A 57,671-nucleotide genomic window follows, 5' to 3' on the forward strand; every position below is an offset into this window, starting at 1 on the left:
CCAGCACGCAGCCGGCAATGCGCCAAAGCAACTCAGTGGCCGCCAGGAAGCCTACGAGAACCTGATCAATCAATATCTGACGCGTTGATGCTGTGCAGGTGATCGTCTGCACACGCGGGCGATCATCTACTGCCTGCGCGCATGGCCGCGTGCAGCGTTACGGTTGTTCTGCTGCATCCGGCGCTGCCGGTGCGGCCACCGAATCCCGCTTGACCAGCAGGTGCGCGACCACATGATCGACCATCTTCGCCGTACGCTCCTTGGCACGAATCGTCTTCAACAAGATATCCAGTGCAGCGTCGGCCATGGCGGCGATGGGCTGCTGTACGGTGGTGAGTTCGGGCCACACTGCGGTGGCGGCAGAAGTATCGTCGAAACCGACCACCGACAGATCGCGCGGCACATCCAGGCCGCGCCGGTGCGCAACCGAGATGGCAGCAGCGGCCATATCGTCGTTGCTGGCGAAGATCGCGCTGGGGCGGCGTTTGCGCGCCAGCAATTTTTCCGCAGCGACCAGACCCGACTTGTAGGTGTAGTCGCCCGGCTGCACCAGATGCCGATCCAGGCGCAAGCCGGCATCGGACAGCGCCGCTTGAAAGCCTTCGAAACGGCGTGCGCTGGCGGACAGATTGGGATGCCCGGCGATGTAGCCGATGCGGGTATGCCCCTGCGCGATCAAATGCTCGGTGATCTCCTTGGCGGCAGCGAATTCGTCGATGCGCACGCAGGCGACATCCGGGCTGAAGTGGTTGGAGGCGATCGCCACCACCGGCACCTTGGCGCGTACCAGTTCCAGTACCGCGGCCTTGGACTCGCACAGCGGCGGCGGCAGGATCACCCCGGCCACGCCCTTGGCGAGCTTGCGTGCGGCACGGCGTTCGGCATCGGCATCCAGGTCGTCCCAGCAGTCGATCACCAACTGGATCGAGGTGCGCGAGGCCACCCGCAACACGCCCAGCAGCAACTCGCGCAAATACGCGCCACTGGGGTCGCTATAGATCAATGCGATACGCAGGCTTTGCGCGGCGGCGAGTGCGCTGGCGGCCAGGTTGGGCGTATAGCCGAGCTTGTCCACCGCGCGCAGCACGCGCGCACGAGTGGCATCGCGCACGCTGCCATTGTTGTTGACTACGCGCGAGACCGTCATCGGCGAGACCTTCGCCAGCGCCGCCACCTCATTGATGGTGATCGCGCGGCTGGTGCGGCGGACCGATTTCCTGACCTTCTCCAAGCGTGGCCTCTTCAAGTGGGTGGCGAATCTGCACGATGCACACATGCTGCAGTGAGAACGCAAGCGCCGCATGCATGCGTGACGATGCGAGGCATGGTACCGGGAAGCAGGCACAGCGGCGATACACGGCTGCGTGCGTTCGCGCCAATGGAGCATGCCGCATGAGCAGATGTTTGACTGGCCGCCGCGTCGCGGATTGCCGTGCGTTCTCATGGCAGTGGTTGCTGGCGATGTTGCTGCTGTGCGGGTTGGCGCTGGCCAGTACCAGTGCGCAAGCCGACGATGGCCATGATTTATGGTTGCGCTACCAACCGCTGGCCAATGCAGCGCAGCTGCGTGATAGCGCGAGCGAATTGATCGTCGCTGGCGACTCACCGAGCCTGCACGCAGCGCGAGACGAGTTGCAGCGTGGGCTGTCGGGCCTGCTTGGCAGCGCGCCGCATCAGGCCGATGCCGTGACCCGCGATGGTGCGATTGTGTTGGGTGCCGCCACGGCGCCGCAGATCGCTGCATTGACGCTGGACACCACGCGCCTGGGCCGCGAGGGATATCTGATTCGCAGCGTCAGCGTGGGCGGGCATCGCATCACCGCCATCGTCGGCGGTAGCGACATCGGTGCGTTGTATGGCGCGTTTCACTTCCTGCGCCTGCTGCAGACCGGCCAATCGCTCATCGCACTGAATGTGCGTGAGTCGCCGCGGCTGCAGCTGCGCATGCTCAATCATTGGGACAACCTGGATGGCGTGGTCGAGCGTGGCTATGCCGGTGCCTCGTTATGGAACTGGCAGACCCTGCCCGGCTATCTGGACCCGCGCTACACCGATTACGCACGCGCCAATGCATCGCTGGGCATCAATGGCACTGTGCTCAACAACGTCAATGCCAAGGCATGGAGCCTGACACCGCAGTATCTGGACAAAGCAGCAGCACTCGCAAATGTGTTTCGTCCCTACGGCATTCGTGTGTTTCTCAGCGCGCGCTTCAGTGCGCCGATCGAGATCGGCGGCCTGAAGACCGCCGACCCGCTGGATCCGCAGGTGCAGCAGTGGTGGCGTGACAAGGCGAACGAGATCTACGCACGCATTCCAGATTTTGGCGGCTTTTTGGTCAAGGCCAATTCCGAAGGCCAACCCGGCCCGCAGGATTACGGGCGCAGCCATGCCGATGGCGCGAATCTGTTGGCCGATGCGCTGGCGCCGCATGGCGGTGTGGTGATGTGGCGCGCGTTCGTCTATTCGCATGAGCAGCCGGACGATCGCGCCAAGCAGGCGTATAGCGAGTTCGTGCCGCTGGATGGACGATTCCGCGACAACGTGATCGTGCAGGTCAAGAACGGGGCGATCGACTTCCAGCCGCGCGAGCCGTTCCATCCGCTGTTCGGCGCGATGCGCAAGACGCCGTTGATGCCGGAGTTTCAGATCACCAAGGAGTACCTGGGCTTTTCGACGCATCTGGCCTACCTGGGCACGCTGTTTGCCGAAACCCTGCAGGCCGATACCTATGCGCGCGGCAAGGGCTCGACCGTGGCCAGGACCGTGGATGGCTCGCTCTTCAACGACACGCAACGCACGCGGCTGACCGGCATTGCCGGCGTGGCCAACATCGGTGCGGACCGCAACTGGAGCGGCTCGATCTTCGATCAGGCCAACTGGTATGCGTACGGGCGGCTGGCCTGGAACCCGGACCTGTCGCCGCAGACGATCGCGCAGGAATGGGTGCGCATGACGTTTTCCAACGATGCTGCCGTGTTCACGCCCGTGGTCGACATGATGCTGCGCTCGCGCGAAGCGGTGGTGGACTACATGACCCCGCTCGGCCTGCATCATCTGATGGGACGCGGCCATCACTACGGCCCGGCACCGTGGGATGCAGGCAGCGAGCGCCCGGATTGGGACCCGGTGTATTACCACCGCGCCGACCGCAACGGGATCGGCTTCGACCGCAGTGCCAGCGGCAGCAATGCGGTGGCGCAATACGCTAAGCCGGTGGCGCGGGTGTTCGGCGATGTGCAGCGCGTGCCCGAGCGCGATCTGCTGTGGTTCCACCATGTGCCCTGGGACCACCGCATGGCATCGGGGCGGCCGTTGTGGGACGAGCTGGTGTGGCATTACGACCATGGCGTGGACGAGGTGCGTGCCATGCGAACCACCTGGCAGAGCCTTGCGGGCAAGATCGATGCGCCGCGGTATCAGCAGGTGGCGAACTTCCTGGCGATCCAGCAGGACGAGGCGCAGTGGTGGCGTGATGCCAGCATCGCCTACTTTCAGAGCGTCTCCGGGCGGCCGTTGCCTGCCGGCACGGCGCCGCCGGCGCATCCGTTGACGTATTACCAGGCATTGAAATTTCCGTATGCGCCGGGGAATCCGAAATGAGCCTGCGTGGTTTTGCCGTGGTCATCGCCACGCTATCGGCATCGCTGCTACCACGCATCGCGCATGCAGCCGACGCACCGTTGCTGCATGCGCTGTTTCAGGAGCATGTAGTGCTGCAGCGCGATGCGCCGATCCGTGTGTGGGGAGACGCAACGCCTGGCGCGCGCGTGAGCGTGCAACTGGCTGCACAACAAGTGCAGGCACGCGCAGATCGACAAGGTCATTGGCAAGCGCGCCTGCCTGCGCAACCCGCGGGCGGGCCGTACACCTTGAGCGCACGCACCAACCAGGGCGCGGCGCAGCAAGTGAACGACGTGCTGATCGGCGATGTGTGGCTGTGCTCGGGCCAATCCAATATGGAATTGCAGGTGCATCGCACATTGGATTCGCGCAGCGAGATTGCCGATGCCGACAACCCGCGCATCCGCATGTTCAAGGTGCCTGCGCAATCCAGCCCGACGCCGCAGCGCAGCTTCGGTAGCGATGCGGCGTGGCAGCTCACCACGCCGGAGACGGTGAAGGACTTCTCTGCGGCCTGCTATTACTTTGCGCGTGAGTTGCAGAAGACCGTCGACGTGCCGATGGGCTTGATCAACGCCTCGTGGGGCGGCTCGCAACTGCAGGCCTGGATCGGCGAAAAAGCCTTGCGTGCTGCCGGCGACGACGGTCCGGCACTGGATGTGCTGGCGCGTTACGCACGCGACCCGGTGGATGCCGCGCCGCATTGGGCTGCGCTGTGGGAGACGTGGTGGCATGCGCACGGCGAAGGCGAAGGCGAACCATGGCAACCGGATGCGCCCGGCGATTGGCAACCCGCACCGGCCGCGCTGGGCGCATGGGACGACTGGGGCGTGCCGCAGCTGGTCGGCTTCAACGGCATGGTCTGGTATCGCACCAGCATCGAGTTGACCGAGGCGCAGGCCGCGCAAGACGCCACCTTGCTGCTGGGGCCCGTGGACGAGCTGGACCAGACCTGGGTCAACGGGCGCGGCGTGGGCAGCAGTTACGGCGCCGATCAGCCGCGTCGCTACAGCTTGCCGCGCGGGCGCCTGCATGCCGGGCGCAACAGCATCGTACTCAACGTGCTCAACACCTATCGGCGCGGTGGGCTGCTGGGCGATGCGCAATCGCGTGCGCTGCAGTTTGCCGATGGCAGCACACTAGCGCTGGCCGCGCCCTGGCAGTACCGCATTGTGCCGCCGCAACTGGGCTCGCCACCGCGCGCACCGTGGTCGTCGGCGGCCGGGCTGACCACCTTGTACAACGGCATGATCGCCCCGCTCGGCCAGCTCGGTCTGCGTGGCGTGCTGTGGTACCAGGGCGAATCCAATGCTGGCGATGCAGCGCATTACCCGGCCTTGCTCACGGCCTGGCAACGCGATTGGCGGCAACGCTTCGGTGCGCAGTTGCCGCTGCTGATCGTGCAGCTTGCCAACTATGGCGCGCCGCCCACGCAGCCGGTCGAAAGCGGTTGGGCGCAACTGCGCGAAGCACAGCGCCGCTTCGTCGCCAACGATGCGAACGCAGGCCTGGCGGTGGCCATCGATATCGGCGACCGCTACGACATCCATCCGGCCAACAAGCAGGAACTGGGCCGGCGCCTTGCGCGTGCGGCGCGGCAGGTGGTGTATGGCGAGGCGATTGCGCCTTCCGGCCCGGTGCCACGCAGCGTGCGGCGTGACGGCGACGCACTGCGCATCGACTTCGACGACGTCGACACCGCATTGCTGAGCTACAGCGCCGGTGCACCGATCGGCTTCGAAGTGTGTGGTGCTGCACCCGGCAGTTGCCGCTATGCCGCCGCCACCTTGCGCGAGCGCGCCATCGGCCTGCGCATCCCTGCCGGCCTGGATGCCACACGCGTGCGCTACTGCTGGGCCGACAGCCCGGTCTGCACGCTGTATGACCGCAACGGCCTGCCCGCCGTCCCGTTCGAACTCCCCATCACTGCCGCTTCTTCCCCATGAGCGAGACCCCGATGTCACAGACTCCCGACTCCCCTGCTCCGCTGCAAGGCTCGGCCCGCGATCGCGAGATCGTCGAGGCGCGCGTCATCGTCACCTGCCCCGGGCGCAACTTCGTCACCTTGAAGATCCGCACGCGCTCGGGCATCACCGGGCTGGGCGATGCCACGCTCAATGGCCGCGAACTGGCGGTGGCGGCGTACCTGCAGGAACACCTGGTGCCGAACCTGATCGGCCGCGATGCGGGCCGTATCGAAGACATCTGGCAGTTCTTCTACCGCGGCGCGTACTGGCGCCGCGGCCCGGTGACGATGAGCGCGATCGCGGCGGTGGATGTGGCGCTGTGGGACATCCTGGGCAAGATGGCTGGCATGCCGTTGTATCAGTTGCTCGGCGGGCGCTCGCGCGAAGGTGCGCTGGTGTACGGCCATGCCAATGGCCGCGATATCGCCGAAACCAGCGAGGAAGTCGGCCGTTTTCGCGAGCTCGGCTTTATCGCCATTCGCGCGCAATGCGGCGTGCCCGGCATCAAGAAGACCTACGGCATTTCCAGCGGCGGCAAACCGTACGAGCCGGCCGAAAGCGAGCTGCCGACCGAAACGGTGTGGTCCACGCCGCGCTATCTCGGCGTGGTGCCGAAGCTGTTCGAGCAGCTGCGCAGCGATCATGGCGATGAGATCGAGTTGCTACACGACGCACATCACCGGCTCACCCCGATCGAAGCCGCCCGTCTGGGCCGCGACCTGGAGCCGTACCGATTGTTCTGGCTGGAAGACGCCACGCCTGCCGAGAACCAGCGTGCATTCGAAGTGATTCGCCAGCACACAGTCACACCGCTGGCGGTGGGCGAGGTGTTCAATTCGCTCTGGGATTGCAAGCACCTGATCGAGCAGCAGTTGATCGACTACATCCGCACCACCATTGTCCACGCCGGCGGCATCACCCATGTGCGGCGGCTGGCCGATTTCGCCGCGCTGCATCAGGTGCGTACCGGCTTCCACGGCGCCACCGATCTGTCGCCGGTGTGCATGGGCGCGGCATTGCACTTCGACACCTGGGTGCCCAACTTCGGCATCCAGGAATACATGTTCCATTCCGACGAGGCCAATGCGGTGTTTCCGCACGACTATGTGTTCCGCGACGGGCGCCTGCATTGCGGCGAAACCCCGGGCCACGGCGTGGACATCGACGAAACCCTGGCGGCGAAATATCCCTACGTGCCCAAGCAGTTGCCGGTTGCGCGCCTGGAAGACGGTGCGATGTGGGACTGGTGATGCGCCTGCTGCCAGCCGTGCTTGCGACACTGCTGATTGCCCTGGCCGCGCCTGCAAATGTGCAGGCGCAAGCGCAGGCCGATGTCGCCTTCGATTGGTTCGACTATCGCGGCGACGACACTGTGTTCGCCACACCGTTGCCGGCCGGCCATTACCGCAACCCGGTGCTGGCCGGGTTCTACCCGGACCCCAGCGTGACGCGCGTGGGCGAGCGCTACTACCTGGTCAATTCCACCTTTGCGTATTTCCCTGCGATCCCGGTGTTCGAGAGCGCCGATCTTATGCACTGGACGCAGATCGGCAATGTGGTCGAGCGCCGTGAGCAGTTGAATTACGATGGCCTGGGCGTCTCGCGCGGCATGTTCGCTGCCAGCATTCGCCATCACGACGGGCGCTTTTATGTGGTGGGCACCTCGGTCGATAGTGGCGGCAACTTCATCGCCAGTGCCAGCAATCCCGCAGGGCCATGGTCGCCACTGACGTGGTTGCCGGGCATCGATGGTATCGACCCGTCGTTGTTCTTCGACAGCGATGGCAGCGCCTATCTGCTCAACAATGGCCCGCCGGAAGGCACGCCGTTGTACGAAGGCCATCGCGCGATCTGGATGCAGCGTTTCGACCTCGCCACCAATCAACCGACCGGCCCGCGCAAGGTGCTGCTCAACGGCGGCGTGGATCTGGCCAGCAAACCGATCTGGATCGAAGGCCCGCATCTGTATCAACGCGACGGTTGGTATTACCTCTCGTGTGCCGAAGGCGGCACCGGGCCGCAGCATTCGCAGGTGGTGCTGCGCAGTCGCAAAGTGTGGGGGCCGTATACAGCCTCGCCGCACAATCCGATCCTGACCCAACGCGACCTGCCGGCCGAGCGCGCGCACCCGATCAGCAACGCCGGCCATGTGGATCTGGTGGACACGCCGGACGGGCAATGGTGGGCGGTGTTTCTGGCCAGCCGCCCGTATGCGGGCGAGCGCTACAACACCGGGCGCGAGACCTTCTTGCTGCCGGTGCAATGGCACGATGGCTGGCCGTCGATTCTGCCGGCCGGCGAGCCGATTCCGTATCACGCACAGAGCCCGCGCGGCGGGAAGACACCCGCCGATCAAGCACCGTTGTCGGGCAACTTCACTTGGCGCGATGACTTTGCCAGCACCTCGCTACAGCGCGAATGGCTCTATTTGCGTGTGCCCAAACAGGATGTGGCCGACCTACGCGCACGCGCCGGTTGGTTGACGCTGCATGCCAACGCACACGGCCTGGACAGCACCGCCACACCGGCCTTCCTCGCGCGGCGCCAGCAACACACGCGCTTCACTGCAAGCACTGCGTTGGCGGTGCCTACGCAGGCCGGCATCAGTGCCGGGCTTACCGCCTTCCAGAATTCCAATGCGTGGTATGCACTCGGCGTGCGACGCATTGGCGATGTGCTGGAAGTATTTGTGGACAAGCGCGATGGCGCGACAACCACCACGCTCGCACGCACCCGCATACCTGCAACCACACAGTTGCGCCTGCAGATCAGCGGCGACGGCGGCGCCTACAGCTTCGCCTTCGATGCCAATGGGCGCGGCTGGCAATCGCTGCGCCGCAACGACGATGCGGGCATGCTCAGCACCGCACAGGCCGGCGGCTTCGTCGGCAGCATGATCGGGCCTTTTGCCCAGCTGGAACCGGACCGCACCAAGGAGGACTGACCATGCATTCGCACACCGCTCACCTCGCCATCGCCCCACGTCGCGCACTTGCACGCAGCTTACTGCTGGCGATGGCCCTTGCCGCCACCAGCACGCAGGCCGCAACACCACCGCCGTATCTGGACACGCAACGTCCCTTCGACGCGCGCGCTGCCGATCTGGTGGCACGCATGACGTTGGAAGAAAAGGCCGCGCAGATGCAGAACGCCGCGCCCGCCATCCCGCGCCTGCAGGTGCCCGAATACGATTGGTGGAACGAAGCGCTGCACGGCGTGGCACGCGCAGGCGGAGCCACTGTATTTCCGCAGGCGATTGGCCTGGCGGCCACCTTCGACACGCCGTTGATGGCCGAGGTGGCCACCGCCATCGGCGACGAAGCGCGCGCCAAGCACCACGCATTTCTGGCGCGCGGCGAGCACAAGCGCTATCAGGGACTCACCTTCTGGTCGCCCAACATCAATATCTTTCGCGACCCGCGCTGGGGCCGCGGGCAGGAAACCTATGGCGAAGATCCGTTCCTCACCGCGCGCCTGGGCGTGACCTTCGTGCAAGGTCTGCAGGCGCAGCAAGGGCCGTATCGCAAGCTCGATGCCACCGCCAAACACTTCGCCGTGCACAGCGGGCCGGAGGCCGACCGCCATCACTTCGATGTGCATCCCAGCGAACGCGATCTGCACGAAACCTATCTGCCTGCATTTCAAGCCCTGGTGCAGGAAGGCAAGGTCGCCGCGGTGATGGGCGCCTACAACCGCGTCAACGGCGAATCCGCCTCGGCCAGCACGCGGCTGGAAGGCATCCTGCGCAAAGACTGGGGTTTCGACGGCTACATCGTCAGCGACTGCGCCGCCATCCGCGATATCTGGCAGAACCACAAGATCGTGCCCACGCCCGAAGCCGCCGCCGCGCTCGGCGTCAAACATGGCACCGATCTGGATTGCGGCGATACCTACGCCGCGTTGCCGGCCGCAGTGCGTGCCGGTTTGATCGACGAGGCCACCATCGACATCGCGCTCAAGCGCCTGATGACCACACGCATGCGGCTGGGCATGTTCGACCCGCCGGCCAAGGTGCCGTGGGCGCAGATTCCCGCATCAGCCAATCAATCGCCGCAGCACGATGCACTGGCACGCCGCACCGCGCGCGAATCGCTGGTGCTACTAAAAAACGATGGCGTGTTGCCGCTCAAACCCACACTCAAGCGCATCGCCGTGATCGGCCCCACCGCCGACGACCCGATGTCGTTGCTGGGCAACTACTACGGCACGCCGGCCGCGCCGGTCACCATCCTGCAAGGCATCCGCGACGCCGCACCGCAAGCGCAGGTGGTCTACGCGCGCGGCAGCGATCTGGTGGAAGGACGCGAAGACCCCAACGCCGCCGCACCGATCGACACGCGCTATCTGCGCCCGGCCGCTGGCGCCACGCAGAACGGGTTGACCGGTGAATACTTCAAAGGCCGCGCATTGGCCGGCACGCCGGTACTGACCCGCATCGACCCACGCATCGCCTTCCGTTGGGATCGCAACGCACCCACCGACGATGCGGTGGGCCGTGGCGAACTGCATGCCGACCGCGCGCTCGACAAGGACGACTTCAGCGTGCGCTGGCATGGCCAGCTGCTACCGCCAGTCTCGGGCACTTACGAGTTGCAGATCGCCGCCGACGATGGCGTGCGCCTGTCTCTGGACGGCAAGCTGCTCATCGATCAATGGAGCGAGGCTCCGCGCATGCGCGGCGGCAACGCCAGCGTCGCATTGGAAGGCGGCAAGGCCTACGACTTACGCGTGGAATACTTCGAGGCCACCCGCGATGCCGGCGTGCGGCTGGCTTGGCGCATGCCCGGCGCCAAGCCGCCGCTGCAAGAGGCCGTGGACGCCGCACGCAACGCTGAGGTGGTGGTGTTCGTCGGCGGCCTCACCGGCGATGTGGAAGGCGAAGAGATGGACGTCAACTATCCCGGCTTTGCCGGCGGCGACCGCACCGACACACGCTTGCCCAAACCGCAACGCGAGCTGCTGCAGGCACTGCAGGCCACCGGCACGCCGGTGGTTGCAGTCCTCACGACCGGCTCGGCGCTGGCGATCGACTGGGCGCAGCAACACGTGCCCGCCATCCTGCTGGCCTGGTACCCCGGCCAACGGGGCGGCAGCGCGGTGGGCGATGTGCTGTTCGGCCAGGCCAGTCCCGGCGGCCGCCTGCCGATCACCTTCTACAAGGAAGACGAGCGCCTGCCCGCCTTCGACGATTACGCCATGCGCGGCCGCACCTATCGCTATTTCCAGGGCAAGCCGCTGTACCCATTCGGGCACGGCCTGTCGTACACGCAATTCGCCTATTCGGACCTGCGCCTCGATCGCAGCACCGTCGCTGCCGATGGCATGCTTACCGCCACGGTCACGCTGAAGAACACCGGCCAACGCGCAGGCGATGAAGTGGTGCAGCTGTATCTGCATCCGCTGAAGCCACAACGCGAACGCGCCCTCAAGGAACTGCACGGCTTCCAACGTATCACCCTGCAACCAGGCGAACAACGGCAGCTGCGCTTCACTATCAAGCCGCAAGACGCCCTACGTATCTACGACGAGCAACGCAAAGCCTACGCGGTGGACCCAGGCGCCTACGAGCTGCAGATCGGCGCCTCCAGCGCAGACATCCGCAGCAAACAACGCTTCACCGTCACCGACGAGTAATCGCGCTCCAAGAAGCCGCCGCGAAAAGCCCCTCTCCCGTCGGGAGAGGGGTTGGGGTGAGGGTACGGCCACCACGCGAACGTGCAGCACCCACTATTCCAAACAAATCATGCCAATCCCACAACTCTCCCTAGCCACCCTTCCGCACCTAGCCAAAACAATCCTAAAACCCAACTACGACCCAGCAACAACCACCATCGGCATCGTCCACCTAGGCGCAGGCGCCTTCCACCGCGCCCACCAGGCCGTCTACATCGACGACCTACTCGCCGACGACCCCACCTGGGCCATCAGCGCCGTCTCGCTACACAGCCCACACGTGCGCGACGCCCTACGCCCACAAGACGGCCTCTACACCCTCGCCCTGCTCGACGAACACCCGCAACTGCGCATCATCGCCGCCATCCGCGAAGTGCTGTGCGCCGCGGACGAACAAGCTGCGGTGCTCGCACGCCTCGCCGACCCCGCCGTGCGCCTGGTCACTCTCACCGTCACCGAAAAGGGCTATTGCCTCGCAGGCGACACCCTTGACCTCAGCCACCCCGATATCGCGCACGACATCGCACATCCATCCACACCGCGCAGCGCCATCGGCTATCTCGTCGCCGGCTTGCAGCAGCGCAGGCAGCAAGGCACCGCGCCGTTCACCGCCCTCAGCTGCGACAACCTGCAAGACAACGGCAACCTGCTACGCCGCGCGGTGTTGCTGCTCGCACAGCAAAACGATCCCGCGCTTGCGGATTGGATCGACCGGCACGTCAGCTTCCCGCGCTCGATGGTCGACAGCATCACCCCCGCCACCGACGACGCACTGCGCGCGCAGGTGCACGCGCAAACCGGCCTGCACGACGCCTGGCCGATTCAACGCGAGCGTTACACCCAGTGGGTGATCGAAGACCGCTTCTGCAACGGACGCCCCGCCTTCGAGCGCGCAGATGTCACCCTCAGCGACGACATCGTCGGCCACGCGCGCGCCAAACTGCGCCTGCTCAACGCCCCGCACTCCGCGCTCGCCTATCTCGGCAGCCTGCTGGAGTTGGAGACCGTCGCAGACGCCATGCATCACCCGCAACTGGCCGCCTTTGTCGAAACCCTGATGCGCGAGGACATCGCCCCCACCCTGCAACCGATGCAAGGCTTCGACCCGCAGCACTACTGCGGCGCCATCCTGGCCCGCTTCCGCAACCCCGCCGTCCGCCACCTGCTCGCCCAGATCGCCTGGGACGGCTCGCAGAAGATTCCCGTGCGCTTGCTCACTACCATCGGCGACGCATTGGATGCCGGACGACGGATCGACCGGCTATGCCTGCCGGTCGCAGCGTGGTTGCACTTCGTGCGCAGGCAGGCACGTAATGGCGTGACCTTGATCGACCCGTTGAGTGAGTCGCTGAGCAAGATCGGGCGCGACGCAACCGGCGATGCCATCCACGACGTGGCAGCGTTTCTCACTCTCGATGCCGTATTTGCTCCGCTCTCTGGCGATGCGCGCTTTGTAGAGGCATTACAGCACGCATATGCCGCACTGCATGCTGGAAGTCCAGCAGACGTGCAAAGGTTGCTGTAGAAGCTGAGTTAGCACGGATGCTCCACACACTGGATCCATACACATGCGCTACTCAAACAGCCTCTTGCTGGCCGCTGCAATCGCATTCGCCCAAACTGCCCAAGCATCTTCAAGTGGTGCACTCAAGGATGTTGAATGGCTTGCAGGATGCTGGCGCGCAGAGAATCAAGAAGAAGGATCGATAGAGCACTGGATGTCACCTGCGGGCGGGACCATGCTTGGCATGAGTCGCACGGTGCGGGGCGGAAAGACGGTGGAGTTCGAGTTCATGCGCTTGCAGCTGGGCGGCAGTGGGCAGCTGGAGTTCGTGGCGTTGCCATCTGGACAAGCCGAAACGACATTCAAACTGTCCAAATCTGGCCAGAACTTTGTCTCCTTCCAGGCACCGGATCACGATTTCCCGGAGCAGGTGTCCTACCAAGAACTGGCAAAGGGGCGTATGCAAGCCCGCATCGAAGGCACTGTGGGAGGACAGCCGCGCACCATCGATTTCACCTTCAAGCGGGTGCCGTGCAAGTAGCTCCCGCGGCCCTGCTCACGCATGACTCCCTTTCGTCCTGCCAGGCCTTGCCATCGAGTCAGGTCTTGATTACTTGACCCACCCGGATCAAGTTGCCGTTCTCATCGACAATCGCGAACTCCCGCATGCCCCAAGGCTTGTCCCCGACAGGATCCAGCCGTGGAATGCCGTGCACCGCAAGTCCAGCGCCACGCATGGCGGCATAGACCGCATCGACATCGCCAACCCGGATGTAACACCCCGCATAGCAGGCAGCAGGATCAAGGTCCGGGTGCGCGAAGAAGTGCAGTTCGACGTCACCGCGCGTCAGGATTGCGTATCCCGCATCGTGCGGATGCGCGTCGCCGACAAAGCCAAGCCGTCGATAGAAGGCGACCGTGCGTTCGATCGAGCGGCCTGGGAGCAGTGGAATCGTACGGTCTGGCGTTTCGGCAGTGGAAGTCATCGCTTTCTCGTAGTGGGAGAACGAAGTCGTCTTTGGATGCAACGATACGCCACATCAAAGGGATCGGTTGAGAGCCGTGTCGTCATGTATTGACTCGATCCATTGGCGAGTAGCAAGATTCCTTTGCTGCGGCACATTCCGCAGCCGGATTTGACAGTCCGAAACCACAAGGCGCACCAGCGCCCATTGCACGATGTCGGCGCTTTTTCTTTGCCTGATGTCTGCGTTGGGTAGCGTGCCCGCTCTATGGCGGGCGGTGTGCGGAGACCGAAAGGTCTGCCGGTACCTTGTGGCCGGTCTGTCAACCGCATGCCGTCCGCCACCTCGATTGACAGCGATGCGGCGGACTTCCTATCGCACAAGGAGTTCGATATGACACGTCCCAAAGCAACAGCCCGTGCAAGCTCTGCATCGCCCGCCAAACGCGCCTCCGTTGTACGCAAGACGGCAAAGCAGAGTCCGGTCTTCACCAGTACTACTGATGAGACATCGATCGATCCATCGCTTGCGCCTACGCCGCCCTTACGCAAACCGTACTTCCGCATCCCGGACCAGGTCACCATGAGCCGCCAGCACTACAACGTGCGGCGTGCCGAAGATGTGGTTGGCTGCGCGGTACCCAAGCTGCGGCTGTCCGGGCGCTGGTTGGAGCAATGCGGTTTTGCTGTTGGCGATGCGCTGCGGGTCACGGTGGGGCGTGGCGTGTTGTTGATCAGCCGCGTGGCGCCCGCTATTCCTGCGGCAAGACCACGCAGAAGGTGACACGCTTTGAGCGCGCGCATCCGGCGCTTTGCACCCCTTCTCCCGTGCAAGAGAGAAGGGGAACTGTCTGCTCCGGCGCGAATGGCAGAACAGTAGCTGCGTTATGTTTGAGCGGCTTGAGACCTACGCAGCTAAGAAGACAGCTACGCCACGTCGCTCAACATGACATGCTTGGCTCACCCTTGCTCCCATCCATGTTCCGTCAGGTCTGAAACCCGCATGGCCATGCGCAAGAAACACGAGCTGCCGGAAAAACCCTGCATGCACTGCGGGCGGCCGTTTCGTTGGCGCAAGAAGTGGGAGCGCGTGTGGGACGAGGTGAAGTATTGTTCCGACCGTTGCCGTGGCGAGAGCAAGCGGACGCGTCCGGCTCCATGACCAGCGTAGTGTTGATCGCCGATCGACAGCCCGCGCGGCACAGCTACCAGGCCGGTTCGCAGATGTGTATTCGCCTAGTGTTGGAACTCGATATGCAGAGGCGAAGCTCAGTGCCAGGCTGACTTCATGCGGTCGCTTGAGCTAACCGTGTTCGCACTGATTGGCGAAACGCGGTGCAAGACGCGTGGCGGCTGGTGAGCTACCGTGTTCTCGCACCTATGGAGTTCTCTGCATGAAAATGGCTGTCTTCAGCACGCGCCCTTACGACAAGCGATTTCTCGAAGAAGCGAAACTGCGCTTGAGAGAGGACTCCACAGCCGAGTTCGTTTACTTCGAAGCATCGCTCGATCTGCAGACCGCAACGCTGGCGCAGGGCTGCGAAGCAGTCTGCGTGTTCGTCAACGACCAGCTCGATGCGTCCGTGCTGCAGGCGCTGCACGCGATGGGCGTGCGCGCGGTACTGCTGCGCTGCGCCGGCTTCAACAACATCGACCTGGTCACCGCCAAGGCGCTGGATTTGTTCGTCGCACGCGTGCCGGCCTACTCGCCCGAAGCAGTGGCCGAGCACACCCTGGCACTGGTCATGACGCTCAACCGCCAGACGCACCGTGCCTACAACCGCGTGCGCGAGGGCAACTTCATGCTCAATGGCCTGCTCGGGCGCACCTTACACGGCAAGACGGTGGGCCTGATCGGGCTGGGCAAGATCGGGCTGGCAACTGCGCGTATTTTTCAGGGGATGGGCTGCGATGTACTGGGCTACGATCCTTATCCCACGCCTGGCTTCGAGACACTCGGGCAGCGGGTCGAACTGGAGACGCTGCTCGCACGCGCGGATATCGTCTCGCTGCACTGCCCGCTGACGCCGGCAACGCAACACCTGATCGATGACACAGCGCTGACCTCGATGAAGCCCGGCGCGATGCTGGTCAACACCTCGCGTGGCGGGCTGGTGGATACCGATGCGGTGATCCGCGCACTCAAATCCCGCCAGCTCGGCCATCTGGCCATCGACGTCTACGAGCAGGAAAGCGCCTTGTTCTTTCAGGACCGCTCCGGCGAGATCATCGACGACGATGTGTTTCAACGCTTGATGACCTTCCCCAATGTGCTGGTGACCGGGCATCAGGGATTTTTCACTGCCGAAGCGTTGCAGGAGATCTCCGACATCACCCTGCGCAACCTCGCTGATTTCGCTGCGGGCACGGCGTGCGCGAATCTTGTTTCGGCACCTTAGCGTCACCTTTTCCGTTCACCACCCGCGCAGGCCCGACCATGTGGCAACAACTCTACGACCCGCTCGGTAACGCCAACCTCTCGGCCTTGCTGGCTGCCTTGCCTGTGGTGTTCTTTCTGTTGGCGCTGACGGTACTGCGGCTCAAGGGGCTGACCGCCGCCTCCCTGGCGGTGCTGGTCTCGGTGGCAGTGTCGTCGCTGGTGTTCGGCATGCCGATGGCCAGCATCGTGGGCGCCGCGCTGCTGGGCATCGCCAACGGCATCTTCCCGATCGGCTTCATCGTGCTGATGGCGGTATGGCTGTACAAGCTGGCGATCCGCAGTGGCAAGTTCGAGGTGATCCGCGGCAGCATCGCCACGGTGTCCGAAGATCAACGCATCCAGGTGTTGCTGATCGCGTTTTGCTTCGGCGGATTTCTGGAAGGCGCTGCCGGTTTTGGCGTACCGATCGCCATCTGCGCGGCACTGCTGGTGGAGCTGGGCTTCCGTCCGCTCAAGGCAGCGATGTTGTGCTTGCTGGCTAACGGCGCAGCGGGAGCCTACGGTGCGATCGGCATCCCGGTACTGGTCGGCGCGCAGCAGGGCGGCGTGCGCCTGGACGAGATGTCGCTGATGCTGATGGCGCTGGTGCAGGTCTGCGCAGTGTTCGTGCCTGCGGGGCTGGTGGCGATGCTCGATGGCTGGCGTGGCGTGCGCGAGACCTGGCCGGTGCTGCTGTTTGTCGGCGTGGTGTTCAGTGGCGTGCAGACGCTGACCTTGTACTTCCTCGGGCCGGAACTGGTGGACATCCTCGGCCCGCTGGCCGGCATGGGCGGGCTGGCGCTCTTCATGCGGTTCTGGCGGCCCAAGCGCATCTATCGTGAAGCGCAGGCACCGCCCTGCTCCACGCAACGCTGGACGCTCAAACAGGTGCTGCTGGCATGGTCGCCGTTCTACATCCTCACCGGCGCAATCCTGGTGTGGAGCCTGCCTGCCTTCAAGGCGCTGTTTGCCGCAGACGGCGCGCTTGCGGCCACGGTGTTGCATCTGCCCATCGGCCTGCTCGATCAACGCGTGCAGGAAGTTCCGCCACTGGTCGCCAGCGTGCGCACGCTGCCTGCGGTGTGGAACGTTGGTTGGCTCAACGCTTCCGGTACCGCAATCCTGATCGCCGCGGTGCTCACTGTGCTGCTCTCGCCGCGTTTGAACCTGCGTTCGGCCTCAGGTGAGCTCGCCCAGTCTGCGAGAGAGATGTGGAAGCCGCTGGCCACCGTGTCGCTGGTGATGGCGGTGGCTTATGTCACCAATTATTCCGGTGCGTCCTCGTCCATCGGTCTGGCCCTGGCACAGGCGGGAGGTGTGTTTCCGCTGCTGTCGCCGGTGATCGGCTGGATGGGGGTGTTCATCACCGGCTCGGTGGTCAACAGCAATACCTTGTTTGCGCACCTGCAGGCAGTGACGGCAGCGCAGATCGGCGTGCCTGCTGCATTGCTGGTGGCAGCCAACACCGCAGGCGGCGTGATGGCGAAACTGGTCTCACCGCAATCGATCGCCATTGCAGCGGCCGCGGTCAAGTTGGTGGGGCAGGAGTCGGCGATCATGCGCACCACCTTGGCCGCAAGTCTTGGGCTGCTTGCGTATGTGTGTCTTTGTACGTGGCTGTTGTCGATGGTGTTGCAGTGAAAGCAGTCGCTGCGTGCTGGCTGCATTGATTTTTCGAATGCCCCGGCACGCTCCTTTTCAGCGCGACGCGTGGGTTGCTTCAAGCGCACGCCATGCTCTGCCGTCGCCGAGCGATCAGGCACGCGTATTTGTTGAGTCCGCCATGGCGTGTTCCCAGCATTCTTTTGCTTGAGAAGTCCGGCACGGCCTCGCAGGCTGCCTCATCGCGATACCGATACACTCAGTGCACTTCGCACTCAGAGAGCGATCTTCCATGACACCGTCAGCGAACGCATTCCGTGTGGCTGTTCTGTTGCTTGCATGCGCATGCGTGCCTGCGTTTGCCCAGACTGCAGTGCATGCGCCTGGAGTGCCGGCGACGCAAGCTGCTGCGCAGTGGAAGAGTGTTTCTGGCGAAGGCAAGCCGCATGCGCGTCACGAGAACAGCCTGGTCGCCATCGGCGACCGTCTTTACCTGATCGGTGGGCGCGATGATCGGCCCTTGGACATCTTCGATACCAAAACGCACCGCTGGTCCAAAGGCAGCCCGCCACCGCTGGCAGTGAGCCACGCGCAGGCAGTGGTGTCGTCCGGAAAACTCTACTTCGTCGGCGGCCTGACCGGCGACTACCCGGAAGAAGCCGCGCTGACCCACCTGCTGATCTACGATCCTGCCACCGATCGCTGGCAGGTTGGCGCGGAGATCCCCAAGGACCGCCGCCGCGGCGCTGCCGGAACGGTGGAGCATAACGGCGTGCTGTACCTGGTCGGCGGCAATACGCGCGGCCATATGAGCGGCTATGTGCCATGGCTGGATGCGTTCGATACGAAAACGCAGCAATGGACGCGACTGGCCGATGCACCAAGTGCGCGCGACCATTTCCACGCGGTGGTGATCGATGGCACGGTGTATGCGGCCGGTGGACGACGCTCGGCGCATGAAAGTGGCAACACCCTGGCGCAGACAATCAGCGAGGTCGATATCTACGACATCGAACGCGGCACCTGGACTGTCGCCCCGGCTGCGTTGCCGACCCCACGCGCGGGCGCCGCCTCCATTGCACGTGATGGCCAGCTGCTGGTGATGGGCGGCGAGAGTACGCGCCAGGTCAAGGCGCACGACGAGGTCGAGGCCTACGATCCGGCCACCGCCACCTGGAAGACGCTGGCTGCGTTACCGCAAGGGCGTCATGGCACACAGGCCGCCGCCGTCGACGGCGATCTCTATCTGGTTGCGGGGAGCGCCAATCGCGGCGGTGGGCCGGAGTTGGATGACGCATTGGTTTGGGGGCAATAAAGACATCAAATGGCGGTGATCTAAGCTTCGTCAACTCACACGGGCAACTGTCGAAGTCATGAGCCTGAAAATTTCTCTGAGCTATGCCTCTGCTTTCGCTGCGGTTATCGCATCACTCCTTTGGTATAAAGCAAGCGCGGCCAAAGCTTCCCATGATCCAAATGATCCACATGACAAAGCCGTTCTTATTTTCTTTAATGACGATCATCACTGGGATGTCATTGCAACGGCAGAACTACAAGCAAAATGGAACAAGCGGGCGGCATTAGCCGCCTCTATTGCAGCAATAATTCAGGCAATTTCCTTGGTTGCACCCGACTGATTGGTCGGGCACTTCCCTACCGCGCAAACTGCAAGCCAAGCGCCTTCACCCGCACGCGCGTCAGCATCGCGTGCGAGGTCATGTAGAGCGTGTGGCCATCGTTGCCGAAGGCGCAGTTGGAGATCGGCTCGCTGGTTTCGATGCGGCCCAGCCGGCGGCCGTCGGGTGCGAAGACGATGACGCCGCCGGGGCCGGTGGCGAACAGGTGGCCGTCGGCGGAAACCGCCATGCCGTCGGGCAGGCCGGGGGCGTCCTTTGCAACCAGATCGGAGGCATCGGCGAACACGCGCTTGCCGGTCACCGCACCGGTTGCGTCGAGCGCATAGGCCATCCAGATCGGGCGCTGCGGATCGGAGTTGGCTACGTACAAGGTGCGCTCGTCGGGCGAGAGCGCGATGCCATTGGGAAGGCTCAGGCTGTCATCAAGCAGATGCACGCTGCCGTCGGTGTCCAGGCGATAGACGCCGTTGAAGCGCAGCTCCTTGACCGGCGAATCGTTCATGCCCTTGAGACCGTACGGCGGGTCGGTGAAGAACACCATGCCGTCGCTGCGGCGGACCAGATCGTTGGGGCTGTTGAAGCGGTGGCCTTCGAACTGCGTCGCCAGCGGTGTCTTTTTGCGCGTGGCCGGGTCGAGCCTGGCGACGATGCGCGTACCGGAGTCCGCCAGCAACACGGTGCCGCCCGGTTCAGCATACAGGCCGTTGGCGCCCGCCTCGCGCAAGCTCGCCTGCTCCGGGCCGCTATAGCCGGAGGGCGACAAGAACACCGACAAGCCGGCATCTTCGGACCAACGATAGAGCTTGTTTTCCGGCACATCGGTGAACAACAGATAGCTACCGTTGCGCACCCATGCGGGGCCCTCGGACCAGGTGAAGCCTTCGGTAAGCTTCTCGATACGCGCGTCGCTTGCGATCACATCACTAAAACTGCGATCGAAGGTTTTCAACTGCCCGATGACAGGAAAGCGCGGCGGCGGTGCGTCTTTCTTGGTGCAGGCGGCAAGAATCGCCAGCAACGGAACAGCCAACAACAGATAGGGCGGCAAGCGCATCGGTCAGTCCAGTAACGAAGTCGGGCCATGATGCCATCATGGCTGTGCAGGTTTTCCAGAGCGCTAGCAACTCGCCTATCGCGCGCTTGAGTCCGCAGGCACCGCCAACACCGCATCCAGTGCAGGTTTGGGCTGGTGATTGCGATCGAAAAGCAACGGGTAGTTGGTACGGCCTGGCACCGGATAATCGTTCTTCCACGACATACCGTCGGTAACGCCCCAGACACTGACGCGGGCGAGCTTGTCGCGCTTGCGCCAGAACAGCGCGAATAGTTCGGCATAGCGATCGCGCAGTTGCGCTTGCACCTCGGGCGGCAAGCCATCGCGATAGGGGTCGAGAAAGCGCTTGAATTCCGGCAGCTGGAACTGCTTGTGCGCAAGCCCGGTGCCGATGACCTGGCCTTCCTTGGTGAGCGGCAACACGTCGACATCCAGCTCGGTGATCATCACCTTGATGCCGAGCGCGGCGTAGGCGTCGATGGCGTCTTCGATATCGTGCAGGCTGGGATAGTCGAGCCCCCAGTGTCCTTGCATGCCGACGCCATCGATGCGGATACCGGATTGCTGCAGCATCTTGACCATGCGCACGATGCCGTCGCGCTTGGCAGGACGCCAGGCATTGAAGTCGTTGTAATACAGCTGCGCATCGGGTGCATAACGCTGCGCGAAGGTGAAGGCATTGCGCACTACGGTGTCGCCATCGCCGACGCGCTGCACCCAGTTGGTAGCGCGGTAACTGCCGTCCTCGTCGATGATCTCGTTGACCACATCCCAGGCCTGCACCTTGCCCACGTAGCGACCCGCCACCAGCGCGATATGCTGGCGCATGCGCTCCAGTTGCTGTGCCGGCGTATTGGGTCGGCCATCAGCGGTGGTGAAGAACCAATCCGGCGTCTGGTTGTGCCACACCAGGGTGTGACCGACCACGAACATGTGCTGCCCACGCGCGTCATCGACGAAGGCATCGGCGGCGGCAAAATCGTTGACGCCGCGACGCGGCGACACTACTTCGGCCTTCATCACGTTCTCGGGCGTGAGCGCATTGAAGTGGCAGGCGACCAAGACCGCCGACGCGGCATCGTGGCCTGACACGATCTCGGCATTGACGGCCGTGCCGATCATGAAGGCATCGGCATAGACCTGCTTGAGCGTCTGTCCCGGACAGTGAGAGGTGGCGACCGCCGACGGCGCAGCGCTGGCGATCGCGCTGCCACCCACCATGCCGGCCAGCAACAAGGAGGAAAACCGGTGACGTGCGAACATGGCGGCAGCTCGATGAGGAAGGGACGGGCAACTGACCGGGACGCAGGAACGACACTGGAGTGCAGCGTGCGTCGCAGGGGGACGCAAGGCCATGGCACATTCCGCCTGCGGCAGACTACGGCGGTGATGCAGCATACCGGGATCCACGCGGCGGCTGGCAAGTCCTACAACGACAAACGCCCGGGAAGGCCAAGGCCTTCCCGGGCGTTGAGCACGCATTAGTTGCTTTGAGTGAAGCTGATGCGCGGCGACGAACCACCGGAGGCGGTGCAACTGCCGAGGGTCAGGTTGTTCTGCTCGAACGTGGTGCCGGCGTTGCCCAGACACGTCGGGGCATTGGTCGTGCCGTCGTTGACGGCCACGTTCACGGTAACACTCGAGCCACGATTGAACGACACCACCGGATTGACGCTGCCATTGCCGAAGATATTGAACTCGGACTGCCGCCAGATCTTGTTGATGTTCAATGTCGAGGCGGGCTGGTTCACGCTATAGGCCTGGCCGTTGACCGAGAACGAGACGGTGTCCACGCCACCAGCGGTCGCCGAGCCGGTCAGCTTGATGCTACCGATGTTCTTCACCGCGACCAGCGGTGCATCCACTGCGTCGCTGTTGCGATAGCAGGCGTTCTGGTCGGGATAGGCGTTCCAGCCGGATGGACAGCCGACCGAGTTGTACTGCGAGGTGCTACCGGCGAAGAACCAGTCCTGGATGAAGACAATCGGAGTGCGACCATTGCTGGCGTCGCCGTCACCATCGGTGGAGTAAATGAACTGCTCCCAGGTCTGGCACGTGGAGTAACCGAACTGCGAGCAGGTGGTGGGATTGCTGGCGGTGTCGGTATTGATCTGCAACGAATAATCGGCCACGCCGGTGGTCACGCCGCTCACGCTGGGGAACGAGCCCACGGCAGAGCGCGTGGACCTGCCGGTGCGTGCAGCGTAGTCGGTGCCGTTACCGACCGTGAAGGCACCACCACCGCTGCGCCCGGCGGCGGTGCGGCCGTTTCCATTGGTGACGGCCGGCGGTACCGACACGAGCTTGGGTGGCGCCGCGCAACGTGTCGCCTGCCAGCCATTGTTCGGGAACGCCGAGCGGAAGCAACCCTCCATCGATGGCGCTTGCTGATGGATCGTCGCTTCCCAGGACGACATGGCCTCGGCGCGGCCGGCGGCGTTGATCGCCGAACTCTGCGTCGCGGCCCCTGCGCTGGCCACACTTCCGATGATGCAGGCAACAAGCACTGATGTTGATCCGAACTTCTTCATTACAATTCCTTATGAAGGTGGAGTAAACGATCTTCCTCGCACGGCCAGGCAGGCCATGCACCGACAAGAAGTGATGTTCGGAAAAGCGAAGTCAACAATGCGGCAAACGCGCCAACTTTGGGCTCTGTCACGTTCTTGTGTTAGACGCGCATCCGCCCGGCGTTGATGCTGCGTTACGGCATTTCCCAATCCGGGCCGCCGATGCGCGCAGGCGACGCCTCCACCATTGCCATTGCCATGGGCTGTAGGAAATACGTGCCTCGACTGCGCCATGCGGCGCACGCGTGATTAAGCCAATATCCATCACGCAAGCTTCTCGACGAAGTCGGCTTTCATATAAAGATTGCCACTGCATGTCCGACTAATTTGGCCGCACCAGCGCGCGCCCTATTTAAGGAGGTGTTGTTTCCACCGCTGCCTGGCGGTCGGCAACCCCGCGCCTGGTGCTTGATCCCGCATACCAAGCGCCAGCCGCAGCCATCAGGTCACGTCGGTGCTAGCTGGATGCAGGGCCACGCGACCTTCGACAGGTCATGCCCACTCCCATCACTGCGCAACGATCTGCGCCTGCGCGGCATCCAGGCTGTCCGATTCGACATACAGCGTGATGGTGCCGCGTGCGCCGGCCTTGGCGCGCACGATGGCCAGACACAGCCCGTTAAAGGCGTTGCGTTGCGGCGAAGCGAACGATTCCAGATCGGTCGGATCGCCGTTGTCGGTAGCAACCAGCTCGCCTGGGCCTTCGATGCGGAAACGCAGACGGTCGCCGGCAGTGGGCGCAGGACGTCCATCGCGATCTAGCAGCCGCACGGTGAAGAAGCTCAGATCCCAGCCATCGCCGCGAATGGTGGTGCGGTCGGGCGTGATCTGCATGCGCGCGGCGCGGCCGGCGGTCTGCTCACGATCGCTCGCCCAGGGCTTGCCATTCTTGTAGGCCTGTACCCGCAGCTCACCTGGTTGGTACACCACCTCATCCCAGCGCAACCGATACTGCAACGGCGCCTTGCGCTTGCGCCCCTGCGACACGCCGTTGACGAATAGCTCGGCCTCATCGCCCGAGGTGAACACATGCACCGGCGTGGCCTGCCCCTCGCGACCGGGCCAGGTCCAGTGCGGCAGCAGATGCGCCATCGGCAGGTCAGGGCGCCAGCGCGATTGATACAGCCAGTAGCGGTCCTTGGGAAAACCGGCCAGATCGAAGATGCCCGAATAGGAACTACGCGAGCTGTAGTACGGCGTAGGCTCGCCCAGGTAATCGAAGCCGGTCCAGACGAACTCGCCCGTGACATATCGATGCCGGTCTTGTGCAGCGAAGACCTTGTCGGCGCTGGAACCGAAGTCCACTGCGTGCAGTTCGTAGGCGCTGACCTGATGCGCGACCGAGTCGCCGCCACGTCCGTCGCGCACCGGTGCGCTGGTATCCGGCGTCACTGGAAACAGATACACGCCACGGCTGCTCAAGGCCGAAGCAGTCTCGCTGCTGAGGATGGCCTTGTGCGGAAACTTGCCATGGAACGCGGGATATTGCGGTTGTTTGCGGATACGCTCGGTGCCTGCGAACTCCGGCATGTCGCGAATGCCTTCGCCCTGATAGTTGAGGCTGATGACATCCAGCGCAGCGGGCAACGGCATCTCGGGCGAGGCGTAGTTCATCGCCACAGTCGCCGGGCGAGTGGGGTCTTCGTCGTGCACGATGGCATGCAGCGTGCGTGCGATCGCGGCGCCCTGCTCGCCGGTGTATTGCTCGCCGACTTCGTTGCCCACGCTCCACAGCATCACCGAGGGATGATTGCGGTCGCGCCGCAGCATCGCGCGCAAGTCCGGCTCGTGCCACTGCGGGAACACCAGGTGGAAATCCAGCGGGGTCTTCTTCATCTCCCAACTGTCGAACACCTCGTCCACCACCAGCAGACCCATACGGTCGGTCAGCTCCAGTAATTCCGGCGCGGGTGGGTTATGGCTCATGCGGATGGCGTTGGCGCCCATCTGCTGCAGCAACTGCAGTTGCCGCTCGGCGGCGCGCACATTGAACGCCGCACCCAGCGCACCGAGATCGTGATGATTGTTAACGCCGCGAATCGGCACATGTTCGCCGTTGACCAGCAGGCCCTTGTCGGCATCGAACACGATGCTGCGGATGCCGAACGGTGTTTCATAGCGATCTACCACGCGCCCGTTCTGGCTGACTTCGGTCACGGCGACATAGCGATGCGGACGCTGTGTCGGTGGCGGGCCCCACAGACGCGGTTGATCGATCTGTGTATTGCCTTGCATGCGTGCGCTACCAGTTGCGGGAACCGCAACCTGCACAGGCGCAATGCGTGCAACAGGCTCACCACTGCGCGTGCCACGCACATCATCGAGCACATAGATCGCGGTACTGACTTGCGCTTGCACAGCGCTGCGGGCGGCATTCTCCAGCGTGATCGCCAGCTGCACCTGCGCAGTCTGCACCGACACCTGCGGCGTGGTCAGCTGCGTGCCCCATTGCGCGATATGCAACGGAGCAGCTTTGGTTAACCACACATTACGATACAGCCCGCCACCCGGATACCAGCGGGCCGAGTCGGGCGGGTTGTCCAGACGAATCGCCAGCTGGTTGCGTGCACCGAACACCACGTACGGCGTCAGGTCCACGCGCCAGGAGCTGTAGCCATACGGCCAACCGCCGACCAACTTGCCGTTGAGCCAGACCGTGGCATATGACATCGCGCCATCGAGATCGAGAAACAGCGAGCGGCCGCGATCGCTGACAGGAATGTCCAGATTCTTGCGATACCAACCGATGCCCCAGCTAGGCAAGCGCCCCATGCCACCATAGGGACCATCGGCCAGGAACGGCCCGGCAATCGCCCAATCGTGCGGCAGGTCCACCGGCTCCCAACCGCTGTCGTCGAACTGCGGCTGCACGAAGGCAACGGTGCCGCCGGGATTGCCGGGCGGGCGTTTGTGTCGTTTCGCGGGATCTGCAATCAGGTTGTTGGCTGTAGGCAGGATCCACGGCTTGAGCACGCGTGTAGCGGCGGCATCGATGTGCTGCGCCTGCTCGGGTTGCGCATCGGCCACCTTGCCGTCTTCGCTACGCACCACTTGCGGACGCACATCGTAATCGAGGGTTTCGCGATTGCCAGGGGGATCGCCGCGCTGGAAGCGCCATTGCGCGTTGAGCGAGACACGCTCGCGTGGCATCTCGGTTGGCGCCGGTGCTGCCGCCAGTGCGGGCAACACAGGAAGCGTGGCGCAGAGGCAGACGAACACGACCTGTGCAAGACGCACACTGCGTTCGGCAACACGGCGCTTCAGCGCGCACCACATCTCTACGCGCGTCATGTCGCTACTCCATCCGACCAGACGCATGCGCTCGGTGTAAAGACTCCACACGCACGCGGGAAGGCATCGCTACACTGCGCGCCACTCACCCTCACAACTTGTAGGCCTGCTTCGGCAAGCGATATGCCAGATCGATCGCGACCTCGGCCGCTTCATCCTCGTCCAGGCGATGCTCGGCAACGAGCTTGGCGAGAAACGCGCTGTCCACGCGCCGCGCCACATCGTGCCGCGCGGGGATCGACAGGAAAGCACGGGTGTCGTCGTTGAAACCCACGGTGTTGTAGAAGCCGGCGCTGGCCAGGGTCTGCTCGCGGAAGCGCCACATGCCCTCCGGCGCGTCATGGAACCACCACGCCGGCCCGAGCAGCAGCGAGGGATAATGCCCGGCCAACGGCGCAAGTTCGCGGCTGTAGCTGGTTTCGTCCAGCGTAAACACAATCAGACGCAGGCGCGGGTCGTTGCCGAAACGATCCAGCAGCGGTTTGAGTGCGTGCACGTAGTCGGTGCGCATCGGAATATCGGCGCCCTTGTCGCGCCCGAAGGTCTGAAACAGCTGCCGGTTGTGATTGCGAAAACAGCCCGGATGCAGCTGCATCACCAGGCCGTCGTCCAGGCTCATCGCCGCCATCTCGGTCAACACCTGCGCGCGAAACAGCTCGGCCTGCGCGGGCGTCGCTGCGCCACGCACCACGGTGTCGAACAAGCGTTGTGCCTCATCCGGCGACAGATCGGCGGTGGCCGCACTAGGGTGGCCGTGGTCGGTCGAGGTTGCGCCATGCGCGGCAAAGAACGCGCGGCGCTGCCGATGCGCACGCAGATAGCCCTGCCAGCTCAGCACATCCTCCCCGGTGAGCGTGCCGAACTGCTGTAGCGCACCGGCAAACTGCTCGTGTTCGGGGTCGACCACAGGGTCTGGCCGGTATGCGGTGAGCACGCGCCCCTTCCAACCGCTGTCGCGAATGGTGGCGTGATGCTGCAGCGTATCCAACGGCGATTCGGTGGTGGCAATCACCTCGATATTGAAACGCTCGAACAACGCACGCGGGCGAAACGCCTGCGTCTGCAAGGCTGCGGTGATGTGGTCGTAGTAATGATCGGCAGTGCCGGCATCCAGCCGGACACGCAGATCGAACACGTCGTGGAACACGTGATTGAGCCACAACGCAGATGGCGTACCGCGCAACAGCGGGTAGTGCTCGGCGAACACACGCCACGCCGCGCGTGGGTCTACCGCTGCACGCGATCCATCCGCACGCGGGATGCCCAAGGCATCCAACGCGATGCCCTGGCTGTAGAGCATGCGGAACACATAGTGGTCCGGCACCAGCAACAACTCGGTGGCATTGGCGAACGGCGCATCGGTGGCGAACCACGCCGGGTCGGTATGGCCGTGCGGGCTAATGATCGGCAGCGCGGCGATCTGCGCATACAGGCGGCGCGCAATCGCACGCGTGCCTTGGTCGGCTGGAAACAGGCGGTCGTCGTGCAGGGTCAGTGGTGTGGGCGTTGGCATAAGTCAGTCAACAAACAAGCGAAAGGTGAGTGGCGCAACGCTCACGGCGTGGGGTTGCGATGTGCGGCCACGTAACTACGCAGCCAGGTCAGCGCCGGCCGCTCGCTACCATCGGCGCGAATCAGATAGGCCGCTTCCTTGTCGCGCCACAGCCCGGGGCGAAAGCCCCACAGCGTGATGCCGCGCACCGCTGGGTGTTCCCAGAACACCGGGAACACGCGTTGGTAGTCGGCCAGTTGCTGCGCATCGGTTGGCCCGTCCAGATCGAACTCGGTGATGTAGATCGGCAGGCCGGTTGCGGCCAACGCATCGAGATTGGCGCGATGCACCGACATCGCCACATTCGGAGTGGTTTCAAAGGCGTGCTCCTGGATGCCGATGGCATCGACCAGCTGCTCGCGCTGCAGCAGCTGCACGATCTGCAGATACTTCTGCGTGGCCTGCGGGTTGTTGGTGATGCTGTAGTCGTTGATCATCAGCCGCGCACGCGGAAAGTGCTGGCGGGCGAGCCGAAACGATTGCAGCACCCACTCCCAACCGCTGGCGCCGTTGCCACCCAGCGCCTGCAGGTAATTGCCACCGCCGGTGTCGTTTTTGCTGGGCGGGTCGTTGAGTGGTTCGTTGACCACTTCCAGCAGATCGATCTCCGGATAACGCTGCGCCACCGCGGCAAACCACTGCTCGATCTCGCGGCGTTGCTCGGCCGGCGGCAAGGTCTTGATCCACTCCGGCTGCTGATTTCCCCACACCATCACATGCATCTGAAACGGCATGCCGTTAGTTTTGGCTAGCTTGTAGGCGGTATCCAGCCCGCTCCAGTCCATCTGGTCGCGCACCGCTTCCACACTGCCCCACTTGCCGCTGTTTTCGGGCGTGAGCTTGTTCCAGTACTGCGCGAACCCTGCCGCCTGTTGCGGGCTGTAGGCGCTGCCCAGGAACTTGGACGCACCGGATGCCAACGGCGCAGCAGATGCAGATGTTGCGAGGTTGGCTGCGAGCAACAGACTGGAGAAAACGACGCGCATACGCATGGCGATCACCTCAGGACGAAGGGGAGGACGCAACGGCAGCATCGGCCGGTAGCTGCGCTGGATCCAGGCGTGGCGCCAGCGTGTGCACCACCGTCAACGCCAGCAGGTAGGCCGAGCCCGCCATCAAGAACACCGGCACGTAGCTGCCGGTGGCCTGCAACAGAAAACCGATGAAAGTAGCGATCAGCATGCCGCCCACCGCGCCGGCAAAGCCACCGATACCGACCACCGTGGCGACCGCATGGCGCGGAAACATGTCCGACGGCAGCGTAAACAGGTTGGCCGACCAGCCCTGATGCGCGGCGGTGGCCAAACCGATCAAACCGACTGCCACCCACAGGTTGTCTGCACGTGCGGCGAACACGATCGGCACTACCGAGATTGCGCAGATCAGCATCGCGGTCTTGCGCGCCCGGTTGACGCTCCAACCGCGCGCAATGAAGCGCCCGGCGACCCAGCCCCCGGCGATGCTGCCGATATCGGCCAGCACAAAGATCACGATCAATGGCGCGCCCAGTTGCAACAGACTCAAGCCGTATTCGGCATGCAGGAACTTGGGCAGCCAGAACAGGAAGAACCACCAGATCGGGTCGGTGATGAACTTGCCCAGCACAAACGCCCACGCCTGACGATGCCGCAGCACCTGCAACCACGACAGCCGCCGTTGCACCGGCTCATGCGCATCGCTGCGGATATGCGCCAACTCGGCAGCCGACAAACCCGGTTGCTGCTCGGGCGGGTGATAGCTCAGCCACCACACCAGCAACCACGTGGCGCTGAGCACGCCGGTGAACAGGAATGCCGCCTGCCAGCCCCAGGCGGTGGCGATCACCGGCACCAGCAACGGCGCGACGATGGCGCCGATATTGGAGCCGGAATTGAAGATGCCGGTGGCCAGGGCGCGTTCGCGACGCGGGAACCACTCGGCCACCGTCTTGAGCGCGGCGGGGAAGTTGCCGGACTCGCCCAGCCCCAGAAAAAACCGCGCGATCGCAAATCCCACCACGCTGGTGGCCAGCGCATGCCCCATCGCCGCCAGGCTCCAGATGCCGATCGCCAGCGCATAGCCGATACGCGTGCCGAAGCGGTCGATCACCGCACCGCTGCACAGCAATCCCAGCGCATACGCCGCCTGAAACGCGGTGACGATGTAGCCGTACTGGATTTCGTTCCAGCCGATCTGCGTCTGCAGAAACGGCGCCAGCACGCCGAGCACCTGGCGGTCGACATAGTTGATGGTAGTGGCCGCAAGCAGCAATGCGCACACGCGCCAGCGCACGCGGCCCAGGCGCGTCGGCGTGCCGGCTGATGCAGCGGTGGGCGGCAGTTCGCTCACGTGCCCGACTGCCGCAACAGCGCTACAGGCAGCACGCACTGCGCAATCGCGTAGCGAGGGCTGCAACGTGCTACTACATGTCGAGGGCAGCTCGGCACATCGTCGCTGCGTTTATCGGTTCGATTCATCGACCACTGCACCTGCACAAAGGTGGCCTTGCGCCACGGGTGATAGCGCTACCATTACCACGGCGTGCCGCAAAATCCATCGCGCAGTGCAGCACGCCGATATACAGTCCCTGCTCAAACCGCTCTCGATAAGCAGCACTGCCACATTCGCCGCTATGCCCCAGCATCTATGCTGCCCTGCAGCGTGATGTTCTGAATTTGGTAGCGCTAACATCCGCCACCACTGATCGCCCGTCTCCCCCATCGCATCATCGCCGCGCCGTTCATCGGCAGCGGCACTCCCTGCGCAGGGGCGATGCGTGGGACATCCGCTCACCTGTTAGGGAAGGGATTACGGTGAAGAACAGCTACGCACAAACCGCGTTGTCCTGCGCGTTGGGGTCCATCCTGCTGGGCATGGCCAGCACGTCCGCCTTGGCCCAGTCCACCGACGCCGCCGACGCAACGACCACACAAACTCCACCGGCCGCAACCGCCAGCGGCGATGCGGTGACCCAGCTCGATACCGTCACCGTCTCCGGCTACCGACGCAGCATCCAGTTCTCCACCGATGCCAAGCGCGATTCGGTGGGCTTTGCCGACACCGTGTTTGCCGAGGACATCGGCAAGTTCCCGGACATGAATATCGCCGAGTCGCTCAACCGCATCCCCGGCGTGCAGCTCTCGCGCGACGTCAATGGCGAAGGTCTCAACATCGCCATCCGCGGCCTGGGCACCAGCTTCACCAAGACCACGCTCAACGGCGCCAGCATCGCCACTGCTTCGATCGGCTTGAATGCGCAGAACCAGAACCGCGAAGTCGATCTGAACCTGTTCCCCACCGAGTTCTTCACCCAGCTCACCGTGAGCAAGACGCCTACCGCCAGCATGCTCGAAGGCGGCGTCTCCGGCGTGGTGGACATGCGCAGCGCACGCCCGTTCGATCGCCCCGGCGTGCACTTCACCTATCAGGCGCAAGCCGACTGGAACAGCACCAGCGAAAAGACCACCCCGCGCGGCGCCTTCATGGGCAGCTGGACCAACGAGGAAGGCACCTTCGGCGCATTGCTGGGCGTGGCCTCGGTGCGCGGCAAACTCGGCGTGCGCGGCTTCGAGAGCGTGGGCTGGACCAACCCCGGCCTCACCTATACCCAATGCGGTCTCACTCCGCCGGCAGGCACGCCGGCCACCAATCAACCGGCCGCCTGCAACGTCAACGGCGGCGGCAACTGGCGCATTCCGGATCGCGTACCGGCCACCGCCGGCAGTGGCCTCACCATCGGCGAGACCATCGATGCGGCGTGGTTGCTGGCACGCAACCCGGGCCTGAGCATCGACCAGATCAGCGACGCGTTGATTCCGCGGCTGGGCCGCAGCGTCTACATGAATGGCGATCGCGACCGCGATGCCTCGGTGATGTCGCTGGAATGGCGCCCGTCCGACAGCATGCATTTCTATCTGGATACGCTGTATTCCGAGGCCAAGCGTACCACCGAGCGGATCAGCATGAATCTGATCGGCCGCAACGGCAACATGATCCCGCTCGGCATGCAGCTGGACCAGAACAACGTGGTGACCAGCGCCACGTTTGCCAACGCGCAGTATTTTCTGGAAGCGCGCCCGTATCGCGAAGAGGTCAAGTTCTGGAGCGTCAACCCGGGCGCGGAACTGTTGTTCGGCGCCGAGCAGGACATCAAGCTCAACGTGCAGGCCAATGCCACGCGCAGCTGGCTGGATCGTGAGTCGCCCAGCATCCTGGTGACCTCACCGTTCACCACCGTCGACTACCGCAATGAGGGCGGCGACCGCCCCTCGATCACCAGCCCGCTCGATCTCAACGACCCCAACCTGGGCTGGGGCTGGAACGGCGGCCGGGTCAATATCCAGAACGAAAAGCGCGTGACCGAAACACGTGGCGGCCGCGCCGACCTGCAGTTCGGCGAAGACAAGCGCAACATCAAGATCGGCGCCGCCTACGACCAGGCCGAGCGCACCATCCGCGGCTTCGACAACAGCATCGCCTGGGAGCAGGTGGTCTGCCGCGGCGGTGGCGGCAATGTGTGCAACGGCGGCCCTGGCTCGGCGGTGCCAAATGCGGCCCTGGCCGGCTATTTGCGGCCCGGTCCGGACGGCTTTATCACCGCCGACTTCAACCACTTCCTGGGCGATACCAATTACTACGCGCTACGCGATTCCGCACCGGAAACCAACTCCGCCAACACCGGCGCCTCGGCCGGCGGCATCCGCGAAAAGAACTGGGGTTTCTACATCGAAACCAATGCAGAAACCGAAGTCTGGAACCGTACGCTGCGCTTCAACGCCGGCGTGCGTTACGTGACCACAGACCAGACCATCACCGGCCCGGTCACCATCAACGGCATCCGCCGCATCCAGGTGCTGGATTCGGACTACAAGGAAACCCTGCCTTCGTTCAACGCCGCCTGGGACGTAGCCGACAACGTGGTGCTGCGCCTGTCCAGCTCGCGCACGCTCACCCGGCCCGACCCCAGCGCGATGCTGCCCAACACCAACTTCAGCGACCCCTCCGCGCAAACCGCAACCCAGGGCAATCCCAACCTGGCGCCGTATCTGTCCACCAACGTCGACTTCGGCGGCGAGTGGTATACCGGCGGCGAGGGCTATGTGGGCCTGACGTTGTTCAACAAGCGCATCAGCGGCTTCACTGTCAACGGCGTGCGGCGCATTCCGTTCAACGACCTGGGCGTGCCGTACGAGAGCCTGCTGCCGATCCAGCAAGCCGGCCTGGACCAGCGCGGTGGCCCGAATGCCGCCACGGTAGACGTGCAGACCCAGGTCAACGCCGATGGCGTGCTCAACATCCGCGGCACCGAGGCGATCTGGGTGCAGCCGCTGGACAAGCTGGTCGACGGCATGGGCTTCAGCGTGAACTACACGCACGTTACCCAATCCTCGGAAGGCGAAGGCATTCCGGCAGTGGCGGTCGGTGTTGCGCCGAACTTGTGGAACGGCACCGTGTACTGGGAAAAGGACGCCGCCTCGGTGCGCCTGTCCTACACCTGGAACGACGACATGGTGATCTCCGGCGCCAACCAGAACGGCATCCCCTACGCACGCCTCAACGCCGATGCGCGCGGCCAGCTGGATCTGTCGGCCAGCTACACGCTGGAATCGTTGCCGTCCAAGCCGCAGATCACCCTCAACGTCACCAACCTCACCGACGAGCCGCTGCGCACCACCTACGCCTGGCCCAACGCCACCTACGATCTGTACGAGCCCGGGCGCACGGTCATGCTCGGCATTCGCGGTACCTTCTAGGAGTGGCTATCGACACTACTGCGTTACGTTTTGTTAGCCACTCCAAGTGCTGTCTTCGCCGTCGCGATCATCCCCATCGCGACCGGCGAAGTAGCGCGCACCGCGGCGTTTTCCGCAGCACTCCTTGAGCCCCGCCCCACCTCATGAACGATCGCTCACAGCAGCTCTCCTTGCGCGAAAAGATCGGCTACAGCCTGGGCGACCTGGCGGCCAATCTGATCTTCCAGACGCTGGTCACTTTTCTGGCGTTCTTCTACACCGATGTGTTTCGCATCCCGGCGAGCGCGGCGGCTACGTTGATCTTCGTGGTGGGCATGCTCGGCGCCTTCGTGTTCACGCCCATCATCGGCATCCTGGCCGATCGCACCCGCACACGCTGGGGCAAGTTCCGGCCGTGGATCTTGTGGACGGCAGTGCCGTTCGGCGCGTTGTCGCTGGCCGCATTCAACACGCCCGCACTCGGCGAGCAGGGCAAGATCGCCTACGCCTTCGCTACCTACACCTTGTTGATGCTGGTGTATGTGGCCAACAACCTGCCGTATTCGGCATTGAGCGGCGTGTTGACCGGCAGCATGGAGCAGCGCAACAGTCTGTCGGCGTATCGCTTTCTGGCGGTGACGTTTGCACAGTTCATCATCCAGGTGCTGCTGCTGCCGCTGGTGCTGATTCTGGGCAACGGCGACAAGGCGCAGGGCTTTCGCAACACGATGGCCTTGTTCGCCGCCGTCGGCACGCTGTGCTTTCTGATCACCTTTTTCACCACCCGCGAGCGCGTGCTGCCGATCAGCGAACAGCGCACCAGCGTGCGCCAGGACCTCACCGATCTGGTCCGTAACAAGCCCTGGCTGGTGATGCTGGCGCTGACCATCCTGGTCTTCATCAATCTCGCCATGAAGGGCGGGATGTACATCTACTACTTCAAGTACTACCTCGACGCGAACGCATTGACGCAGTTCCTCGATCACGCGGGCTTCAACCGCTTTATCGGCGGCATCAACAGTGTGTTGACCGGTGCCGGCATGAGTGCGCTGCAGTGGCCGCAGGACGCACCGACCTCGGCGTTCAGCGTGTTCAGTGCCGGCGGCATCCTGGCGATGATCGTGGGTATCGGTTTTTCCAAGCGACTAGCCGATCGCTACGGCAAGCGCAACGTCTTCGGTGGCGCGCTGCTGATCTCCACCGTGTTTTTGCTGGCGTTCTACGTGTACCCGCCGGATGCGATCGGCTGGGTGTTCGCCTCCTACGTGCTGCACGGCTTCTTCTACGGCATCACCATCCCGCTGCTGTGGGCGATGATCGCCGACGTGGCCGATTACTCCGAGTGGAAGAACCACCGCCGCGCCACCGCCATCATCTTCTCGGCGATGTTGTGCGGGCTGAAGATCGGCCTCAGCGTCGGCGGCGCATTGGTCGCAGGCATCCTGGCGTTCTATGGCTACAACGCCGCCCTGCCGCTGCAAAGCGATGCAGTGACCAGCGGCATTCGCCTGGCCATCAGCGTGTACGCCTCCATCCCGTTCCTGCTCGGCACCGCGTTGCTGGCGCTGTACGAGATCGACAAGACGCTGGAAACCCGCATCGAACACGACCTGGGCGTACGCCGACGCAGCGCACCGCTCGCCACCAGCTGACGCCCTCCCTCCCACTTCATGCACAGGTACGCGCATGTCCGATGAACTGCACTCCGATGCACTGCAGGCGCTGGCGCGCACCGCCATTTCCGCACCGCTGGTCACCCACCTCTACACCGCAGACCCTTCCGCACACGTGTTCGACGGCGCGCTGTACCTGTATCCCTCGCACGACATCGATGCCGGCGTTGCCTTCAGCGATGACGGCTCGCATTTCGACATGGCCGACTACCACGTATTCCGGATGGCGCATCCCAATGCGCCGGTCGAAGACCTCGGGCAAGTGCTGCACGTCCGCGACGTCCCCTGGGCAAAGCGGCAGATGTGGGCGCCGGATGCCGCGCAGCGCGATGGCCGTACGTACCTGTATTTCCCCGCAAAACGCGCCGACGGCATCTTCCAGATCGGCGTGGCGGTGGGCGATCGCCCCGAAGGCCCGTTCGTTGCCGAACCCGAGCCCATCGCAGGCACCTACTCGATCGACCCGGCCGTGTTCGCCGACCACGACGGCGCGCATTACCTCTACTTCGGCGGCATCTGGGGCGGCCAGTTGCAGCACTACCGCGACAACGTCTACGACCAAACCAACCAGGAACCCGCAGACGACGCACCCGCACTCGGCCCGCGCGTCGCGCGCCTGCGCGAAGACATGACCCAACTGGCCGAACCCACCCGCGAGATCGTCATCCTCGACGAACACGGCACCCCGCTACGCGCCGGCGACCATGCCCACCGCTTCTTCGAAGGCCCCTGGGTTCATCACCACGCCGGCCGCTATTACCTGTCGTATTCCACCGGCGACACCCACCTGATCTGCTACGCCACCAGCGACACGCCGTACGGCCCGTTCACTTATCAAGGCGTGCTGCTCGCCCCGGTGATCGGCTGGACCACCCACCACTCCATCTGCGCCTTCGAAGGCCAGTGGTATCTGTTCTATCACGACGCTGTTTTATCAGGCGGGCAGACGCATCTACGCAGTATCAAAATGGCATCGCTGGAGCACGATGCGGATGGAAAGATCGCAACGATCTATCCATATGGGGAAGACGCGGTATCGCCTTGGTGAATGGTCGCCGCTGTGCGGTCAGTTGCAGACGCTAGTCATTGGCTGGCGCCAAGGCAAGTGAGCCATGGCCCGCTCGTTGCCGCTGACGGGCGATCCTCCGGGGAGCGTCCTGTGGCGCGTCGATCCTGCATTGCATGCTTTGTGCAGCCAGCCACTCAGGCCTTGTCTCCATCGCGCACGCCTCACGCCTCGCGCATGGCCACCAAGGGACGCAGATCGTCCACAAGGCGCTTTCTGCTGCTACGCGCGTACTCGACCGGGGAGAACGGCATTGCCGAGTCTGCGTAGGCATCGATGAGTTGCAAGAGTGCGTCCCTGCCAATCTCCTCCGGCGCGGGATTACTGCCGGCCTCGGTCAGCGATGTCAGCCGTTCCTGGAGCATTTCCTTCCTGGCGATCTCCATGCCGAGGGACGGGTCTGCCACGCACAGGCCAAAGGTCCCATCAAGAAAATAGGGGATGAACCCCTGGATCTTTTTTTCGATGGCATCCGGGCCCTCGATGTGCGCGCGCAACCCTTTCTCCAATTCCCGACCCAATGCCGCAAGCACGGCATCACGCGCGTCCCCCTTTGCGGCTCGGTCGGCGATGTCCACCCATTTCCTGCATTCGGGACGGAAGTAGTCGCCCACAAGGCGCTCGTCGATGTGTGTGACTCCAAACGCCGCCGAACGGACGGAATGTCCGTCGCACGTATACGTCGGTTTGGGTATGGCATCCGCTTCCAGAAGCGCATCGAGCCGATCGACCGTGATGCCGGCAAGCGATGCGAACGTTGGCTTGTCGACGAAGTGCGTTTGCAGATAGTTTGCCAGCGTCACCGACTGCTGCATGGACAATCACCCGTGTTCATAGAGGGGCGGGACGCTATCACACCGGTACGTAGACAGGCACAAGATCGGCCTCTGTTCGCCAGAACTGGCGAGACGATGACGACACGCTGCCACGACTTCTCGCACGGTACCGTCATGTCACTGGCACAGAGGGGCACGCTTGCACCCGGGCCGGAACTGCATCGCATGGGGCTGCATCCAAGCGCATTGCAGCTACGTAGGCCCATGTACGTGCTCTTTTGATGGAGGTTGCCATGCGACATCGTTCGATGCTGTTGTTACTGACGCTTGCGGTCTATGGGAGTGCCAGCGCAAGCGATTCACGCGCTGCACTGCCCCGCGCAGACACTGTTGACGTGCCACGCTTCATGGGCGACTGGTACGTCATCGCGCACATTCCTACCCGGCCCGAGCGCAAGGCCTACGATGCCGTGGAGCGCTATGCGCTGCGACCGGATGGCCGCATCCAGACCACCTTCACCTTCCGCAAGGGAAGTTTCGAGGCGCCGCTCAAGTCCATGCATCCGATCGGCGAGGTCGCAAAGGATGGCAATGGCGCGCTGTGGAGCATGCAATTCTTCTGGCCGTTCAAGGCTGAGTACGTGATCGCCTGGCGAGATGCAGATTACAGGCAGACCATCGTGGCACGCAGCAAGCGCGACTACGTCTGGTACATGGCACGTACTCCGCAGGTGTCCGAGGCCGACTATCAGCAGGCTGTTCAACGTATCGCCGCAATGGGCTATGACGTGTCACAGCTGCGTCGCGTACCACAGTCGCAGCGCTGATGCGGTAAAAAGGGCCGATGCGGTAAAAAAGTGCGACGCGCTCAGCGATGCAGTGGCTGCATCGCAGGCTCTCTCGCACACCGCCCGCGTTAGACGTTCTTTTCATCCACAGAAAACTCCCATCCGTCATTCAAACCTCCCAACGGCTTGGCCTCCGTTGCCAACTCTTCCTCGAACGCCGAAATCGCCTTGTACGACGGGATCATGGTTGGATACACGGTCACGTCCATCGGAAACGCCGTGTTTTCCTCGTAATGGCAGCAACGCACTTTTTGCTCGAAACGAAGCATCGTCACCGAGAACGCCAATGCAGACTCCTTCGTGGGGAAGACCACTGAGAACGCAATCTCGCGCGGCTTCGAAAGATCCACCCCTTGCTGGGCGATGTGCCAAAGGGTGTCGCCATTATCGTCTTTAGGGTACAGATCCGGATTTCGTTGCATGGTGGCTTCGGTCGTTGGCGGCCAGTTGGCCGAGGAAGAATCGTCGCGACGGGCTTGTGCGCGTGCTGATTGGGTATCGTTGCGAGCCAGACGTCAGTTCCTGGAGCCAGCCATTTTCCCGGTTTTCCACCACCCTGCTGAGGCGATGAAGTCGCCGCTCACGTGGCCGCGCGATGCGCGACCACCGAGACAGTTCACGGAACCCAAATCAAATTCATCAACTGCGGGTCCGCGGTGACCTTGACCAGCTTGCCGCTGGGGCCGAACTGCACCTGATATTCGGAAAAACTGTCACGCCAGTAGCGCCACAGCGAGGCGTCCAGATTCGGGTTCTCGCTGCTGATCGGGTAGCCGACCGCCATCAGGACCTGTTCGCGGGTCATGCCGCCGGTGAGCTTGCCATCGTTGATTGCCTGGCGAATCTTCGGCGGGAAGGTGGCGAGCTTGAGCTTGGGGTCGGCGCTGACGACGTAGCGGGCGGCGAAGGCGGTGTTGTCCAGGTCGCGGCTGTAGTCGTTGCCGATGGATTGTTTTTCGCCGGCGATCTTGAGGTTGACGCGGTTGCGGCCGAAACCGGTGACGCTGACCGGGGTGCCGACGGGGAGCACGCGCTTACCGTCTTCGGCGTAGTTGCTGTCGCTGATCCAGCTACCGTCGGTGCGCAGGTTGCAGCACAGAAAGCCGTCGTACTTGGCGACGTCGGCCGCGGTGGCCAGGGTGGAGGCGGTGAGCAGGCTCAGGGCCAGCAGGGAAGAACGCAAACGCATCGTAAAGACTCCTTTCTCGACGGCCGTGGCCGCGCGGCAATGATGAGATGAGGCGCGCCGCCGTTTCCCCAACGGCGCGCAGGCATTGTCGCAGCCTCGGGCAGCTTGGCAAGCGCGGCGGGTGACGCGACCGGCATCGGTTTGTGTATGCTCGGAGCCGTGGAAACCCTCTCACCCGCCGAGATTGCCGAGCAGATCGCCGAGTTGCGACGCGCCCACCGCGCGTTGGACGAGGAGATTCAGCGCGTGCCTGCGAACGTGGAGGACGAGCTGCAGATGAAGCGCTTGAAGAAGCGCAAGCTGCATCTCAAGGACTGCATTACGCGGCTGGAAATGGAGCTGGTGCCTGACGAGCCGGCGTGAGGTTGGTGCGTGCGGCCGCTTGGGTTTGCTTTGCGGTTGTTGGTATCGGCAGCGCGGGGATAGGCAGTTGGGTCACTGAGTGATGCAGGCAGCGTTTGTCTGATGGCCACCGCGGGCTTTAGCTGAGGCTCGTCGCGTTGATCGCTTGGGCCGTACCCTCACCCCAACCCCTCTCCCGGGGGGAGAGGGGCTTTGTCTCCTTGTTTTTGGAGCTAAATGCGGTCTGCTGGCGAGTCGCGCCCTTGGCCTAGCCCGCGCGTAGCAGGACCTTGCCACTGCGTCCCGGTTCGGCACTTGCTGCGGCGGCCTTGGCGGCATCTTCCAGATCGAACACCGCTTCCACCGGCAAGGCCAGGCTGCCATCGACGGCGGCCTTGAGCAGTTCGCCGATCATGCGGCGCTTGTCCTCGGGCTTGGTGGCGGCCGTGACCTTGCTGCCCCAGAAGCCACGCACGCTGGCCTGCTTGAAGATCACATCGCCGCTGGAAATCTGCAGCGGCTCGCCGGTCATCGAGCCGAACGAGATCAACTCGCCGCCTTCGGCCAGCAGCGCCATCAACTCGCCGGCCGCGCTGCCGGCGACCGAGTCGATGGCACGCACGATCGGTGCGTCGCCGGCCAGCGCGCGCGCCTTGTACTGCCAGCCTGCTTGCGCGGTGGAGATTGCGTTGCCGATGCCCAGCGCTTTCAGCTCGTCCACGCCGGCGTCGCGGCGCACCAGGTTGATCACGTTGATGCCGCGTGCGGCGGCGAGCATGGCCACGGTCTTGCCGACCGCGCCATTGGCGGTGTTCTGCACGACCCAGTCGCCTTTTTTGACGTGCAAGGATTCGATCAGCATGAGGGCGCTCAGCGGCATGGCGATCAACTGGCAGCCGCGGTCATCGTCGAGTGCGTCGGGCAGCGGGACGACGCCGGAGGCGTCAGCAAGGAAGTATTCGGCCCAGCTTTCGTGCACGCCGGCTGCGACGACGCGCTGGCCCACTTGCAGGCCTTCGACGCCTTCGCCGAGGGCGTCGATCACGCCTGCCGCTTCGCTGCCGCCGATGGCCGGGAGTTCGGGCTTGTAGCCGTAGTTGCCGCGCACGGTCCACAGGTCGTGGTTGTGGATGGGCGAGCGGCGCATGGCGATGCGGATCTGGCCCTTGCCCGGCTGCGGCGTGGGCCGCTCGCCGAGTTCGAGCACCTGGGCGGGGTCACCGAATTGGGTGTGGATGGCTGCGCGCATGGAGGTCTCCTGCCGGGCACGCTCTTGCTGCGACGCGCCCTATCGTTGTGAAAGGTGGCGCGATGCTATCGGCAGGGCTGCAAGGGAGGGATGAAACGAACGGAACTGCTGTGTGAAGTTGTTGGCGTGCGCGAGTAGTGACGTTGGTCTGCCGCAGCGCTGGAGGATTTGCGTGCTGGCCGACCCTCATCCGCCCTTCGGGCACCTTCTCCCAAGGGGAGAAGGGAAACGTCGCGCGCGTCTGCGCCTACCTACGTGCCCTGCCATTGGCTCACCCTCACGTACTGCAGGGAGACGATGGCGGTTGCACCGCCGCCTTACTCAGCCGGCGGCGACACCACATCCGGCTTCGCCGCTTCCGGGCTGACGCGCTCGATCGTGTGCCGCAGCTCGCGGCCCAGGATGAACTTGGCATCCTTGGCCCACGCATCCAGCCGCTCGTCGAACACCAGCTTGCTGTTCTCGTCCGGCCACACCAGGCGCAGTTCGCGCAGTTTCTGGATGAAGCTGCGGAACAGGGTCTTGTCGAAGAACTCCGGGGCGGCCGGGGCGTACAACAGGCTCAGGCGTTGCGCGGCCTGTTGGCACAGGCTTTCCAGTTCGCCGGCGCCGAGCACGCCGGGGCCGTTTTTCACCAGCACCGAGATGGCGATGTAATAGCGCTCGAACGCCTGCTGCAACGAGTGACCGATCGCGCGCAGGCGGAACACCTCGTCGGTCTGCCCGGTGTTGCGGGTCAGCACACCGCCATCGTCGTCGGCGACGTTGAGCAACAGGCCTTCGCGCACGAACATGTCGATGGTCTGTTCGATGCGTTCGGCGAAACGGTCTTCGCTCCACGGCAGGAACAACTCCGCCTGCAGGAACGGGTACACGGTGCGACCCAACCGCAGCAGGCCGGCACGGCTCATGCGGCGGTTGTTCTGGAAGCAGCATGCCACCCACGACGATGCGGTAAACAAATGCAGCACGTTGTTGCGGAAGTAGCTCAGCAACACCGCGGTGTCGCCGCTGACGCTGAGCACATCGCCCAGCGGGTGCGACACACGCGTGAGCACGTTGATCTCTTCGGCGTGGGTGATGATGCGCGCCGGGGTATGCGGGGTGACGGTGACGCGGTCCGAATACGGCATCTCCGCCAGCAGCTTCTTGCACAACTCGATCTGCGCGATCAGGTCGGCCTCGCCCATCGCATGCTTGGGCGTGGACAGCAGCGCCAGCGCCAGCAGGTTGATCGGGTTGACGTCGGCGGCGCAGTTGATGCGGGTCTGGATCTGCGTGGACAGCGTGTCCACCGCCGGCGCGAGCCAGCTGGGTTTTTCATCGTCGGGCAGCGGTTGGCTATCCCACTCCGGGGCATGCTTGGCCAGCACGTCGTTGAGCGCGATCGGCTCGCCGAAGTTCACCACCACCTGGCCGTAGTTCTGCTTGAGCACCTTCGGGATCGACCACAGCAGGCCCCAGATGGATTCCTTTTCCTTGGGCCGGCCGGTGAGCTCGTCCAGATAGCTGTTGCCTTCCATCAGCTTTTCATAGCCGATGTAGACCGGCTGGAACAGCACCGGTTTGCGCGGCTGGCGCAGATACGCGCGCAGCGTCATGGCGATCATGCCGCCCTTGGGCTGCAGCAGACGGCCGGTGCGCGAGCGCCCGCCTTCGACGAAGTATTCGATCGAGTAGCCGCCGGCCACCAATTGGGCGACGTATTCGCTGAGCACCGCCGAATACAGCGCGTTGCCGCGGATGCTGCGGCGGATGAAGAACGCACCGCCCTTGCGCAGCAGCGTGCCGACCACCGGCAGATTGAGATTGATGCCGGCCACGATGTGCGGCGGCACGATGCCGCGCTCGTACAGCAGGTAGCTCAGCAGCAGGTAATCCATATGGCTGCGGTGGCTGGGCACGTAGACCACTTCGTGCCCGGGCGCGGCCTGTTTGAGCTTGTCCAGGTGATGCACCAGCACACCGGCGTAGATGCGGTTCCACACGTGGGTGAGCAGGAAGCTGGCCGAGCGCACCACCGGGCTGGAATAGTCGGCGGCGATTTCCCAGGCATAGGCGTGCGCCTTGCGCCAGGCATCCACCGGCTTGCTGTTGTCGCGCCTGGCCTGGGTGGCGATGGCCTCGCGCACCGAGTCGGCGGCCAGCACCTGGTCCACCAGCAGGCGGCGGGTGGACAGATCCGGCCCGATCACCGCCTCGCGGATACGCCGGAAATGGGTGCGCAACACGCGCTGCAATTTGCGCAGGGTGCGCTCGGGCGGCAGGCCCTCGGCCATGGTCTGGCGCAGCGAGATCGGCGGGGCGAAGCGCACGATGGTGGTGCGGCCGTTGAGCAGCACCGCCAGCAGGCGCCGGAAGCGGCCCACCAGCGCCCAGTTTTCCGAGAACAGCACCGCGAACCAGCCGCTCTGCTTGTCGGGGGCGCGGCCGACGAAGATCGACACCGGCACCAGATGCACGTCCAGGTCGTCGCGCACGCGGTGCGCCTGCAGCAACTTGGCCAGCGAGTCGGAATGGGTCTTGCCGCCGCGCTGCTCGGGGATCAACGAATTACTGCTGCTACGCCGCGACAGCGCCAAGTAGGCGCGCTTGCGCTGCAGCGGGTCGCCCGGCAGCGGCACCAGTGGCGAGGGCAGCCCGGCCTCGCGGCAGGCCTTGTCCAGGATCAGGGCGCTGGACAGGCCGTAGTCCTCCAGCACGTAGACCACCGGCGTGCCGTCGTCGTAGCGGCTCGGTTGATCCGGTTCGATGGTCAGGCTCAACCACGGGTCGGCCAGCCGACCGAGCAGGCGCGCCCACCACGGGCGTTTGGCGTTACGGGCGGCGGCGACGGCCGGCGCGATCGACGGCGCGGCGTCCGGCGGAACCGGTACGGCCGTCGGCAATGCCGCGGCTGTGGCACCGAGATCGGCGGCGGCAGCGCTGGGCGGGGCGGGCTGGCCGTCCGGGAACGGCAGGGGATTTTGTTCTGGCATCACGGTCATTATCGCCCAGCCGGGCGTTGCCCGGTGGCGGCGGGCTTGGCGGGCGCGGCCGCCGGGGTGTCGGGCGCTGCAGCGGCGTCGGGTAAGGGCCCCGCCGGCGCGGCGCTGATCAGCGCCTGCACCTCGTCCTGGGTTTGCTGCGGGTACCAATGGCCTTCGCGCTTGAGCAGGGCGATGGTGAGGTCGATGTCATGTGCAGCCAGGGGATAGCGCAGCCGCACCTGGGCGCGCTCGCCCTCCTGTTTGATCAGGCCGGTGCGCAGCGCATCCAGGCTGGTGTCCAGCGACAGGCCGTAGCGCTCCAGCACCTGCTTGGCCGCTGCCCAGAACGGCCCCAGCCGGCGCAGGCTCTCTTCCATCCCCAAGCGCTGCAGATCGGCGTCCGAGCCGATGCCGGTGGCGCGGGCGGCGGTCACCAGGTCGGTGATGCTGGCCTTGGCACGGGCGCGATCGGCCAGCGGCGCGGTCGCGGCCCAGGCGCTCAGGGCGTCGACCAGTTGCACGTAATGCGCGCGCTGCTCGGGCTGGTAGTCGTTGCGGCTGCGCAGGTATTGCACACCGAACTGGCCCAGCGACTGCGCGGCCTGGCGGATGCCCTGCGCCTGCCCGGCCAGTTGCGCATCGAAGGCCTGTTGCAGCTGGCGTTCGGCACCGGGCGCGGACAGCGTGCCGAGCAGGTCGCCCACCTCATTGGGCAGCGGCAGCTCGGTCAGTGGCCAGCGGCTGGCACCGCTGCGCCAGGCCGCTTCCAGCTGGGTGTACTGCGCAGGCGTGACCCGGATCCGCGCATAGGCAACCAGATCGTTGCGACGCAATGGCATGGTCATCGACTGCATCGCCGCTGCCGGCTCGGCGGTGGCGCCGGGCAAGGCAGCGGCAGTGTCGCTGCGCTGGCAACTGCTGGCGCATAGCGCTGCCAGCAGCACCCACGCGATGGACTGGAACCGGCCGGCGCGGACGGTGGATAGCGACATGCGCACGATGTTCCCCTGGTCGATCGGCGCATCTTGCTGTCTGAATGCGTTGGCGGCAAGGCGCGCGACAACCGTGCGCTGGGGTACGGTGGGAAAACGTTAGATTTTCGTAGTTCCAGGCATGTTGTCGTCCAGTGTCCGACATTGACCGCTGTTGTCTTCTCCGGACAAACTTGTCCAGGCATCTGCTGCGAGCCCTTGTGCTGCCTGCGTTTGCTGCAATGCTGCAGCGCATCATGTAAGCGCTTGCAGTTCCTGCTAGCGTGCGCGCCATCTCGTTCTGAGATCGCCATCGGTCGGGGCCGATGTCATCCATGTGCATGTGTGGCACGAATGTTCTGCGCCAGCGGACCATGCGCCCTGACCCGGCGCGCGGCGCCAGGCGCGTTGTTTTGGGGAGTGCGAGAGCATGAGTCGACCAAGGTCCGAAGGCGGTAGCGTCACCATCAAGGATGTCGCGCGCGAAGCGCAGGTGTCGGTGGCCACGGTCTCGCGCACCATGAACGGGCATCAGCACGTGGCCGAGTCGGTGCGCGAACGCGTGTTGCAGGTCGCCCGTGCGCTGCACTACATCCCGCATCACGCCGCGCGCAGCTTGAGCAGCCGGCGTACCCACACCATCGGGGTGGTGTTGCCGGACCTGCATGGCGAATTCTTTTCGGAATTGATTCGCGGCATCGACCAGGTGGCGCGCGAGCAGGGCTATCACCTGCTGGTGTCCAGCTCGCACGGCGACCCGCAGGCGCAGCGCAAGGCGCTGGAACGCCTGCCCGGGCGCGTGGACGGGGTGGTGGTGATGTCGCCCTCGCTGGGCGACTCCGGCGTGCACGAAGACGCGCTGCCCGGCGGCCTGCCGGCAGTGCTGCTCAACTGCGCCGGCACGGCCAGCCAGCGCCCGGTGCTCAACGTGGACAACTACGGCGGCGCGCGGTTGATGACGCGGCATCTGCGCGACAGCGGCCATCGCCGCATCGCCTTCATCGCCGGGCCGGCCGACAACTTCGATGCGCATGAGCGTCTGCGCGGCTACCGCGACGAGCTGGCGCTGGATGCGCAGGCGCAGCCGTGGGTGCTGCCGGGCAACTTCGATGAAGAATCCGGCTACCGCGCCGGCCAGACCCTGGCGCAGGACACACGCCCGGATGCGGTGTTCGCGGCCAACGACATGATGGCGCTGGGCTGCCTGTTCGCGCTCGGCCATGCCGGGCTGAAGGTGCCGCAGGACATCGCGCTGGCCGGCTTCGACGACGTGCCGATGGCGCGCTACGTGCTGCCGGCGCTGACCACCATGCGGGTGGATATCGCCGGGCTGGGTGCGCGTGCATTGCAATTGTTGCTGGGTCAGCAACTGGTAGATGCGCCTGCACCGCCCACCGATGCCGCCCCGCCGGCGTTCTCCGAGATGGTTCCCGAATTGATCGTGCGCGCTTCCAGCGCGCCGCGTGCTGCGCCTCCTACCTGAGACGCGCCACCGCGCTTTGCTGAGCTTGTGTTGCTTGCAGTCCCACAGTTGTTGCCCGCTGTCCCGCTTTACGTAATACCGACGCGCCAGCCACTCCGCTGGTTCGCGCTTTACCCCTGGGAGGGGGAAAGTCATGAAGCATTACCGCACTGTCTCCACCCTGCCGGCGCGCAGCCTGTTGTGCTGCGCCTTGGCCGCCTCGTTGCTGGCCAGCACGCCAGCCATGGCCCAGTCCAGCAACGCGACGTTGCGCGGCCAGGTCGCCGCGGCACAGGCCGGCACCACCGTGACCGCGACCAACGTCGCCAACGGCGCCGTCCGACGCGTGCCCACCGGCGCCGACGGTAGCTACGCGCTGGTCGGCCTGCCTCCGGGCACCTACAAGGTGGACGCCGGCCCCGGCAGCGAGCAGACCGTGACCTTGTCGGTGGCCTCGTCGGTCACCTTGAACCTGGGCGGCGCGGCGGCAGCCGCACCTGCCGGCGATGCGACGACGCTGGACGCGGTGCAGGTCACCGCCACCACGCTGCAGGAGGTCAAGACCTCTGAAGTGGGCACCAACGTGTCGCTGAAGCAGATCAGCACCGTGCCGCAGCTGACGCGCAACTTCCTGGAGTTCGCCGACACCGTGCCGGGCATGCAGTTCGAGACCAACTCCAACGGCAACAGCCAGATCCGCGGCGGCGCGCAGGGCAGCTCGGCGGTGAACGTCTACATCGACGGCGTTGGCCAGAAGAGCTACCTGTTCGGCGGCGTGTCCGGCCAGGAGCAGAGCGCGGGCAATCCGTTCCCGCAGCTGGCCATCGGCGAGTACAAGGTCATCACCTCCAACTACAAGGCCGAGTTCGACCAGGTGGGTTCGGCGGCGATCGTTGCCTCCACCAAGTCAGGCGGCAATGAATTCCACGGCGAGATCTTCGGGCGCACCAGCAATACCGATTTCCGTGCGCGCCAGGCCGATGAGCGCGCCGGCGCACCCAATGCCGACGGCAACAAGCGCAAGACCCACCAGGACGAATACGGTTTTGCGCTGAGCGGGCCGATCGTGCAGGACAAGGCGCATTTCTTCTTCAGCTACGAAGGCAAGGGCTTCGAGGTCTCGGCCGATCCGGTGGCCGTGCCGGATCGTTTCAGCGCGCTCAGCGACGACCTGCCGGCCGGCGTGCAGAGCCGCCTGGGCTCGGTGACCCGTCCGTTCAACGAAGACCTGTACTTCGGCAAGGTCGACTGGGACATCGGCGAGAACGATCGTTTGGAGCTCACCGGCAAGTACCGCGACGAAGAAAGCCGCGACAGTGTCGGCGGCCAGACCACCGCGATCGCCTCCAAGATCAATCTCAATACCGAAAAACGCTTCGACCTGCGCTGGCAGCATTACGGCGAGCGCTACGTCAATGAAGCGCGCGTGTCCTATGAAGACGTGCTGTTCAATCCCACCGCTTACACCCTGGGCAGCCAGACCGTGTACACGCGCGGCATCGCCGAAGACGACGTGCTGCTCAACGACGGCGCCACCAGCGGCCTGGCGATCCAGCGCAAGGGCCAGAAAGGCCCCAGCTTCCAGAACGACCTGACCTTCAACAACCTCGAATGGCACGGCAACCACGTCATCAAGATGGGCGTGAAGTACAAGGAAGTGGAGCTGACCCAGAGCGAAAACTCTGCGGCCAACCCGTCGTTTTACTACGCAGTGGGCGATGGCGTCGGCACTGCGGCCACGCCCTACCAGGTGCGCTTCAATCTGCCGTTCGCCGGTGCCGCGCCGTCGGTGACCACCACCAGCAAGCAGCTGGGCCTGTACATCCAGGACGATTGGGACGTCAACGACAAGCTGCAGTTGAACCTCGGCGTGCGCTGGGATGGCGAAAAGATTCCCTCGTACCTGGACAACGTGACCCCGCCGGAAGTGGTGGCGGCCTTGAACGGCCCCGGCACCGATCCGGCGGTAAGCGCCACCTACGCCGAGCAGCTCGCCAAGGGCGGGGTGAACATCAACGACTACATCAGCAACGGCCGCAATCGCAAACAGGACAACAACAACTTCGCGCCGCGCCTTGGCTTTTCCTACGATTTCCGTGGCGACGAGTCGCTGGTGCTGTTCGGCGGTGCCGGCCGCAGCTACGACCGCAACCTGTTCGACGTGATGGGCCTGGAGCAGATCAAATCCGCGCTGGCGCAGTACACGATCCGCTTTGCCGAATCCACCGGTTGCACGCCTGCGCCCGGCACCTGCACCAACTTCAATCCGGCTTTCTTGAGCAACCCGGACAGCCTGGGCAACCTGGTCGACGCGCGCGTGCGCAACGGCGAGATCAATCTGCTCAACAACGATCTGAAAACGCCGTATGCGGACCAGTATTCGCTGGGCCTGCGTACCCAGCTGGGCGACTGGAACACCTCGGCGACGGTGTCGTATATCCACAGCAAGGACGGTTTCATCTTCACCCTGGGCAACCGCTATGCCAACGGCGATTTCTTCCAGAACGGCGGCCAGGCATTCGGACAGACGCCCAGGGGCTTCGGCAACCTCATCATCGGCAACAACGGCGTGGAGACCAAGACCGGCCAGTTGCTGCTGTCGGCGGACAAGGCCTATACGCAGGAAAGCGGCTGGGGCTTGACCGCGGCGTATACCTTCTCGCGTGCACGCGGCAATCGCGGTAACGACGATCGCTACGGCTTCGATGCGGCCACCATCGCCGACTACCCGTTCCTGGACCTCAACGCGGTGCCGCGCCACCGCCTGGTGCTCACCGGCATCTACGACCTGTTCTGGGGCATCAGCGGCTCGGCCAAGCTGACCCTGGCCACGGTGCCGCCGCGCAACGAGGCGATCTCCTACGATCAGTACGGCGGCCCGAATTCAGACAATATCCGCGTGGTCTCGGTGGATGCGCCCGGCGGCAAGTTCATCGCCGGCGGCGACATCTTCGGCACCCGCCAGCTGGATCTGTCGTTGTCCAAGGACATGCACATCACCGATGCGGTGACCGTGCAGGTGCGCGGCGATTTGATCAATGCGCTGAACTTCCGCAACTACGATCAGTACAGCATCGACTGGGGCAGTGCCGGCATTTACGACCCGCGCGTGAGCATCAACCAGTACGGGGCGATGTCCACCCCGCCCCGCACCTTGTTCATGAGCGCCCGCATCATCTGGTAACGGCTGGCTGGACGGCGCCCGGTGCCTCGGTGCCGGATGCCGTTGGTTGCCAAACCCGTCGTCGATCACTGCACGGCCCCATTGCACTGGGGAGGGGCCGCCTGCAGGTTTCATGCAGTTTGCTTATCGGCAGTGTGTCCACGCAGCGCGTTGCTTGATGCGAGCGATGCTGTAGGCAACACCCTTCCTTCGCGATCGTTTTTTGTTGTGTTTGCAGTCTCTGCTGTCTGTTGCCGCTGTACCCGTTCCGTCCACACCAAGCACCAACCTGACGCGCCAGTCACTTCACTGGTTCGCGCTTTACCCCTGGGAGGGGGAAAGTCATGAAGAATCACCGCACCGTCTCCACCCTGCCCGCACGTAGCCTGTTGTGCTGCGCCCTGGCTGCCTCGTTGTTCGCCACCACCCCGGCCATGGCCCAGTCCAGCAACGCCACGTTGCGCGGCCAGGTCGCGTCCGCGCAAAGCGGCAGCGAGGTCGTCGTCACCAACCTCGCCACCGGCTCGGTGCGACGCGCACCGGTCAATGCGAACGGCAACTACACCATCGTCGGTTTGCAGCCGGGCACCTACAAGGTCGAATCCAACGGCGCCAGCCGCACGGTGACCCTGTCGGTGGCCTCCAGCGCCACCGTCGATCTCGGCACGGAGGCGGCGGCAGCGCCGGCCGGCGATGCGACCACGCTGGACACGGTGACGGTCAGCGCGCCGATGATTCGCGACGTGAAAACCTCCGAAGTGGGCAACACCGTGTCGTTGCGCCAGATCCAGCAGCTGCCGCAGGCCACGCGTAACTTCCTGGAATTTGCCGACACCGTGCCAGGCATGGTGTTCACCATCGACCAGGACGGCAACACCAAGTTGCGCGGCGGTGCGTCCAACGCCAGCTCCAGCAATCTGTACATCGATGGCGTGAGCCAGAAGAGCTACGTCTCCGGCGGCGGCATTGCCGGCCAGGACGAGACCCAGGGCAATCCGTTCCCGCAGTTGGCGATCGGCGAATACAAGGTCATTACCTCCAACTACAAGGCCGAGTACGGCCAGATCAGCGGCGCGGCCATCACTGCGGCAACCAAGTCCGGCACCAACGAGTTCCACGGCGAGGCGTTCTACCGCTTCACCAATCAGGACCTGCGTAAAGAACGCCCGGACGAAGCCGACGGCAAGGTCGATTCGCAGACCAAGGAATACGGGTTTGCGATCGGCGGACCGCTGATCCAGGACCGCATGCATTTCTTCTTCGCCTACGAAGGCAAGGACAACGTCGCACCCAAGAGCGTGCAGCCCAGTGCCGAAGCGACGCCCTTCATCGGGCTGCTGCCGTCGAACCTGCGCGATCAATACGGCGCGTCGAACATGCCGTTCAGCGAGGACCTGTACTTCGGCAAGATCGACTTCGAACCGACCGACAACGATCGTATCGAATTGGCCACGCAGTACCGCGACGAAACCCAGGTCAGCAACGTGGGCGGCCAGAACGCGCCCGACCGCGCCGTGGACAAGGTCAACAAGGACAAGCGCACCAGCCTGCGTTGGCAGCACAGTGCCGATGGCTGGTTCAACGAAGCCATCCTCACCACCGAGGATTCGCGCAATCTGCCGACGCCGCGCGGCGTGGGCAATGGTTCGATCTACACCTACATCGATCGCACCCAGGCCGACCCGCGCCAGTGGGTGTTTCTCAATACCGGCGCCGCCAGCGGCGAAGACTTCAAACTGCGCAGCCAGAAGGGCTGGTCGTTCCAGAACGACCTGACCTTCAATGCGCTGGAGTGGCACGGCGAGCACACCATCAAGACCGGCGTGACCTACCGCGACATCAAGCTGACCTCGCGCGAATCCAGCTCGCTCAATCCGCAATTCAGCTACGAAGTCGGCCAGAACGGCGTGGCGCCGGTGCCGTTCCAGGTGCGCTATATCCGTGCGTTCGACAATCCCGGCCAGCTGCCGGTGGTCGAATCGCCGTCCAAGCAGTACGGCATCTATCTGCAGGACGACTGGGCTGCCACCGACAAGCTGATGATCAACATCGGCGTGCGCTACGACTACGAAGACACCCCGGCCTACACCGACTTCGTGACCTCGCAGCCGTTCGTGGATGCGCTGTATTCCGACGATCCGGCCAACCCCGGTCAGCCGTGGGCCAACCGCCTGCTGCCAAGCGGCGTCAACGTGGCCGATTACATCAGCACCGGCAACAACCGCAAGAACTTCAAGGACGCCTGGGCGCCGCGTCTGGGTTTCTCGTACGACCTGTTCGGCGATGAGGCGGCGGTGATCCACGGCGGTGCCGGTCGTTCCTACGACCGCAATCTGTTCGAGCAGCTGGCGCTGGAATCGGTCAAGGCCGCGTTGTCACCGGTGGTGGTGTACTTCAGCGATGCCGCCAGCGGCCAGGGCTGCTTCCGCGACGACCGTGTCTGCGCCCCATGGAATCCGGCGTTTCTCAACGGTATCGATCAGCTCAATACGATCGATGGCACCAACGACAGCTCCGAGCTTTTCATGTTCAAGAACAAGCTCAAGACCCCGTACAGCGACCAGTACAGCATCGGCATCAGCAACCAGGTCGGCGACTGGCTGACCGATGTCACCTTCCAGCGCATTTTGTCTTACGACGGCCTGGTGATGAGCCTGGTCAACCGCTATCCGAACGGCGCGTATTTCGATGCCAACGGTGGCGTGCCGTGGGGCGAGCCGGTGCCTGGCTATCGCAATACGATCATCGGCGACAACGGTCTGGAGCAGCGCAGCAGCCAGGTCTTGCTGTCGGCCGAAAAGCCGTACACCAAGGAATCGGGTTGGGGCTTGAACCTGGCCTATACCCACACCAGCGCGCGCCAGAACCGCAACATCGACGAGCCGTTTGCGTTCGACAAGGCCACCATCCGCGACTACCCGTTCGTGAAGTCCGATGCGGCCTCTGCGCATCGCTTCGTGGCTTCCGGCTCGCTGGATGGTCCGTGGGGCGTCACCTTCGGCGCCAAGCTGGTGCTGGCCACGCCGGAGCCGATCAACACGATTGCCTGCTACGGCTTCACCGATCCCGATGGCGGCACCTGCCAGCAGGTCGGCGTCGTCCCGCCGGGCAACGGCAAGTTCCTGCTGGGCGGCAAGATCTGGGGCTATCGCACCGTCGATCTGCAGGCAACCAAGGACTTCACCGTGGCTGGCGACTTCAAGCTGACCGCACGGGTAAACGTGCTCAACGCGTTCGACTTCAAGAACTTCACCCAGTACGAATACAACAGCTTCGGCAGCAACGGGCGGCTTGACCCGGATATCACCGTTGTCAACAACGGCGAGATCAGCTACGTGCCACGCAGCGTGATCTTCGAGGTGGGCGCAAAGTTCTGATCCAACGTAACCTGCACGCGCATGCGCTTTGATGCGCGTGATTCGAACGGGGCCGATTGGCCCCGTTCGCCTATCAGCTTCTGGAGCGGCTGACAAAACGTATTGAGCAGTTGTCAGATGGCTGCGTCAACACGAGCAAATGGTGCTGCATGTCGCACCGGCTGCAACCGTCAGGCAGTGAGCGCAGACGTTTTGTTAGTGACTTTATTTCTTTTGAGGACCGGACCTCCATGATCCCCGCTCCGCTTCGCAACATCGTCATCGTCGGCGGTGGCACCGCCGGCTGGATGGCAGCCGCCGCCTTCGCGCGTGTGCTCGGCCCCGGCTTCAACGTGCAGCTGATCGAATCCGAACAGCTCGGCACCGTCGGTGTCGGCGAGGCCACCGTGCCGCACATCAAGGCCTTCAACAATCTGCTCGGCATCGACGAAGCCGAGTTCGTGCGACAGACCCAGGGCAGCTTCAAGCTCGGTATCGAGTTCGTCGACTGGCAGCGCCCCGGCACCTCGTACATCCACGGCTTCGGCACCCAAATCGGGCATCCGCTCGGGCTGCTGCCGTTCCACCAGTACTGGATCAAGCAACACTTGCGCGGTAAAGCGCAGCCGCTGGGTGCGTACACGCTCAATACCGTGGCCGCCGTGCGCGGCAAGTTCATGACCTCGGCCGGCGATGTGCCGGCCAATTCGCCGTTGGCCAATATCGCCTACGCGTACCACTTCGATGCTTCGCTGTACGCGCGCTTCTTGCGCAGTTACTCGGAACAGCGCGGCGTCACGCGTATCGAAGGCCTGGTCGAACAGGTGCAGCTGCATGCGGACACCGGCCATGTGCAATCGCTGCAGCTGGCGTCCGGGCAGGTCGTCAGCGGCGACTTGTTCATCGACTGCTCGGGCTTTCGTGGGCTGTTGATCGAAGAAGCACTGCACACCGGCTATCACGACTTCACCCATTGGCTGCCCTGCGATCGCGCACTGGCGGTGCCGTGCGAAAACGTCGGCCCGCCCACCCCGTACACGCGCTCCACCGCGCGCGCGGCCGGCTGGCAGTGGCGCATTCCGCTGCAGCACCGCACCGGCAACGGCTACGTGTATTCCAGCGCACACATCAGCGACGACGAAGCGGCCGCCACGCTGCTCGCCAACCTGGATGGCAAAGCGCTGGCCGACCCGCGCCCGCTGCGCTTCACCACCGGGCGGCGCAAGCAGTTCTGGAACCGCAATGTGGTGGCGCTGGGCCTGGCGAGCGGCTTTCTGGAGCCACTGGAATCGACCAGCATCCATCTGATCCAGGCCGGCATTTCCAGGCTGCTGGAGTTGTTTCCGCGCGAGGGCATCAGCCCGGTGCTGGTGCAGCGCTACAACGACCGGCTGGCATTCGAGTTCGACCGCATCCGCGATTTCCTGGTGCTGCATTACCACGCCATCGAACGCGACGACAGCGCGTTCTGGCGCCACTGCCGCACCATGCAGATCACCCCGGAACTGCAGTTCACCCTGGACCTGTTCCGCGACAGCGGGCGCTTCTACCGCAATTCCGAGGAAATGTTCGCCGAGATCAGCTGGGTGCAGGTGATGGTGGGCCAGGGCGTGTTGCCGCAGGGCTATCACCCGCTGGTGGATCAGGTGCCCGACCATGACGCCGAACGCTTCCTGGCCAGCATCGCGCAGACCATCGGCCATTGCGTGGACGTCATGCCCACCCACCAGCAGTTCATCGATCGCTACTGCAAGGCAACGGCGCCGCGTTGAGCGATGGCTCGACGCCGCAATCGCCGCACTCGCCAATCTGCAGGCAAAAAAAAGGATCGGGCACAAGGCCCGATCCCTTCGAAAACCGGGACAAGCCCGGTGGACAATGAGTGGCACAGCTTCCGACTGACATCGGACGAGGGCATCGTACGCAGCCCTTAACGTTAAAGCAACACTTTAATTCTACCGAATTAACTTATTGATTTTATTAGCTAGCGGATGCCATCAAGCGCCTCCCCACTACGCCTGGCGCTGCCCCAATGCCATACGAATCTCAGCCTGGATCGCATCCGCCGCCGCCGCCGGATCGGCAGCCAGGCGAATCGGGCGGCCGACCACGATGGCATCGGCGCCATCGTTGAACGCCTGCGCTACGCCCACGGTGCGTTGCTGGTCGTCGCCGACCGGGCCGCCGGGGCGGATGCCGGGGCAGACGATCGAAAAGGCCGGGCCGGTGGCGCTGCGGATCGGGCCGGCTTCCTGGCCGGAGGCGATCACGCCATCGATGCCGGCGGCCTGGGCGGCCAGCGCGCGCTCCACCACCACCTCCACCGGTTCGCGGTCGATACCCATCGCGGCCAGGTCCGGCCGGCCCATCGAGGTCAGCACTGTCACCGCCAGCAGGCGCATGTCGCCCTGGTTGGCCTCGGCGGCAGCCTGCAGCATGCCCGCATGCCAGCCGTGCACGGTGCAATAGCTCACCGGCCACTGCGCCAGGCGGCGGATGGTGCCGGCCACGGTGGCGGGGATGTCGAAGAACTTCAGGTCGACGAACACACGCTTGTTGCGCTTGGCCAGGGCATCGAGCACGTGGAAGTACTCGCCGGAGGCCAGCAGCTCCATGCCGATCTTGTAGAACGCTACCGACTCGCCCAGCCGGTCCACCCAGGCGATCGCCTCGTCATGGCTGGGCACATCCAGCGCGAAGATCAGCCGCTCGTGCGCGGCCAGCGGCAACGGTGCGCGGCTCATCGGGCCACCTCCAGCGCGGCGCGCTTGGCGTCGTGGCGCTGCTGCCAGGGCTGGCTGAAGTCGTTGTTGAACTGCGCCGGCTCCCAGCCGCCGTAGCTGGGGTTGGGCAGCATCCACCAGCGCTCGCCGAACCAGTCGTGGTACTGCTGCAGCAATGCACCACGCGCCTGGCTGGTGTTGGCGCTGACCTGCACAAAGTCGCCCAGCTGGTCGCCGAACTGCATCAACACGCGGTACTTCTGCCCGGCAAGCTGGCGGCGGCAGTTTTTCTCGCTGCCATTCTGTTCGCAGCCCTGGACCACCGTGCCCAGGCCCAGAAACACGCTGTCATCGGCCACTGGCAGCCCGACGCTGCGCAGGTTGGCCAGCGTGGCGTCCTTGAGGTGCACGGCGCGGTTGGAGATATAGATCAGGGTGATGCCGCGGGCGTTGGCGGCCTTGGCGAAATCCACCACGCCCGGAATTGCGGTGGACTTCTTCTCGGCCACCCACTGGTCCCAGCTCAGCTCGTCGTATTCCTTGCCATCGCGCAGCAGACGCGCCTGGTAGGGCGAGTTGTCCAGCACCGTCTCGTCCACGTCCAGCACCACCGCCGGCTTTAGGCCGGTGGCGGCATTGCCGCGCTCTTCGGGCACCAGCGCGTCCCAGTTGGGCTGCTTCAGCGCAGCGTCCAGCTTGTCGGCGGCGGCGCGGTAGGTCTGCTCGGCCACGGCGCGGTACTCCTCCGAGCGCTGCATCCACAGCACCGCGTTGAGATTGTCGTCGCCGGCCGGTGCGGTGGTGGCTGCGGGTTGCGTGGCGGTCTTGACGGCGGCGCTGGCAGCCGCATTGGCGGACACGGCGGCACCCTGCGCACGCTGGGCCAACTCCTTGTCGCTGGGCTTGCAGGCGCTCAAGGCCAGCACGGTGCAGGCGAGCAGGGACAACGGTGCGTAAAACGAGGGGCGCATGGCATCCACCAGAACAGGAGCGGCAATGAAGTCGGCGATTTTAGCGGGTTCGTGTGCCGACGCTTCCATCGCACTGCTGGCAGCACCCGCGAGCAGGATCGGTATGCTTGCGGGCTGATCGCCCCCGGAGTCACCCATGACAGACGCACCTACCCCGCCCGTCCTCGATACCGCCCAGGCCCGCGTGCTCGGCTGCCTGATCGAAAAAGAGGCGACCACGCCGGATGCGTATCCGCTCACGGTCAACGCCGCGCAGGTGGCCGCCAACCAGAAGACCGCGCGCGAGCCGGTGCTGAATCTGCAGACCGGCGTGGTGCATCACGCCTTGCGCCAGTTGGAAACGCTGGGCCTGGTACGCCAGCAGTTTTCCTCGCGCGCCGAGCGCTACGAACACCGGCTGGGCAGCGTGCTGGATCTGACCCGGCAACAAGTGGCCGTGATCGGCCTGCTGCTGTTGCGCGGCCCGCAGACGCTGGGCGAGTTGTATGCACGCAGCGAGCGGCTGGTGCGTTTCAACGATGCCGACGACGTGCGCCACCATCTGGACCGGTTGATCCAGCGCAACCTGGCCGTGCAACTGCCGCGTGCCAGTGGCCAGCGCGAGGAGCGCTATGCGCATCTGCTCAGTGGCGAGCTGGATGTGGAAGCACTGCAGGCTGCGGCCGCGCGTGCCGCACCGAGTTCGCGCAGCAGCGCCGACAACAGCGAGCTGGAAGCGCGCGTGCACAGCCTGGAAGCCACCGTCGCCGAACTGCAGGATGCGCTGGCTGCGGTGCAGGCACGCCTGGAGGCGGCTGGCGCCTGAGGGCGCTGTTCTGCTGTCGGAGATGTCCACTTCACTTCGCCGCCCATCATCGGATCGCAACCCGCGCACCGACCGGCCAGGCCGACAGACGACGTCCTTGCCGAATGGTGATGGCGCACGTTGCGGCCACCCGCTTAGGTCGGCGTATCCACCTCGTCCCAGTCGGCGTCTTCGAAGTGCAGCAACCAGTTGAGGGTGTAATGACGCTCGTAGACCACGCCGGGCACGATGCCGGCCGGTGGCGGTTGCTGGGTCTGGCCGGCCTGGCGCACCGCCCAGTGCAGGCGCAAGTGCCGGTCCAGCGCATCCAGCAGTTCGGGCACCGGCCGTAGCGTCAGCGACGGCCGCGTCGCGGCTTCGGCATGTTCCAGCGCGCGCTGGGCAGCCGAGGGCACATCGCACAGGTCGGTTGGCTCCGGCAGCGCGTCGGCCAGCCCCAGGGCCCACTGCAGCACGGCCAGGCTCTCGTAGCGCCAGCCGAAGTTGGCGAGCTGCTGGGGCTCCGGCGCGGGTTGGGCAAAAAAGGCGCGCTCCTGCGGC

General features: G+C 64.3%; 41 protein-coding genes (1 of these 41 running past the window's edge). 23 read left to right on the top strand and 18 right to left on the bottom strand.

Translation table 11 applies throughout. The features are described from left to right. Window positions 1-157 precede the first annotated feature (157 nt). Window positions 158-1,231 (bottom strand): LacI family DNA-binding transcriptional regulator, encoded by a 1,074-nt coding sequence (locus tag AC1KVG_RS19840; protein ID WP_481095527.1) that lies wholly within the window; start codon window positions 1,229-1,231, stop codon window positions 158-160. Between the two features lie 230 nt (window positions 1,232-1,461). Here AC1KVG_RS19840 and AC1KVG_RS19845 point away from each other — a divergent pair, with 230 nt between their 5' ends. The 7 genes from AC1KVG_RS19845 (at window position 1,462) to AC1KVG_RS19875 (ending at window position 13,309) form a co-directional block, all read left to right on the top strand. Beyond that, on the top strand, window positions 1,462-3,603 hold the full coding sequence (locus tag AC1KVG_RS19845; RefSeq protein WP_481095561.1) for an alpha-glucuronidase family glycosyl hydrolase: 2,142 nt from the start codon (window positions 1,462-1,464) through the stop codon (window positions 3,601-3,603). Beyond that, the gene (locus AC1KVG_RS19850; protein ID WP_481095528.1) at window positions 3,600-5,570 is read left to right on the top strand and encodes a sialate O-acetylesterase; all 1,971 of its coding nucleotides are present in this window, start codon (window positions 3,600-3,602) and stop codon (window positions 5,568-5,570) included. The genes AC1KVG_RS19845 and AC1KVG_RS19850 overlap by 4 nt, the downstream gene beginning before the upstream one ends. An 11-nt stretch (window positions 5,571-5,581) precedes the next feature. Further along, window positions 5,582-6,841, top strand: coding sequence for a D-mannonate dehydratase ManD (manD, locus tag AC1KVG_RS19855; RefSeq protein WP_481095529.1), 1,260 nt, complete (start codon window positions 5,582-5,584; stop codon window positions 6,839-6,841). Next, window positions 6,841-8,535 (top strand): glycoside hydrolase family 43 protein, encoded by a 1,695-nt coding sequence (locus AC1KVG_RS19860; RefSeq protein ID WP_481095530.1) that lies wholly within the window; start codon window positions 6,841-6,843, stop codon window positions 8,533-8,535. Before manD ends, AC1KVG_RS19860 begins: the two co-directional genes overlap by 1 nt. A gap of 71 nt (window positions 8,536-8,606) precedes the next feature. Further along, entirely contained in the window at window positions 8,607-11,225 is a 2,619-nt protein-coding gene (locus tag AC1KVG_RS19865; RefSeq protein ID WP_481095562.1) for a glycoside hydrolase family 3 protein, read from the top strand. Between the two features lie 109 nt (window positions 11,226-11,334). Further along, on the top strand, window positions 11,335-12,789 hold the full coding sequence (locus AC1KVG_RS19870; protein WP_481095531.1) for a mannitol dehydrogenase family protein: 1,455 nt from the start codon (window positions 11,335-11,337) through the stop codon (window positions 12,787-12,789). A 43-nt stretch (window positions 12,790-12,832) separates the two neighbouring features. After that, entirely contained in the window at window positions 12,833-13,309 is a 477-nt protein-coding gene (locus tag AC1KVG_RS19875; RefSeq protein WP_481095532.1) for a DUF6265 family protein, read from the top strand. Window positions 13,310-13,367: 58 nt separating this feature from the next. Here the strand turns inward: AC1KVG_RS19875 and AC1KVG_RS19880 are convergent, their stop codons facing one another. Next, window positions 13,368-13,754, bottom strand: coding sequence for a bleomycin resistance protein (locus AC1KVG_RS19880; protein ID WP_481095563.1), 387 nt, complete (start codon window positions 13,752-13,754; stop codon window positions 13,368-13,370). A gap of 309 nt (window positions 13,755-14,063) precedes the next feature. On the opposite strand from AC1KVG_RS19880, the gene AC1KVG_RS19885 reads away from it, so the two are divergent. The 6 genes from AC1KVG_RS19885 (at window position 14,064) to AC1KVG_RS19910 (ending at window position 19,390) form a co-directional block, all read left to right on the top strand. Continuing rightward, window positions 14,064-14,516 carry a SymE family type I addiction module toxin gene (locus tag AC1KVG_RS19885; RefSeq protein ID WP_481095533.1) on the top strand — a complete coding sequence of 151 codons (453 nt, stop codon included), beginning with the start codon at window positions 14,064-14,066 and terminating at the stop codon, window positions 14,514-14,516. Between the two features lie 219 nt (window positions 14,517-14,735). Further along, window positions 14,736-14,894: a DUF2256 domain-containing protein gene (locus AC1KVG_RS19890; RefSeq protein WP_074056361.1), complete on the top strand. Its 159-nt coding sequence runs from the start codon at window positions 14,736-14,738 to the stop codon at window positions 14,892-14,894. Between the two features lie 232 nt (window positions 14,895-15,126). Further along, window positions 15,127-16,131: a 2-hydroxyacid dehydrogenase gene (locus AC1KVG_RS19895; RefSeq protein ID WP_481095534.1), complete on the top strand. Its 1,005-nt coding sequence runs from the start codon at window positions 15,127-15,129 to the stop codon at window positions 16,129-16,131. Window positions 16,132-16,169: 38 nt separating this feature from the next. Further along, complete coding sequence (locus AC1KVG_RS19900; RefSeq protein ID WP_481095535.1) at window positions 16,170-17,792, top strand: L-lactate permease; 1,623 nt, start codon at window positions 16,170-16,172, stop codon at window positions 17,790-17,792. Between the two features lie 253 nt (window positions 17,793-18,045). Then, window positions 18,046-19,068: a Kelch repeat-containing protein gene (locus tag AC1KVG_RS19905; RefSeq protein ID WP_481095536.1), complete on the top strand. Its 1,023-nt coding sequence runs from the start codon at window positions 18,046-18,048 to the stop codon at window positions 19,066-19,068. Window positions 19,069-19,126: 58 nt separating this feature from the next. Then, window positions 19,127-19,390: a hypothetical protein gene (locus AC1KVG_RS19910; protein ID WP_481095537.1), complete on the top strand. Its 264-nt coding sequence runs from the start codon at window positions 19,127-19,129 to the stop codon at window positions 19,388-19,390. A 16-nt stretch (window positions 19,391-19,406) separates the two neighbouring features. Here AC1KVG_RS19910 and AC1KVG_RS19915 read toward each other — a convergent pair whose 3' ends face one another. The 7 genes from AC1KVG_RS19915 to AC1KVG_RS19945 all read right to left on the bottom strand — a co-directional run bounded on the left by AC1KVG_RS19915 (window position 19,407) and on the right by AC1KVG_RS19945 (window position 30,176). Then, window positions 19,407-20,444: an SMP-30/gluconolactonase/LRE family protein gene (locus tag AC1KVG_RS19915; RefSeq protein ID WP_481095538.1), complete on the bottom strand. Its 1,038-nt coding sequence runs from the start codon at window positions 20,442-20,444 to the stop codon at window positions 19,407-19,409. Between the two features lie 75 nt (window positions 20,445-20,519). Continuing rightward, window positions 20,520-21,707, bottom strand: a complete 1,188-nt coding sequence (locus AC1KVG_RS19920) for an endo-1,4-beta-xylanase (protein ID WP_481095539.1) — start codon at window positions 21,705-21,707, stop codon at window positions 20,520-20,522. Window positions 21,708-21,925: 218 nt separating this feature from the next. Then, the gene (locus AC1KVG_RS19925; RefSeq protein WP_481095540.1) at window positions 21,926-22,975 is read right to left on the bottom strand and encodes a hypothetical protein; all 1,050 of its coding nucleotides are present in this window, start codon (window positions 22,973-22,975) and stop codon (window positions 21,926-21,928) included. A gap of 546 nt (window positions 22,976-23,521) precedes the next feature. Further along, on the bottom strand, window positions 23,522-26,305 hold the full coding sequence (gene galB / locus AC1KVG_RS19930; protein ID WP_481095541.1) for a beta-galactosidase GalB: 2,784 nt from the start codon (window positions 26,303-26,305) through the stop codon (window positions 23,522-23,524). 91 nt (window positions 26,306-26,396) lie between these two features. Then, window positions 26,397-27,818 (bottom strand): glucuronate isomerase, encoded by a 1,422-nt coding sequence (gene uxaC, locus AC1KVG_RS19935; protein ID WP_481095542.1) that lies wholly within the window; start codon window positions 27,816-27,818, stop codon window positions 26,397-26,399. A 41-nt stretch (window positions 27,819-27,859) separates the two neighbouring features. Further along, complete coding sequence (locus tag AC1KVG_RS19940) at window positions 27,860-28,849, bottom strand: endo-1,4-beta-xylanase (RefSeq protein ID WP_481095543.1); 990 nt, start codon at window positions 28,847-28,849, stop codon at window positions 27,860-27,862. Between the two features lie 10 nt (window positions 28,850-28,859). Continuing rightward, the gene (locus AC1KVG_RS19945) at window positions 28,860-30,176 is read right to left on the bottom strand and encodes an MFS transporter (RefSeq protein WP_481095564.1); all 1,317 of its coding nucleotides are present in this window, start codon (window positions 30,174-30,176) and stop codon (window positions 28,860-28,862) included. 473 nt (window positions 30,177-30,649) lie between these two features. On the opposite strand from AC1KVG_RS19945, the gene AC1KVG_RS19950 reads away from it, so the two are divergent. The 3 genes from AC1KVG_RS19950 to AC1KVG_RS19960 all read left to right on the top strand — a co-directional run bounded on the left by AC1KVG_RS19950 (window position 30,650) and on the right by AC1KVG_RS19960 (window position 36,289). Beyond that, window positions 30,650-33,589, top strand: coding sequence for a TonB-dependent receptor (locus AC1KVG_RS19950; RefSeq protein WP_481095544.1), 2,940 nt, complete (start codon window positions 30,650-30,652; stop codon window positions 33,587-33,589). Window positions 33,590-33,732: 143 nt separating this feature from the next. After that, complete coding sequence (locus AC1KVG_RS19955) at window positions 33,733-35,220, top strand: MFS transporter (protein ID WP_481095545.1); 1,488 nt, start codon at window positions 33,733-33,735, stop codon at window positions 35,218-35,220. A gap of 34 nt (window positions 35,221-35,254) precedes the next feature. Beyond that, the gene (locus tag AC1KVG_RS19960) at window positions 35,255-36,289 is read left to right on the top strand and encodes a glycoside hydrolase family 43 protein (protein ID WP_481095546.1); all 1,035 of its coding nucleotides are present in this window, start codon (window positions 35,255-35,257) and stop codon (window positions 36,287-36,289) included. Window positions 36,290-36,471: 182 nt separating this feature from the next. On the opposite strand, the gene AC1KVG_RS19965 is transcribed toward AC1KVG_RS19960, so the two are convergent. Then, complete coding sequence (locus AC1KVG_RS19965) at window positions 36,472-37,122, bottom strand: DUF6058 family natural product biosynthesis protein (protein WP_481095547.1); 651 nt, start codon at window positions 37,120-37,122, stop codon at window positions 36,472-36,474. Between the two features lie 254 nt (window positions 37,123-37,376). Between AC1KVG_RS19965 and AC1KVG_RS19970 the strand changes: the two genes are divergently transcribed. Next, window positions 37,377-37,910 carry a lipocalin family protein gene (locus AC1KVG_RS19970; protein WP_481095548.1) on the top strand — a complete coding sequence of 178 codons (534 nt, stop codon included), beginning with the start codon at window positions 37,377-37,379 and terminating at the stop codon, window positions 37,908-37,910. 89 nt (window positions 37,911-37,999) lie between these two features. Here the strand turns inward: AC1KVG_RS19970 and AC1KVG_RS19975 are convergent, their stop codons facing one another. Together AC1KVG_RS19975 and AC1KVG_RS19980 are read right to left on the bottom strand one after the other, a co-directional pair. Continuing rightward, window positions 38,000-38,353 carry a ribonuclease E inhibitor RraB gene (locus AC1KVG_RS19975; RefSeq protein ID WP_481095549.1) on the bottom strand — a complete coding sequence of 118 codons (354 nt, stop codon included), beginning with the start codon at window positions 38,351-38,353 and terminating at the stop codon, window positions 38,000-38,002. Between the two features lie 194 nt (window positions 38,354-38,547). Then, complete coding sequence (locus AC1KVG_RS19980; protein WP_481095550.1) at window positions 38,548-39,120, bottom strand: hypothetical protein; 573 nt, start codon at window positions 39,118-39,120, stop codon at window positions 38,548-38,550. 159 nt (window positions 39,121-39,279) lie between these two features. Here AC1KVG_RS19980 and AC1KVG_RS19985 point away from each other — a divergent pair, with 159 nt between their 5' ends. Next, on the top strand, window positions 39,280-39,483 hold the full coding sequence (locus tag AC1KVG_RS19985; RefSeq protein ID WP_167393935.1) for a YdcH family protein: 204 nt from the start codon (window positions 39,280-39,282) through the stop codon (window positions 39,481-39,483). Between the two features lie 247 nt (window positions 39,484-39,730). Here AC1KVG_RS19985 and AC1KVG_RS19990 read toward each other — a convergent pair whose 3' ends face one another. The 3 genes from AC1KVG_RS19990 to AC1KVG_RS20000 form a co-directional block, all read right to left on the bottom strand. Then, the gene (locus AC1KVG_RS19990) at window positions 39,731-40,711 is read right to left on the bottom strand and encodes a zinc-binding dehydrogenase (RefSeq protein ID WP_481095551.1); all 981 of its coding nucleotides are present in this window, start codon (window positions 40,709-40,711) and stop codon (window positions 39,731-39,733) included. Between the two features lie 317 nt (window positions 40,712-41,028). Beyond that, a complete protein-coding gene (plsB, locus tag AC1KVG_RS19995) occupies window positions 41,029-43,698 on the bottom strand; it encodes a glycerol-3-phosphate 1-O-acyltransferase PlsB (RefSeq protein WP_481095552.1) in 2,670 nt (889 codons plus the stop codon). Next, complete coding sequence (locus AC1KVG_RS20000; RefSeq protein ID WP_481095553.1) at window positions 43,698-44,672, bottom strand: hypothetical protein; 975 nt, start codon at window positions 44,670-44,672, stop codon at window positions 43,698-43,700. The genes plsB and AC1KVG_RS20000 overlap by 1 nt, the downstream gene beginning before the upstream one ends. A 409-nt stretch (window positions 44,673-45,081) precedes the next feature. Here AC1KVG_RS20000 and AC1KVG_RS20005 point away from each other — a divergent pair, with 409 nt between their 5' ends. The 4 genes from AC1KVG_RS20005 to AC1KVG_RS20020 all read left to right on the top strand — a co-directional run bounded on the left by AC1KVG_RS20005 (window position 45,082) and on the right by AC1KVG_RS20020 (window position 54,404). Beyond that, window positions 45,082-46,134, top strand: coding sequence for a LacI family DNA-binding transcriptional regulator (locus tag AC1KVG_RS20005; protein WP_023905749.1), 1,053 nt, complete (start codon window positions 45,082-45,084; stop codon window positions 46,132-46,134). Between the two features lie 133 nt (window positions 46,135-46,267). Next, window positions 46,268-49,297, top strand: a complete 3,030-nt coding sequence (locus AC1KVG_RS20010) for a TonB-dependent receptor (RefSeq protein WP_481095554.1) — start codon at window positions 46,268-46,270, stop codon at window positions 49,295-49,297. Between the two features lie 323 nt (window positions 49,298-49,620). Further along, window positions 49,621-52,653 (top strand): TonB-dependent receptor, encoded by a 3,033-nt coding sequence (locus AC1KVG_RS20015; protein WP_481095555.1) that lies wholly within the window; start codon window positions 49,621-49,623, stop codon window positions 52,651-52,653. A gap of 230 nt (window positions 52,654-52,883) precedes the next feature. Continuing rightward, window positions 52,884-54,404, top strand: a complete 1,521-nt coding sequence (locus AC1KVG_RS20020) for a tryptophan halogenase family protein (protein ID WP_481095556.1) — start codon at window positions 52,884-52,886, stop codon at window positions 54,402-54,404. Between the two features lie 240 nt (window positions 54,405-54,644). Here AC1KVG_RS20020 and pyrF read toward each other — a convergent pair whose 3' ends face one another. Beyond that, window positions 54,645-55,376 (bottom strand): orotidine-5'-phosphate decarboxylase, encoded by a 732-nt coding sequence (gene pyrF / locus AC1KVG_RS20025; protein ID WP_481095557.1) that lies wholly within the window; start codon window positions 55,374-55,376, stop codon window positions 54,645-54,647. Continuing rightward, window positions 55,373-56,335, bottom strand: coding sequence for a 5'-nucleotidase, lipoprotein e(P4) family (locus AC1KVG_RS20030; RefSeq protein ID WP_481095565.1), 963 nt, complete (start codon window positions 56,333-56,335; stop codon window positions 55,373-55,375). The genes pyrF and AC1KVG_RS20030 overlap by 4 nt, the downstream gene beginning before the upstream one ends. 127 nt (window positions 56,336-56,462) lie before the next feature. Here AC1KVG_RS20030 and AC1KVG_RS20035 point away from each other — a divergent pair, with 127 nt between their 5' ends. Next, a complete protein-coding gene (locus AC1KVG_RS20035) occupies window positions 56,463-57,131 on the top strand; it encodes a YceH family protein (protein ID WP_176341086.1) in 669 nt (222 codons plus the stop codon). A gap of 134 nt (window positions 57,132-57,265) precedes the next feature. Here the strand turns inward: AC1KVG_RS20035 and AC1KVG_RS20040 are convergent, their stop codons facing one another. Next, a protein-coding gene (locus tag AC1KVG_RS20040; protein ID WP_176341085.1) for a DUF4272 domain-containing protein crosses the window boundary here: on the bottom strand, window positions 57,266-57,671 show its 3' portion. The gene runs 629 nt beyond the window's last position; only the last 406 of its 1,035 coding nucleotides appear in the window; the start codon falls outside the window, past its right edge; the stop codon is at window positions 57,266-57,268.

The sequence above is a fragment of the Xanthomonas sp. NCPPB 3959 genome (assembly GCF_056675575.1).

What these genes read in the sequence shown, in the direction of transcription:
- AC1KVG_RS19960 (WP_481095546.1), top strand. Translation starts at nt 35,255, where the DNA reads ATGTCCGATGAACTGCACTCCGATGCACTGCAGGCGCTGGCGCGCACC.
- AC1KVG_RS19905 (WP_481095536.1), top strand. Translation starts at nt 18,046, where the DNA reads ATGACACCGTCAGCGAACGCATTCCGTGTGGCTGTTCTGTTGCTTGCA.
- AC1KVG_RS19900 (WP_481095535.1), top strand. Translation starts at nt 16,170, where the DNA reads ATGTGGCAACAACTCTACGACCCGCTCGGTAACGCCAACCTCTCGGCC.
- AC1KVG_RS20035 (WP_176341086.1), top strand. Translation starts at nt 56,463, where the DNA reads ATGACAGACGCACCTACCCCGCCCGTCCTCGATACCGCCCAGGCCCGC.
- AC1KVG_RS19880 (WP_481095563.1), bottom strand. Translation starts at nt 13,754, where the DNA reads ATGACTTCCACTGCCGAAACGCCAGACCGTACGATTCCACTGCTCCCA.
- AC1KVG_RS20020 (WP_481095556.1), top strand. Translation starts at nt 52,884, where the DNA reads ATGATCCCCGCTCCGCTTCGCAACATCGTCATCGTCGGCGGTGGCACC.
- uxaC (WP_481095542.1), bottom strand. Translation starts at nt 27,818, where the DNA reads ATGCCAACGCCCACACCACTGACCCTGCACGACGACCGCCTGTTTCCA.
- AC1KVG_RS19890 (WP_074056361.1), top strand. Translation starts at nt 14,736, where the DNA reads ATGGCCATGCGCAAGAAACACGAGCTGCCGGAAAAACCCTGCATGCAC.
- AC1KVG_RS19870 (WP_481095531.1), top strand. Translation starts at nt 11,335, where the DNA reads ATGCCAATCCCACAACTCTCCCTAGCCACCCTTCCGCACCTAGCCAAA.
- AC1KVG_RS19925 (WP_481095540.1), bottom strand. Translation starts at nt 22,975, where the DNA reads ATGAAGAAGTTCGGATCAACATCAGTGCTTGTTGCCTGCATCATCGGA.
- AC1KVG_RS19885 (WP_481095533.1), top strand. Translation starts at nt 14,064, where the DNA reads ATGCCGTCCGCCACCTCGATTGACAGCGATGCGGCGGACTTCCTATCG.
- plsB (WP_481095552.1), bottom strand. Translation starts at nt 43,698, where the DNA reads ATGACCGTGATGCCAGAACAAAATCCCCTGCCGTTCCCGGACGGCCAG.
- AC1KVG_RS19845 (WP_481095561.1), top strand. Translation starts at nt 1,462, where the DNA reads ATGTTGCTGCTGTGCGGGTTGGCGCTGGCCAGTACCAGTGCGCAAGCC.
- galB (WP_481095541.1), bottom strand. Translation starts at nt 26,305, where the DNA reads ATGACGCGCGTAGAGATGTGGTGCGCGCTGAAGCGCCGTGTTGCCGAA.
- AC1KVG_RS19965 (WP_481095547.1), bottom strand. Translation starts at nt 37,122, where the DNA reads ATGCAGCAGTCGGTGACGCTGGCAAACTATCTGCAAACGCACTTCGTC.
- AC1KVG_RS20015 (WP_481095555.1), top strand. Translation starts at nt 49,621, where the DNA reads ATGAAGAATCACCGCACCGTCTCCACCCTGCCCGCACGTAGCCTGTTG.
- AC1KVG_RS19895 (WP_481095534.1), top strand. Translation starts at nt 15,127, where the DNA reads ATGAAAATGGCTGTCTTCAGCACGCGCCCTTACGACAAGCGATTTCTC.
- AC1KVG_RS20010 (WP_481095554.1), top strand. Translation starts at nt 46,268, where the DNA reads ATGAAGCATTACCGCACTGTCTCCACCCTGCCGGCGCGCAGCCTGTTG.
- AC1KVG_RS20005 (WP_023905749.1), top strand. Translation starts at nt 45,082, where the DNA reads ATGAGTCGACCAAGGTCCGAAGGCGGTAGCGTCACCATCAAGGATGTC.
- AC1KVG_RS19970 (WP_481095548.1), top strand. Translation starts at nt 37,377, where the DNA reads ATGCGACATCGTTCGATGCTGTTGTTACTGACGCTTGCGGTCTATGGG.
- AC1KVG_RS19920 (WP_481095539.1), bottom strand. Translation starts at nt 21,707, where the DNA reads ATGTTCGCACGTCACCGGTTTTCCTCCTTGTTGCTGGCCGGCATGGTG.
- AC1KVG_RS19875 (WP_481095532.1), top strand. Translation starts at nt 12,833, where the DNA reads ATGCGCTACTCAAACAGCCTCTTGCTGGCCGCTGCAATCGCATTCGCC.
- pyrF (WP_481095557.1), bottom strand. Translation starts at nt 55,376, where the DNA reads ATGAGCCGCGCACCGTTGCCGCTGGCCGCGCACGAGCGGCTGATCTTC.
- AC1KVG_RS20000 (WP_481095553.1), bottom strand. Translation starts at nt 44,672, where the DNA reads ATGTCGCTATCCACCGTCCGCGCCGGCCGGTTCCAGTCCATCGCGTGG.
- AC1KVG_RS19955 (WP_481095545.1), top strand. Translation starts at nt 33,733, where the DNA reads ATGAACGATCGCTCACAGCAGCTCTCCTTGCGCGAAAAGATCGGCTAC.
- AC1KVG_RS19980 (WP_481095550.1), bottom strand. Translation starts at nt 39,120, where the DNA reads ATGCGTTTGCGTTCTTCCCTGCTGGCCCTGAGCCTGCTCACCGCCTCC.
- AC1KVG_RS19975 (WP_481095549.1), bottom strand. Translation starts at nt 38,353, where the DNA reads ATGCAACGAAATCCGGATCTGTACCCTAAAGACGATAATGGCGACACC.
- AC1KVG_RS19910 (WP_481095537.1), top strand. Translation starts at nt 19,127, where the DNA reads ATGAGCCTGAAAATTTCTCTGAGCTATGCCTCTGCTTTCGCTGCGGTT.
- AC1KVG_RS19860 (WP_481095530.1), top strand. Translation starts at nt 6,841, where the DNA reads ATGCGCCTGCTGCCAGCCGTGCTTGCGACACTGCTGATTGCCCTGGCC.
- manD (WP_481095529.1), top strand. Translation starts at nt 5,582, where the DNA reads ATGTCACAGACTCCCGACTCCCCTGCTCCGCTGCAAGGCTCGGCCCGC.
- AC1KVG_RS19915 (WP_481095538.1), bottom strand. Translation starts at nt 20,444, where the DNA reads ATGCGCTTGCCGCCCTATCTGTTGTTGGCTGTTCCGTTGCTGGCGATT.
- AC1KVG_RS19990 (WP_481095551.1), bottom strand. Translation starts at nt 40,711, where the DNA reads ATGCGCGCAGCCATCCACACCCAATTCGGTGACCCCGCCCAGGTGCTC.
- AC1KVG_RS19865 (WP_481095562.1), top strand. Translation starts at nt 8,607, where the DNA reads ATGGCCCTTGCCGCCACCAGCACGCAGGCCGCAACACCACCGCCGTAT.
- AC1KVG_RS19850 (WP_481095528.1), top strand. Translation starts at nt 3,600, where the DNA reads ATGAGCCTGCGTGGTTTTGCCGTGGTCATCGCCACGCTATCGGCATCG.
- AC1KVG_RS19940 (WP_481095543.1), bottom strand. Translation starts at nt 28,849, where the DNA reads ATGCGTATGCGCGTCGTTTTCTCCAGTCTGTTGCTCGCAGCCAACCTC.